At 51.1% G+C, this 57,671-nt stretch carries 55 protein-coding genes and 1 pseudogene (1 of these 56 running past the window's edge); 44 read left to right on the top strand and 12 right to left on the bottom strand.

The window, feature by feature from the left end; translation table 11 throughout:
• On the bottom strand, positions 1-387 hold the 5' portion of the coding sequence (mnmM, locus tag I8U18_RS10260) for a tRNA 5-(aminomethyl)-2-thiouridylate-methyltransferase MnmM (RefSeq protein WP_033100114.1). The gene continues 183 nt to the left of window position 1, outside the view; only the first 387 of its 570 coding nucleotides appear in the window; the start codon lies at positions 385-387; its stop codon lies beyond the left edge, outside the window.
• Between the two features lie 6 nt (positions 388-393).
• Complete coding sequence (mnmL, locus tag I8U18_RS10255) at positions 394-1,383, bottom strand: tRNA modification radical SAM protein MnmL/YtqA (RefSeq protein WP_052154031.1); 990 nt, start codon at positions 1,381-1,383, stop codon at positions 394-396.
• 146 nt (positions 1,384-1,529) lie between these two features.
• On the opposite strand from mnmL, the gene I8U18_RS10250 reads away from it, so the two are divergent.
• The 8 genes from I8U18_RS10250 (at position 1,530) to I8U18_RS10215 (ending at position 11,319) form a co-directional block, all read left to right on the top strand.
• Positions 1,530-2,396 carry a Cof-type HAD-IIB family hydrolase gene (locus I8U18_RS10250; protein ID WP_033100115.1) on the top strand — a complete coding sequence of 289 codons (867 nt, stop codon included), beginning with the start codon at positions 1,530-1,532 and terminating at the stop codon, positions 2,394-2,396.
• A gap of 611 nt (positions 2,397-3,007) precedes the next feature.
• Complete coding sequence (locus I8U18_RS10245; RefSeq protein ID WP_232330913.1) at positions 3,008-4,336, top strand: hemolysin family protein; 1,329 nt, start codon at positions 3,008-3,010, stop codon at positions 4,334-4,336.
• Positions 4,337-5,095: 759 nt separating this feature from the next.
• Entirely contained in the window at positions 5,096-6,202 is a 1,107-nt protein-coding gene (gene pdhA / locus I8U18_RS10240; protein ID WP_198055875.1) for a pyruvate dehydrogenase (acetyl-transferring) E1 component subunit alpha, read from the top strand.
• A 3-nt stretch (positions 6,203-6,205) separates the two neighbouring features.
• Positions 6,206-7,186, top strand: coding sequence for an alpha-ketoacid dehydrogenase subunit beta (locus I8U18_RS10235; protein WP_033100116.1), 981 nt, complete (start codon positions 6,206-6,208; stop codon positions 7,184-7,186).
• A 121-nt stretch (positions 7,187-7,307) separates the two neighbouring features.
• Complete coding sequence (locus I8U18_RS10230; RefSeq protein ID WP_198055876.1) at positions 7,308-8,591, top strand: dihydrolipoamide acetyltransferase family protein; 1,284 nt, start codon at positions 7,308-7,310, stop codon at positions 8,589-8,591.
• A 4-nt stretch (positions 8,592-8,595) separates the two neighbouring features.
• Positions 8,596-10,014, top strand: coding sequence for a dihydrolipoyl dehydrogenase (lpdA, locus tag I8U18_RS10225; protein WP_198059106.1), 1,419 nt, complete (start codon positions 8,596-8,598; stop codon positions 10,012-10,014).
• 263 nt (positions 10,015-10,277) lie between these two features.
• Positions 10,278-10,910, top strand: coding sequence for a hypothetical protein (locus I8U18_RS10220; protein WP_198055878.1), 633 nt, complete (start codon positions 10,278-10,280; stop codon positions 10,908-10,910).
• Between the two features lie 16 nt (positions 10,911-10,926).
• Positions 10,927-11,319 carry an acyl-CoA thioesterase gene (locus I8U18_RS10215; RefSeq protein ID WP_033100120.1) on the top strand — a complete coding sequence of 131 codons (393 nt, stop codon included), beginning with the start codon at positions 10,927-10,929 and terminating at the stop codon, positions 11,317-11,319.
• A 111-nt stretch (positions 11,320-11,430) separates the two neighbouring features.
• Here the strand turns inward: I8U18_RS10215 and I8U18_RS10210 are convergent, their stop codons facing one another.
• The 3 genes from I8U18_RS10210 to I8U18_RS10200 all read right to left on the bottom strand — a co-directional run bounded on the left by I8U18_RS10210 (position 11,431) and on the right by I8U18_RS10200 (position 12,742).
• Positions 11,431-11,658: a DUF1128 domain-containing protein gene (locus I8U18_RS10210; protein WP_160173818.1), complete on the bottom strand. Its 228-nt coding sequence runs from the start codon at positions 11,656-11,658 to the stop codon at positions 11,431-11,433.
• Positions 11,659-11,798: 140 nt separating this feature from the next.
• On the bottom strand, positions 11,799-12,380 hold the full coding sequence (locus I8U18_RS10205) for a YdcF family protein (RefSeq protein WP_198055879.1): 582 nt from the start codon (positions 12,378-12,380) through the stop codon (positions 11,799-11,801).
• Between the two features lie 44 nt (positions 12,381-12,424).
• Positions 12,425-12,742 carry an iron-sulfur cluster biosynthesis family protein gene (locus I8U18_RS10200; protein WP_052154035.1) on the bottom strand — a complete coding sequence of 106 codons (318 nt, stop codon included), beginning with the start codon at positions 12,740-12,742 and terminating at the stop codon, positions 12,425-12,427.
• Positions 12,743-13,047: 305 nt separating this feature from the next.
• Between I8U18_RS10200 and hutU the strand changes: the two genes are divergently transcribed.
• From hutU to I8U18_RS10185, 3 genes are read left to right on the top strand one after another with little or no spacing between them, the layout of a single operon-like run.
• On the top strand, positions 13,048-14,709 hold the full coding sequence (gene hutU, locus I8U18_RS10195) for a urocanate hydratase (protein ID WP_198055880.1): 1,662 nt from the start codon (positions 13,048-13,050) through the stop codon (positions 14,707-14,709).
• 6 nt (positions 14,710-14,715) lie between these two features.
• The gene (gene hutI / locus I8U18_RS10190; RefSeq protein WP_198055881.1) at positions 14,716-16,008 is read left to right on the top strand and encodes an imidazolonepropionase; all 1,293 of its coding nucleotides are present in this window, start codon (positions 14,716-14,718) and stop codon (positions 16,006-16,008) included.
• Positions 15,990-16,988 (top strand): agmatinase family protein, encoded by a 999-nt coding sequence (locus tag I8U18_RS10185; RefSeq protein ID WP_198055882.1) that lies wholly within the window; start codon positions 15,990-15,992, stop codon positions 16,986-16,988. Before hutI ends, I8U18_RS10185 begins: the two co-directional genes overlap by 19 nt.
• A 24-nt stretch (positions 16,989-17,012) precedes the next feature.
• On the opposite strand, the gene I8U18_RS10180 is transcribed toward I8U18_RS10185, so the two are convergent.
• Complete coding sequence (locus I8U18_RS10180) at positions 17,013-18,521, bottom strand: class I adenylate-forming enzyme family protein (protein ID WP_198055883.1); 1,509 nt, start codon at positions 18,519-18,521, stop codon at positions 17,013-17,015.
• A 409-nt stretch (positions 18,522-18,930) separates the two neighbouring features.
• Here I8U18_RS10180 and tpx point away from each other — a divergent pair, with 409 nt between their 5' ends.
• Both tpx and thpR read left to right on the top strand, forming a co-directional pair.
• Positions 18,931-19,452 (top strand): thiol peroxidase, encoded by a 522-nt coding sequence (gene tpx / locus I8U18_RS10175; RefSeq protein ID WP_033100126.1) that lies wholly within the window; start codon positions 18,931-18,933, stop codon positions 19,450-19,452.
• A gap of 102 nt (positions 19,453-19,554) precedes the next feature.
• The gene (gene thpR, locus I8U18_RS10170; RefSeq protein ID WP_152568491.1) at positions 19,555-20,127 is read left to right on the top strand and encodes an RNA 2',3'-cyclic phosphodiesterase; all 573 of its coding nucleotides are present in this window, start codon (positions 19,555-19,557) and stop codon (positions 20,125-20,127) included.
• A 4-nt stretch (positions 20,128-20,131) separates the two neighbouring features.
• Here the strand turns inward: thpR and thiC are convergent, their stop codons facing one another.
• Positions 20,132-21,964, bottom strand: a complete 1,833-nt coding sequence (thiC, locus tag I8U18_RS10165) for a phosphomethylpyrimidine synthase ThiC (protein ID WP_198055884.1) — start codon at positions 21,962-21,964, stop codon at positions 20,132-20,134.
• Between the two features lie 602 nt (positions 21,965-22,566).
• Here thiC and I8U18_RS10160 point away from each other — a divergent pair.
• Both I8U18_RS10160 and I8U18_RS10155 read left to right on the top strand, forming a co-directional pair.
• The gene (locus tag I8U18_RS10160) at positions 22,567-23,367 is read left to right on the top strand and encodes an ATP-binding cassette domain-containing protein (protein ID WP_160173819.1); all 801 of its coding nucleotides are present in this window, start codon (positions 22,567-22,569) and stop codon (positions 23,365-23,367) included.
• Positions 23,368-23,425: 58 nt separating this feature from the next.
• The gene (locus I8U18_RS10155) at positions 23,426-23,935 is read left to right on the top strand and encodes a GNAT family N-acetyltransferase (protein WP_232336362.1); all 510 of its coding nucleotides are present in this window, start codon (positions 23,426-23,428) and stop codon (positions 23,933-23,935) included.
• Here I8U18_RS10155 and I8U18_RS10150 read toward each other — a convergent pair.
• The 3 genes from I8U18_RS10150 to I8U18_RS10140 form a co-directional block, all read right to left on the bottom strand.
• The gene (locus I8U18_RS10150; RefSeq protein WP_033100128.1) at positions 23,932-24,603 is read right to left on the bottom strand and encodes a site-2 protease family protein; all 672 of its coding nucleotides are present in this window, start codon (positions 24,601-24,603) and stop codon (positions 23,932-23,934) included. The two genes, I8U18_RS10155 and I8U18_RS10150, sit on opposite strands and share 4 nt — an antisense overlap.
• A 233-nt stretch (positions 24,604-24,836) precedes the next feature.
• Complete coding sequence (gene acnA, locus I8U18_RS10145) at positions 24,837-27,542, bottom strand: aconitate hydratase AcnA (RefSeq protein ID WP_033100129.1); 2,706 nt, start codon at positions 27,540-27,542, stop codon at positions 24,837-24,839.
• Positions 27,543-27,862: 320 nt separating this feature from the next.
• The gene (locus I8U18_RS10140) at positions 27,863-29,080 is read right to left on the bottom strand and encodes an MFS transporter (protein WP_198055888.1); all 1,218 of its coding nucleotides are present in this window, start codon (positions 29,078-29,080) and stop codon (positions 27,863-27,865) included.
• 239 nt (positions 29,081-29,319) lie between these two features.
• Here I8U18_RS10140 and I8U18_RS10135 point away from each other — a divergent pair, with 239 nt between their 5' ends.
• The 5 genes from I8U18_RS10135 (at position 29,320) to I8U18_RS10115 (ending at position 33,233) form a co-directional block, all read left to right on the top strand.
• Positions 29,320-30,195, top strand: coding sequence for a LysR substrate-binding domain-containing protein (locus I8U18_RS10135; protein ID WP_198055889.1), 876 nt, complete (start codon positions 29,320-29,322; stop codon positions 30,193-30,195).
• A 103-nt stretch (positions 30,196-30,298) separates the two neighbouring features.
• On the top strand, positions 30,299-31,048 hold the full coding sequence (locus I8U18_RS10130; RefSeq protein ID WP_033100131.1) for an IclR family transcriptional regulator: 750 nt from the start codon (positions 30,299-30,301) through the stop codon (positions 31,046-31,048).
• Positions 31,049-31,124: 76 nt separating this feature from the next.
• Complete coding sequence (locus I8U18_RS10125) at positions 31,125-31,409, top strand: hypothetical protein (protein WP_152568492.1); 285 nt, start codon at positions 31,125-31,127, stop codon at positions 31,407-31,409.
• A gap of 56 nt (positions 31,410-31,465) precedes the next feature.
• On the top strand, positions 31,466-32,215 hold the full coding sequence (locus tag I8U18_RS10120; RefSeq protein WP_033100133.1) for an SDR family NAD(P)-dependent oxidoreductase: 750 nt from the start codon (positions 31,466-31,468) through the stop codon (positions 32,213-32,215).
• A 268-nt stretch (positions 32,216-32,483) separates the two neighbouring features.
• Complete coding sequence (locus I8U18_RS10115; protein ID WP_232330915.1) at positions 32,484-33,233, top strand: DeoR/GlpR family DNA-binding transcription regulator; 750 nt, start codon at positions 32,484-32,486, stop codon at positions 33,231-33,233.
• A gap of 92 nt (positions 33,234-33,325) precedes the next feature.
• Here the strand turns inward: I8U18_RS10115 and I8U18_RS10110 are convergent, their stop codons facing one another.
• Positions 33,326-33,514 carry a hypothetical protein gene (locus tag I8U18_RS10110; RefSeq protein WP_198059114.1) on the bottom strand — a complete coding sequence of 63 codons (189 nt, stop codon included), beginning with the start codon at positions 33,512-33,514 and terminating at the stop codon, positions 33,326-33,328.
• Between the two features lie 377 nt (positions 33,515-33,891).
• Here I8U18_RS10110 and I8U18_RS10105 point away from each other — a divergent pair, with 377 nt between their 5' ends.
• The 8 genes from I8U18_RS10105 (at position 33,892) to I8U18_RS10070 (ending at position 39,573) form a co-directional block, all read left to right on the top strand.
• Entirely contained in the window at positions 33,892-34,455 is a 564-nt protein-coding gene (locus tag I8U18_RS10105) for a class I SAM-dependent methyltransferase (protein WP_198055890.1), read from the top strand.
• A gap of 255 nt (positions 34,456-34,710) precedes the next feature.
• Positions 34,711-35,424 (top strand): 7-carboxy-7-deazaguanine synthase QueE, encoded by a 714-nt coding sequence (locus I8U18_RS10100; protein ID WP_232336361.1) that lies wholly within the window; start codon positions 34,711-34,713, stop codon positions 35,422-35,424.
• Between the two features lie 14 nt (positions 35,425-35,438).
• Positions 35,439-36,137 (top strand): 7-cyano-7-deazaguanine synthase QueC, encoded by a 699-nt coding sequence (gene queC / locus I8U18_RS10095; RefSeq protein WP_033100138.1) that lies wholly within the window; start codon positions 35,439-35,441, stop codon positions 36,135-36,137.
• A 6-nt stretch (positions 36,138-36,143) separates the two neighbouring features.
• Positions 36,144-36,530: a 6-pyruvoyl trahydropterin synthase family protein gene (locus I8U18_RS10090; protein ID WP_033100139.1), complete on the top strand. Its 387-nt coding sequence runs from the start codon at positions 36,144-36,146 to the stop codon at positions 36,528-36,530.
• A gap of 20 nt (positions 36,531-36,550) precedes the next feature.
• Positions 36,551-37,042, top strand: coding sequence for a preQ(1) synthase (queF, locus tag I8U18_RS10085; protein WP_033100140.1), 492 nt, complete (start codon positions 36,551-36,553; stop codon positions 37,040-37,042).
• A gap of 235 nt (positions 37,043-37,277) precedes the next feature.
• Positions 37,278-37,877 (top strand): pyridoxamine 5'-phosphate oxidase family protein, encoded by a 600-nt coding sequence (locus I8U18_RS10080; protein WP_033100141.1) that lies wholly within the window; start codon positions 37,278-37,280, stop codon positions 37,875-37,877.
• Positions 37,878-37,956: 79 nt separating this feature from the next.
• Positions 37,957-38,394, top strand: a complete 438-nt coding sequence (locus I8U18_RS10075; RefSeq protein WP_033100186.1) for a BrxA/BrxB family bacilliredoxin — start codon at positions 37,957-37,959, stop codon at positions 38,392-38,394.
• A 216-nt stretch (positions 38,395-38,610) separates the two neighbouring features.
• The gene (locus I8U18_RS10070; RefSeq protein WP_198059115.1) at positions 38,611-39,573 is read left to right on the top strand and encodes a glycine-rich domain-containing protein; all 963 of its coding nucleotides are present in this window, start codon (positions 38,611-38,613) and stop codon (positions 39,571-39,573) included.
• A 48-nt stretch (positions 39,574-39,621) separates the two neighbouring features.
• Here the strand turns inward: I8U18_RS10070 and I8U18_RS10065 are convergent, their stop codons facing one another.
• Positions 39,622-40,338 (bottom strand): alpha/beta hydrolase, encoded by a 717-nt coding sequence (locus tag I8U18_RS10065; protein WP_220184974.1) that lies wholly within the window; start codon positions 40,336-40,338, stop codon positions 39,622-39,624.
• Positions 40,339-40,612: 274 nt separating this feature from the next.
• Here I8U18_RS10065 and I8U18_RS10060 point away from each other — a divergent pair, with 274 nt between their 5' ends.
• The 16 genes and pseudogenes from I8U18_RS10060 (at position 40,613) to I8U18_RS18215 (ending at position 57,484) form a co-directional block, all read left to right on the top strand.
• Positions 40,613-42,022 carry an amino acid permease gene (locus I8U18_RS10060; RefSeq protein WP_198055891.1) on the top strand — a complete coding sequence of 470 codons (1,410 nt, stop codon included), beginning with the start codon at positions 40,613-40,615 and terminating at the stop codon, positions 42,020-42,022.
• 152 nt (positions 42,023-42,174) lie between these two features.
• Positions 42,175-44,115 (top strand): AMP-binding protein, encoded by a 1,941-nt coding sequence (locus tag I8U18_RS10055; RefSeq protein WP_198055892.1) that lies wholly within the window; start codon positions 42,175-42,177, stop codon positions 44,113-44,115.
• A 227-nt stretch (positions 44,116-44,342) separates the two neighbouring features.
• The gene (locus tag I8U18_RS10050; protein ID WP_198055893.1) at positions 44,343-45,050 is read left to right on the top strand and encodes a sigma-70 family RNA polymerase sigma factor; all 708 of its coding nucleotides are present in this window, start codon (positions 44,343-44,345) and stop codon (positions 45,048-45,050) included.
• 22 nt (positions 45,051-45,072) lie between these two features.
• Complete coding sequence (locus I8U18_RS10045) at positions 45,073-46,137, top strand: anti-sigma factor domain-containing protein (RefSeq protein ID WP_198055894.1); 1,065 nt, start codon at positions 45,073-45,075, stop codon at positions 46,135-46,137.
• A 108-nt stretch (positions 46,138-46,245) separates the two neighbouring features.
• A complete protein-coding gene (locus I8U18_RS10040; protein ID WP_198064741.1) occupies positions 46,246-46,527 on the top strand; it encodes an AbrB/MazE/SpoVT family DNA-binding domain-containing protein in 282 nt (93 codons plus the stop codon).
• Positions 46,528-46,731: 204 nt separating this feature from the next.
• On the top strand, positions 46,732-47,505 hold the full coding sequence (locus I8U18_RS10035) for an enoyl-CoA hydratase-related protein (RefSeq protein ID WP_033100146.1): 774 nt from the start codon (positions 46,732-46,734) through the stop codon (positions 47,503-47,505).
• 12 nt (positions 47,506-47,517) lie between these two features.
• Positions 47,518-48,312 (top strand): enoyl-CoA hydratase-related protein, encoded by a 795-nt coding sequence (locus I8U18_RS10030; RefSeq protein ID WP_198064740.1) that lies wholly within the window; start codon positions 47,518-47,520, stop codon positions 48,310-48,312.
• Positions 48,313-48,464: 152 nt separating this feature from the next.
• Complete coding sequence (locus tag I8U18_RS10025) at positions 48,465-49,565, top strand: Leu/Phe/Val dehydrogenase (RefSeq protein ID WP_370589387.1); 1,101 nt, start codon at positions 48,465-48,467, stop codon at positions 49,563-49,565.
• 5 nt (positions 49,566-49,570) lie between these two features.
• Positions 49,571-50,653: a pyruvate dehydrogenase (acetyl-transferring) E1 component subunit alpha gene (gene pdhA, locus I8U18_RS10020; protein ID WP_370589213.1), complete on the top strand. Its 1,083-nt coding sequence runs from the start codon at positions 49,571-49,573 to the stop codon at positions 50,651-50,653.
• Positions 50,650-51,627 (top strand): alpha-ketoacid dehydrogenase subunit beta, encoded by a 978-nt coding sequence (locus tag I8U18_RS10015; RefSeq protein WP_033100149.1) that lies wholly within the window; start codon positions 50,650-50,652, stop codon positions 51,625-51,627. The genes pdhA (I8U18_RS10020) and I8U18_RS10015 overlap by 4 nt, the downstream gene beginning before the upstream one ends.
• A 21-nt stretch (positions 51,628-51,648) precedes the next feature.
• A complete protein-coding gene (locus tag I8U18_RS10010; protein ID WP_198064738.1) occupies positions 51,649-52,866 on the top strand; it encodes a dihydrolipoamide acetyltransferase family protein in 1,218 nt (405 codons plus the stop codon).
• A gap of 170 nt (positions 52,867-53,036) precedes the next feature.
• Positions 53,037-53,855: an MBL fold metallo-hydrolase gene (locus tag I8U18_RS10005; RefSeq protein ID WP_198064737.1), complete on the top strand. Its 819-nt coding sequence runs from the start codon at positions 53,037-53,039 to the stop codon at positions 53,853-53,855.
• Positions 53,856-53,958: 103 nt separating this feature from the next.
• Positions 53,959-55,407 (top strand): vWA domain-containing protein, encoded by a 1,449-nt coding sequence (locus I8U18_RS10000; protein WP_198055898.1) that lies wholly within the window; start codon positions 53,959-53,961, stop codon positions 55,405-55,407.
• A gap of 318 nt (positions 55,408-55,725) precedes the next feature.
• Positions 55,726-56,406, top strand: coding sequence for an SDR family NAD(P)-dependent oxidoreductase (locus I8U18_RS09995; RefSeq protein WP_370589289.1), 681 nt, complete (start codon positions 55,726-55,728; stop codon positions 56,404-56,406).
• Positions 56,394-57,335, top strand: a pseudogene (locus tag I8U18_RS17765) (S-adenosylmethionine:tRNA ribosyltransferase-isomerase). The gene I8U18_RS09995 and the pseudogene I8U18_RS17765 overlap by 13 nt, the downstream one beginning before the upstream one ends.
• A 29-nt stretch (positions 57,336-57,364) precedes the next feature.
• Entirely contained in the window at positions 57,365-57,484 is a 120-nt protein-coding gene (locus I8U18_RS18215) for a VOC family protein (protein WP_327147039.1), read from the top strand.
• Positions 57,485-57,671: the final 187 nt, after the last annotated feature.

Raw genomic sequence — 57,671 nt, 5'->3', positions numbered from 1 at the left:
ATCCAGTGCCGTTTGCAAGGCGGGAATGGTTGTTTCTTTCCGGGTGATGACGGATGAATCCCCGTGTGGCAAGTAGCCGAGATTAAACATGGCGGCATGAATCTTTCCTTTCAATCGGGGGGGAAGTTCCTCTCCCATCCGATGATGGCTGGCATGAAACAAACGAACCTGTTCCAGCTGTCCCGCTTTTTCCAGACGGCACCTTGCTTGTTGCAGGGCGGCTTGCTGAATGTCAAAGCCGAATACGGCTCCGGACGGCCCGGTTGTTTCAGCCAGAAAAAGGGTATCATACCCGTTGCCGACCGTTCCGTCAATCGCGAAACCGCCGGGAGGCAAGGCTTGTTTTATGTAGTGGCGGGCGCTTTGCAAAATGGAAGGGAGGATCATGACGGATCACTCCCTGATGTTGCCCGGAAGCTGAATGCCCCGCCGCGGCTGTGCTTTTTTCCCTTGCCAGGTATTGCGGCGTTTCAACTCATCGTCGATCGCGTTGAGTACTTCCCATTTTTTTGTGCTCCACATCGGACCGATGAGAAGGTCAGGTGGTCCGTCACCGGTCACGCGGTGAATAATCACGTCGGGAGGAAGGATCTCCAGCGAATCGACAACAAGGCGAACGTACTGGTCTTTTTCCAGGAATTGCACCAGCCCTGCTTCGTATTGCTTCACCATCGGCGTGTTCTTCAACAGATGGAGCAAATGGATTTTAATGCCCTGAATATCCATATGGGCACAGGCTTCCACCGTCTGCATCATCATCTCTTCTGTTTCCCCCGGCAAACCGTGGATGATGTGGGCGCATGTATAAATGCCGTGGCGCCGGAGTTTTTCCACACCTTCGACGAAGCAGGCAAAATCATGACCGCGATTGATGAGCTTTGAGGTGGATTCGTGGATGGTTTGCAGACCCAGTTCGACCCAAAGATAAGTGCGTTGATTCAGTTCAGCCAGATATTTCACGACATCATCCGGGAGGCAGTCGGGGCGGGTGGCAATGGCCAGACCGACCACTCCTTCCTGCTCCAGGATCGGCTCGTACATTTCTTTTAAGACTTCCACCGGGGCATACGTGTTGCTGAATGCTTGAAAATAGCCGATATATTTGGCGTCCGGCCATTTGGTGTGCATTCGGTCTTTCACTTCTTGAAACTGTTTTAATAAATCATCGCGCCGGTTGCCGGCAAAATCACCGGAACCGCGGGCACTGCAGAAGGTGCAGCCGCCGATGGCCACTTTTCCGTCGCGGTTGGGACAAGTGAAGCCGCCATCCAGAGCCACCTTGAACACTTTTTGCCCGAACAGGCTGCGCAGATGATGGTTCCATGTATGGTAACGTTTATCTCCCCACAGACGAGGAGCGGTTGTTGGCATCTCTTCGTGCATGACGATCATCCTTTATTCTTCTGAATCTGTTCCTATTATACATGATTTGCGGCTGGCATGCTTCTTCATCAAGTTCATGATCGTTTTTGGAAATTGAGTTACAATATAGATTCGGGTGACTCACTAACATCGAGGGAGTGAAGAGCGTGGTTAAACTGGTTGTCAGTGATTTGGACGGAACCCTTTTAAATGAGGAAGGAAAAGTCAGTGAGGAAAATAAACGGGCCCTTCGTTTGGCTGAGGAACACGGCGTGCAGGTGATGATTGCGACGGGCCGTCCCTACCGCTCGGCCATGGAAGTGGTCGAGGAAGCGGGATTGAAATGTCCCTTGATCTTCTTAAACGGTGCCTGTATCCAAACCCGGGACGGAGAGAGGATTCAATCGATTCCGCTGGGTCGGGAACAGGCGGAAATGCTGCATCAAAGGTTTGAAGAGATCGGCATTTACCATCAGGCTTATACGGATCAGGGATTATATGCCAGCCGTCGAGGCTTTGATCTTTTAAAAGTGGAACTGGATCGGGTGAAGAGCGCAAACCCTGAGGTTGACCCGGATGTTTTGAAATCAGCGACCATTGACCGCTTGAAACATTATTGTGTGTCCGGGGTACATGTTGAAGATGCTCTGCAAAACCCCGATGCGTCAATCTATAAAATCCTCGCTTTTTCCATGGAACCGGATAAGCTGGAGCAAGCCCGGAAAAAGGCGGAAGAACTAAGCGGCGTCATTGTGACCGCCTCTGCCGAAAATAATATCGAGGTGAACCATCCCGAGGCGCAAAAAGGAAAGGCAGTGGCTCTCTATGCCGAAAAGCTGGGGATTCCGCTTGAACAGGTGATGGTGATCGGAGATAACCGCAATGATTTGTCGATGATGAAGATTGCCGGTTACAGCGTGGCCATGGGCAATGCCGATGATGAAGTGAAACGCGTCTGCAAATACGTAACCAAGTCCAACTCGGAACACGGAGTCGCCTATGCCATCGAAAAGTGGGCGCTTGCCAAAGCGTAAACCATATTGGAACGCAGATACACCACCTGAAAACACTCAAGGCTGGGTCCGCGGGTTCCTGATCCCGGCTGCATTGACTTCACAGAAAAAATTCACACCGCCGACTTCCGGAAACGAGCGATCCGGCGGGCGGCGGTGTTTTATCACTTCACGAGAAAGAGACCTGTGACTTCAGTTTGGGGGATGAGAGAACTTCAGGCGGGGATGTTTCCACTCTCAAAGCCTGACATCCTTGTTCCAAATGACAATGGATAAGATTAAATCTCACCTTCGGTTGTGATTGTGAATTGTGAGATGTATTTATGTATTTATTTACGTTGCCATCATATCTTAACATCAAGAGGAAAATTACCGCCCTGTGTCGTTCGCCGATTGGGGCGGCGATTTCTTTCTTCGAATGAACTGAATCCCATTCAGACGGGTCCTTTTTTGTTTGCTCTGTTTTTGAACAGAGGAAATCAACCAGCCCGGCCCAGAGGCAGAAGGCAGGAATGAATCTTTCTGCCGAAGTTAATATTTTTCTTGTCAGCGTGTTTCTATATAATAGATAGAAAGGTAGATTTTCATCTGCTCCATTTTCATTTTTCATTTGTCTGGGAGGAAGGCAAAAATTGGATGATGTTGCCAGTAGTCTGATACGTTTGTTTTTCGTTGTCCTGCTCGTCTTATTAAACGGTTTTTTTGTGGCGGCTGAATTTGCGATCGTCAAAGTGAGATCAACCAGGATCGCACAGATTGAGAACCGGAGGGGGAGAGTGGCGCAACGGGTTCTGGCCAATCTCGATGCCTATCTGTCGGCTACCCAACTGGGGATTACGCTTGCTTCCCTGGGGCTCGGGTGGATCGGAGAACCGGCCGTCGCCAAACTGATTTCGCCGGTGTTGGCGTATGTGGGCGCCCCGGATTGGCTTATTCATACAATTGCGATTGCGATGGGTTTTTCCATTATTACCTTTATGCATATTGTGCTTGGGGAAATGGCGCCGAAGTCGATCGCGATTCGCCAAGCGGAATCGATTACCCTGTGGACCGCAGTCCCGCTTCATTTATTTTACCGCTTGTTCAAACCGTTTATTTTCATTCTGAATTACAGTGCCAACCTGGCATTAAAAGCGTTTGGCATCGAATTCAACGAAACGCAGCAGGCACATACGGAAGAGGAGATTCGCATGTTGATCGCACAGAGCCACAAAAGCGGTGTGATCGACCAAACAGAGTTGACATTGTTTGATAATGTCTTCGATTTTACGGAACGGGTCGCCCGTGAAGTGATGGTTCCGCGGGTAAAGATGGAGTGTTTGTTTCAGGATAATACGTTTGAGGAGAACTTTAATATTATTAAGAACAGCTATCATACCCGCTTTCCGCTGTGCGGGCGTGACAAGGATGATATACAAGGGATTATTCACATACGGGATGTTTACAATAAATTATCTGAAGGGAAAACACCGAACCTGAAAGAGCTGGCTCGCCCGGTGACGGTTGTTCCGGAAACGATGGAATTGAAGGATATTTTGGTCAACCTGCAAAAGAACCGGGGAGGGATGGCCATCGTCGTCGATGAGTACGGAGGAACGGCGGGCCTGGTGACAACAGAGGATATCATCGAGGAGATTTTCGGGGAAATCCAGGACGAATTTGATAATGAAAAACCGCAGTTCCAGAAGCGAGGGGAGAATACTTCCATTGATTCGCGCCTGCTGATCGAAGATGTGAATGAGTATTTTGATATCAATATAGAAGATCCCGATAATGACACCATCGGAGGATGGCTCTTTTCCGCATTGGGCAAAGTCCCGGAAGTGGGGGACCAAGTGCCCTATGACGGATGGATGTTTACAGTGGAGGAGATGGATCAGTTGCGCATTTCGCGCATTTTCGTTTCTCCGCATCTGACCCGGAACGAGGAGAGCGAGGAAAAGCTGTCGCTGCCGCGATAGATTGATTGGATATATAGGGGGACGATTTGGTCGTCTCCTTCTTTTTATGGTCTTGTAAAAGAAATAAACTCAGGTGTTGGGACCTGAGTCTGCATCAATGAGATTGATGAAAGGAGATTAGCTGCTGGGAGGATCCGCAACAAAACAGCTGTACATCCGGGTCACCTCTTTTAATTTTACTGCTGCCATTTTCGCTTTAAATCATTGTACTCTAAATGCTGAGTTATTTTCAATATAAAGGGTATATTGCTATTGATATAAATATTTTATTAGTTCGTTCCAGTTGAACGATTTGTGTTAAGTAAAAAATATTTTCATAAAAGCTGTGGCCGGGGGGATATAATAGACCGTTAATTCCGTATTTAATGAGAATTTTTATTTTCAATTTTTCATAAAGGGGATTTTGATTCGGGGGTAATATAAAAGAGAATCAACAGCCTGGTTCAAAGAAAGACAGCCAACCATTGGCAGAACGTAAATTTTGAGTGGCGAAATTTGTCCACACCGCGCATTTTCACCGGGTTTCACGGGGAGGAGAGCGATGGTAGGCCAGCGAAATAACCGGAAGGTTCATTGACAAATTTTCGTGGAGTTGTATTATTGAAGAAAGGCCATTTGTTTCATTGGGGAAAGTGTTAATAAAATCAACAGATTTAAAATGATTTGTAACACTGTTTTAAAACAGAACTCATAATTAGTTATAACAGTGAAACGCTTTCACGACCGCTGATACTTATACTGATTGAGGTGAGTAAAACCATGGCCAAAACCAAACAGCGTGAAAAGGGGTATGGAAACGCAGAGGTTCGCCTTGAGCGGATCGAGCCGTTTTCCATCCTGTCGGTAGAAGGGAAAGTAATCAACAAGGATCAAATGCCGAGGCTGAGTGATGAACAGCTTCGGGAATTGATGAGAAGAATGGTCTTTACCCGTGTATGGGATCAACGTGCCGTAGGATTGGCGCGGCAAGGACGGCTGGGCTTCTATGCTCCGGTTTCCGGACAGGAAGCAACCATGATCGGCAGTGAGTTTGCGCTGAACAAAGATGACTACATCCTGCCGGGTTACCGTGACATTCCGCAGCTCTACTGGCATGGTTATCCGATGTATCAGGCGTTTCTGTGGTCGCGTGGCCATCAGCACGGAGGAGAAATCCCGGAAGATGTTCATGTCCTGATGCCGCAAATCATCATCGGGGCGCAATACGTGCAAACCTCCGGTGTGGCAATGGGGCTGAAACGCCGTGGCAAGAAACAGGTGGTCATTACCTTTACCGGTGACGGCGGAAGCTCGCAAGGTGATTTCTACGAAGCGATGAACTTTGCCGGCGTTTACAAATTGCCTGCCATTTTTGTCGTGCAAAATAACCGTTATGCCATTTCCACACCGTTCTCCAAACAGACGGCGGCGGAAACCGTTGCCCAAAAAGGTGTCGCCGCAGGAATCCGCAGCATCCAAGTGGATGGCTTTGACGTATTGGCTGTGTACAAAGCGGTGGCCGATGCCGCTGAACGCGCGCGCAACGGAGAAGGCCCGACCTTGATCGAGGCACTCAACTACCGTCTTGGACCTCACTCGATGTCCGGGGATGACCCGACCCGTTACCGTTCCAAAGATGAACCTTCTGAGTACGATGAACGGGAACCGTTGGTACGTTTCCGCCGCTTCCTTGAAGCAAAAGGCCTGTGGACGGAACAAGATGAAGAAAGTGCGATTGAAGAAGCAAAACAAGCAGTGGCGGATGCGGCGAAGAAAGCGGATAAATTTGAGAAAATGACCATTGCCGGCCTGATCGACAGCATGTACGAAATCACGCCTCCGCATCTGGAAAAACAGAAAGCAGAGTATACGAAGGAGGGCAAATAAACCATGCCAAAGATGACAATGGTAAAAGCAATCAACGATGCCCTGCGCGTGGAATTAAAACGGGATCCGAACGTGCTCGTATTCGGTGAAGACGTAGGGGTTAACGGGGGTGTGTTCCGCGTTACCGACGGCTTGGCCAAAGAGTTCGGGGAAGACCGTGTGTTTGACACTCCTTTGGCTGAGTCTGGAATCGGCGGTTTGGCCATCGGTTTGGCTACCCAGGGATTCCGTCCTGTTGCGGAAATCCAATTCATCGGTTTTATTTTTGAAGCGATGGATTCCATCTGTGTCCAAGCTCCGCGGATGCGTTACCGTTCCGGCGGCCGTTACCAAGCACCAATCGTATTCCGCGCTCCGTTTGGTGCCGGGGTGAAACCACCGGAACTTCACGGGGACAGCTTGGAAGGTTATCTCACGCAAACACCGGGATTGAAAGTCGTTTGCCCGTCCAATCCATATGATGCCAAAGGATTGCTGATTTCGGCCATTCGTGACAACGATCCCGTTTTCTTCCTCGAACATCTGAAATTGTATTTCTCTCTCAAGGATGAAGTGCCGGAAGGAGAATACACTGTTCCGATCGGGAAAGCAAACGTGGTTCGCGAAGGTTCCGATGTGACCATCATCACCTACGGCGCCATGGTTCACACCTCTTTGAAAGCCGCTGAAATTGCGGAAAAAGAAAGAGGAGCCAAAGTGGAAGTAATCGACCTGCGGACGCTCAGCCCGCTCGATACCGAAACCATTATCAACTCGGTTGAAAAAACCGGCCGTGCGATCGTTGTGCAGGAAGCTCCGCGCAGTACCGGTATTGCTGCCGAAGTGATTGCGCAAATTAATGAAAATGCCATTTTGAAACTGGATGCACCGGTCAAACGCGTTGCTCCGCCGGATACGGTCCTCGCCTTCCCGCTGATTGAGGAAGAGTGGATTCCGGATGCTTCCCGCGTTGTGAAAGGCATCTACGAAGTTCTTGATTTTTAATGATTTGTCTTCCCATGACGGCTGTGTAGTTCGGGCGGACACAGTCTATCCGCGGTGACTTCCGGTTTGGTCACCGCCTCCTTTTGCCCGATGATCTGAAGTTAGAACAGGAGGAACTATCGTGGCAGCATATCAGTTTAAGTTGCCGGATGTGGGTGAAGGGATCCACGAAGGCGAAATCGTGAAGTTGCATGTCAAAGAAGGCGATCGGATTCAAGAATTCGATATTTTTGCCGAAGTTCAAACCGATAAGGCGGTAGTGGAAATTCCCTCCCCGGTGACAGGGGTTGTGAAAGAGATTAAAGTAAAAGAAGGCGAGATCGCCTTGGTTCATTCCACCATCGCCGTCATTGATGCCGAAGGTGTAGCAGAAGAAGAGGCTGCCGGGGAACAAGCGGCAGAATCGGTTGAAACGAAAGAGGAAAAACCGGCAGAAGCGAAACAGGAAGCACAAGCGGAAGCGCCTGCCGCCAAACGCGGCAATGTGAGCGCCATGCCGTCCGTTCGCAAACTGGCGCGTGAACTGGGTGTTGACATTACACAAGTGACAGGTTCCGGCAAAAACGGGCGGATTTTGGCCGAAGACGTCAAACGCTTTGCCGAGGGAGGCGCGGTTCAACCGGCTACAGAGCAAAAAGCGGAAGCACCGGCTCCGGAAGTGCCCGCGGCAGCACCTGCGCAAAAAACACCGATCGAAACGACCGGAAACGAGGAACGGATTCCGCTCAAAGGCATTCGCCGCACGATTGCCACGCGCATGGTCGAGAGCAAACATACGGCTCCGCATGTTACCCTGATGGACGAATTCGATGTAACCGAACTGATCGAATTGCGCAAATGGGGCAAATCCGTTGCTCAAGAGCGCAACATCAAACTTACTTATCTACCGTTCTTCATCAAAGCGGTCGTGGCCGCCCTGCGTGAGTTCCCGACTCTGAATGCATCCATTGACGATGAAAAACAGGAGATTGTGATCAAACATTACTATCATATCGGCTTGGCCACGGCAACGGACAATGGCCTTATGGTTCCTGTCATTCGCGATGCCGACCGCAAATCGATGTTTGATCTGGCCAAAGAAATTGCCGACAAGGCTGCACGCGGCCGCGAAATGAAGCTGGATCCGAGTGAACTGAAAGGCAGCACCTTCACCATTTCCAGCCTCGGCGGTTTTGGCGGTGAATTCTTCACACCGATCATCAATTATCCTGAAGTTGCGATTCTCGGTATCGGGGCAATCAAAGAGAAACCGGTTGTTCACAATGGCGAAATTGCCGTTCGTTCCATCCTGCATGTATCTTTGAGCTTTGACCATCGCCTGATCGACGGGGATGTTGCTGCACGGTTTATCGGACGTTTGAAACAAGTCTTGGAAAGCCCGAAATTGTTAATGATGGAGATGTGATAACATGGTAGTGGGAGATCTTGCTCAAGAAGTAGATGTTCTCGTCATCGGCGCGGGCCCCGGCGGATATGTGGCCGCCATTCGCGCCGCCCAATTGGGACGTTCCGTTGCAATCGTGGATAAAGGAAATCTCGGGGGCGTTTGTCTCAATCGCGGATGTATTCCCTCCAAAGCGATCATCTCGGCTTCTGAACGGTATACCGGGATCAAGGAAGCGGGCGAAATGGGGATCGAAGTTTCCGGCGATGTGACCGTCAATATGCCCAAACTGATGGAATGGAAAAACGGAGTGGTGAAAAAGCTGACCGGCGGCGTAAAATCGCTCCTCAAAGGAAACAAAGTGGAGATTTTAAGCGGTGAAGCATTTTTCAGCGGTCCCAATTCCGTTCGTGTCGTAACCGACGATTCCAGCCAAACCTATAAATTCAACGATGTGATCATCGCGACCGGTTCCCGTCCGGCTGAGCTGAAAATCCTGCCGTTTGACGGCAAACGGATTCTCTCCTCGACGGAAGCACTCAATCTGCAAGAAGTGCCGAAGCGTCTGATCGTGGTCGGCGGCGGTTATATCGGATTGGAACTGGGGACGGCTTATGCCAAACTGGGTGCGGAAGTAACCATTCTCGAAGGAACCAAATCTCTCCTTCCGGGAACCGACCCGATGCTGACCAAAGTTGTCAGCCGCAAATTGAAAAAAACCGGTGTGAACGTCATTACCGAAGCGATGGTGCAAGGCGGCGAAAACACGGGCGATGAAGTTGTCGTTCGTGCGCAGGTGAACGGGGAAGAACAAACGTTTACCGCTGACTATTGCCTTGTTGCCGTTGGCCGCAAACCCAACACCGATGAGCTCGGTCTGGAATATGCGGGTGTCGAACTGGATGAGCGCGGATTTATCAAAATCGATAACCAATGCCGCACCAATGTGGAACACATCTATGCCATCGGTGACTGCGCAGGCGGTGCGCTGCTGGCCCACAAAGCGAGCTACGAAGGCAAAATTGCCGCCGAAGCGATTGCCGGGCTCAACAGCGTCATCGATTATCAGGCCATGCCGTTTGTTATCTTCAGTGATCCTGAAATCGCCTATACCGGCTTGACCGAAGCGCAAGCGAAAGAACAAGGTTATAACCCGGTTGTCAGCCGGTTTGCCTTCCAAGCCAACGGACGCGCGTTGTCCATGAATCATGCCGAAGGTTTTGTACAAATCGTTGCTGATTCCGAAACCAAACAAGTACTGGGTGTACAAATGGTTGGTCCGGAAGTTTCCTCGTTGCTCGGCGAAGCAGTATTTGCCGTGGAAATGGGAGCAAATGCCGAAGATCTGGCCCTCACCATCCACGCGCATCCGACCTTGCCGGAAACGATTATGGAAGCAGCGGAAGGCATTCTTGGACATGCGATTCATATGGTAAATAAATAATTTCTTGCAACCCCCCTTAAAACGCTTTTTGAGCATTAAGGGGGGTTGTTTTGTGGAAATATGACAGAAATTTAAAAATAATCTTTCTGCTGTCTGATTTGCCTCCGATTCATAATATAATAGTCGTGTAGTTTGCATGATGACCGCAGTGCTTTTTTATTGCAAGAAGACGAAAGAGCTTTTATCAGGAGCATGCAAATTTTAACAAAAATTATTATTTTAAATTTCGTTAAATTGAAGGAATTTTAAGGGGTTACATGGAAATGATTAAATCCCTCTTTTATAAGTGGCTGCAACCGATCATCGTGATGAGGAGAATGGGGGAGAATGCGTTTGTCACAGGGATGACAGCGTGTTTAAGGAGGCATGGGTTGATGAAAATGGGCGATATCATTCCGGCGTTGAAAAAGATGAATGTCAGTCTTAAGCATGAAAAACCGGGTGATATGACAAACGGGCAGCTTCATGCCGTTTTTCGGATTGTGGGCGAAATTCTGGGAGATCAACCGACGGTTACGATCGAAGATGAAGAAGCGTGGATGAAATATAAAAACAATTTTTTAACGCGGCGGGTGTTGCACGCCTGGGCGAAAGCCCGGTTTAAAATTTATTTGAATTCAACATCTGCAACAGAGAAAACAGAAATTATGGCTGAATTGTTTGAACAGATCAAGCCGGTGCTTTTTAAGTGTTTTATTGAAGAGTACGGGGTGGAAGGGCTGCCGTTAAATCCGCTGACCTTCCGTGCCTTTGTATGGAATCAGGCGTACATTGCCAGGAAGTTTCATTGTTATAAAGATGAACAATACTGGAATGAAATGATAGACATGATCGATACGCTGAAAGAAGAGTGTTTTGCCGACCGGTGGAAAAATATTTATTTAAGCGATGTGTGAACTGGGGAGGGAGAAGATGAAAACCTCAATTCAGATTGAAGTGCGGCCAACGGAAATCGATGTGATGGGGCACGTCAATAATGCAAAATATCTGGAATACATGGAATGGAGCCGTGAGGATTGGTATAACTGTACGGGATTGCCTTTTGACGTGTTTACGGAAATGGGAGTGGGGACCGTTACCGTCAATATCAATATCAACTATCGGAAAGAAGCGAAACTGGGGCAGAAACTGACGATCTCCACGGAGCCGATTCGCAAGGGGCGCACCAGTTTTGTATTGAAGCACGAAATCTATAACGAGCAGAACCAGCTGGTGGCTGATGCGGAAGTGACATGTTGTACCATCGACCTGAAAGCGCGCAAATCCGTTCCGCTCCCCAAAGAACTGGCGGCACACTTTGCCTAGCGGAGCGGGGTACATACTTTTGCGGTGAAAGTGGCTGTGCAGACAAGTCATGGATTGTCAAGAAGACAGCGGGCAAGAAGTGGGACGCTGCTTTATGCCCGCTGCCTTCTCTTATTTTTGCCGCAGATCGCGCAGTTCTTCCAGGATGCCTTCGATCTCCATCATGGTCAGCTTTCCCTGCTTTTTTTCAATCAACTCATAGATCTCACGGATTTCCTCATATTGACCGAGATTGAAATCGTTTGGGTTGATCAGAGCGGCATTGACCAACTTGAGCTTCGCTTTGATCTCATTGATGAGATATTCCAGATTGGCCTCGGTTGCCTTTTCCAAATTCACCGTTTCCATCCTCTCTTTGTATGACATTCCTTATTATTGTAACGAAAAAAGGCCGAAAAACCCAGTATGATCGCAGCAATGCTCCGAAAGGCCGGGTGTTTGAGGAATGTGACTTCCTGCGCCCCGGCAGCATTATCCGGCTATTTTTTTAACAATTGTTGCTTGACCAGCGCCAAGCATTCACGCGCTTTGTGATAGGGAACGAACAGAACCTTCGAGTGAACGGGAGAAGGATCGGCCTTGATCCCGAACCATTTGGCATACTGCAAAGCGCGGTACATATGGTAATCGTGTGTGATGACCGTGATGGATGCAAAGGGTTTCTGCTTCAGAATGGCGGCGGAGTATTGCATGTTTTCCTTGGTGTTGGTCGATCGCTTTTCAAGAATGATCCGGCTGCCCGGAACCCCGTGGGCAACCAGGAATTGTTTCATGCTTTCCGCTTCCGTTATTCCTTCCTCTTCCGGTCCTCCGGATAAGAGAAGATAATCCACTTTTCCTTGTTGGTACAGCATGATGGCCGTTTGGCAGCGCTCCTTTAAAGCGGGGCTTGGCTTGCCATCCCACAGTGCGGCACCCAGTACAATACCGAGCTGATAATGGCCCGTTCCGGGTTGGACATCATCATAGCGCGAGACGCAATTCCAGAATACGGCTACGGGGAGGAGGATCAGGAGCGCCATCAAGGCGGTCGCGAATAAGATCCACTTTTTAAACTGCATGGTTTCTCTTTCCTTTTGCGGAGAAATTGATCTTCTGTTTACCTTCATTCAAAAGGGCATTCCGGCATGGATGGCGGGTGTGGATGAAAGATGGAAAATTTCCCGTTTTCCGGATTGAGGTCGATGATGACCCCGTCCAGCCATTCCCGCTCATCGCCGCGCCAGACAAAGGGGACGCCGTTGACAGAAACGGTTTCCATGCGCGCGTCAGCCTCGGTTATTTCCAAGGCGAACGAAAGGCTGTTGCAACCGGTGGTGAGCGGAATAATGCGAACAGCCAGGGAATGGCCGCCGGATTTTTTTTCTTCATAAAGAAGCAGATGCAGTTTGGCCGCGGCGCGGGGGCTGAGATTGATGTTCATGATTTCATCTCCGTCCAGTGAAATTCCAACGGTTCCGAGCAGAGTTCACAAAGAAATATATCAAAAAACAAGGGGTCTGAAAAGAAAGGCATGACCCGGCCTGCATTCGAGTCTGCGTCATTGCGCTAAATCACTAATACAGTCGCTTGCTCCTTGTTTTTATTCAATGTTAATGTAAAAACGAGAAGTTGTTAAATTATAAAATTTTATTTTTATCTGTCGCCTTGGTATTTAGCCGGTCGTGAAATATCATTTGCCTTTATCGTTCCGAAAGTTCTAAACCGATGTCAGAAGGGGGACGGGCTATGCGTGACTGGAGCCGGGAAGTGATTCGTGCACCCCGGGGAACGAAGCTGACGGCCAAAGGATGGATTCAGGAAGCGGCACTGCGAATGCTCATGAACAACCTTGATCCGGATGTGGCCGAAAAGCCGCAGGATCTGGTCGTTTATGGCGGCATCGGCAAAGCGGCGCGCAACTGGGAGGCATTTGCGGCGATTGTGGATACGCTGACCAGACTGGAAGATGATGAAACGCTGTTGGTCCAATCCGGCAAACCGGTTGCGGTGTTCCGAACGCACCGGGATGCGCCGCGGGTGCTGTTGGCCAATTCCAATCTCGTTCCGGCCTGGGCAAACTGGGAGACGTTCCGCGAACTGGAGCAAAAAGGGTTGATCATGTTCGGGCAGATGACGGCGGGAAGCTGGATCTATATCGGAACACAAGGAATTTTACAGGGAACGTATGAAACATTTGCCGAAGCGGCCCGGCAACACTTTGGCGGTTCGTTGCGGGGAACCGTCACCGTGACGGCAGGACTCGGCGGAATGGGCGGGGCTCAGCCGCTGGCGGTGACCATGAACGGCGGAGTGATCATCGCTGTTGAATGTGACCCCGCACGGATCGAGCGCCGTTTGGCTACCAGGTATCTGGATATGAAAACGGATTCGCTGGATGAAGCGTTGCAATTGGCCCAAGCGGCAAAACGCGAGGGGCGTCCGCTCTCCATCGGATTGTGTGCCAATGCGGCTGAAATCCTTCCCGAGATGGTCCGGCGCGGATTTATTCCTGATCTGGTCACGGATCAAACTTCGGCGCATGACCCGTTAAACGGCTACCTCCCGGAAGGAATGACTCTGGAAGAAGGGGACCGCTTGCGAGAGATCGATCCCGATGCGTATGTGAAGGCGGCCAAGGCGAGCATGGCCAGGCATGTAATGGCGATGCTGGACATGCAAAAACGCGGCGCTGTCGCTTTCGACTACGGTAATAATATCCGGCAAATGGCTTATGAGGAAGGGGTGAAGGAAGCGTTTAACTTCCCCGGATTTGTGCCGGCTTTCATCCGTCCGCTGTTCTGTGAAGGCAAAGGGCCCTTCCGCTGGGTTGCCCTGTCGGGGGATCCCGAGGACATTTATAAAACGGATGAAGTGATCCTGCGCGAATTTGCCGACAATCAGCATCTGGTGCGCTGGATCAAACTGGCGCAGGAAAAAGTGCAGTTTCAGGGGCTGCCGTCCCGCATTTGCTGGCTCGGCTACGGGGAACGGGCAAAATTCGGGCGCATTATTAATGACATGGTCGCTTCCGGGGAGATTAAAGCACCGATCGTGATCGGGCGTGATCACCTCGATTGCGGATCGGTCGCTTCGCCCAACCGGGAGACGGAAGGGATGAAAGATGGCAGCGATGCCGTTGCCGATTGGCCACTGCTCAACGCCATGATCAATGCCGTCGGCGGAGCCAGTTGGGTTTCCCTGCATCATGGCGGGGGCGTCGGAATGGGTTATTCAATCCATGCAGGCATGGTGATCGTGGCCGACGGAACACCGGAAGCGGGCAAACGGCTGGAACGGGTGCTGACCACCGATCCGGGCATGGGCATTGTCCGCCATGTGGACGCCGGTTATGAACGGGCGATCCGGACAGCGAAAAAACACGGGATTCAGATTCCGATGATGGAGTGAGGAACGATGAACCGATGGCTGATTCACGGCGCGAGCCAGCTCCTCACCTTGAAGGGGGCCAGCGACCGGCCGAAGCGCGGCAAGCAGATGTCCGAATTGGGCATCATAGAGCAGGGCAGTCTGGCCATTGAAAATGAGCGGATTCTCGCGGTTGGCAGCAGGGAAGAGGTGGAGCGGGAGGTCCGATTGCGCTGGGGCGGGCTTGACGGGGTCCGGGTGCTGAATGCCGCCGGCAAAGTGGTGATGCCGGGATTGATCGACCCCCACACGCATCTGGTCTTTGCCGGAACGAGGGAATATGAGCTGGAGATGAGGTTAAACGGCCGCACCTATTTGGAAATTTTGCAAGCAGGAGGCGGCATTCTGGCCACCACGGCCATGACGAGAAGCGCGACGGAAGAGGAACTGACGGAACAGACGCTGAAGCGGTTGGATCGCTTTTTGCTCCACGGTGTCACCACGGTTGAAGCAAAAAGCGGCTACGGGCTGACGCTGCAGGATGAGTTGAAACAATTGCGCGTGGCCAGGCGGGTTCATGAGGAACATCCGGTCGATGTTGTTCCCACTTTTATGGGAGCCCACGCGATTCCAGAGGAATATAAGCATGATCCCGAAGAATATGTGCGCCTGGTGATCGGGGAAATGATCCCCCGTGTTGCCGGGGAAGGTTTGGCGGAGTTTTGTGATGTTTTTTGTGAGAAGGGTGTTTTTTCGCTTGAGCAAACGGAACGCATTTTAACGGAGGCCAAAAGGTGGGGATTGGTGCCGAAATTGCATGCCGATGAGCTGGAACCGATGGGTGGCGCTGAATTGGCCGCGCGGATCGGAGCGATTTCCGCAGACCATCTGCTGAAGGTTTCCGATCGCGGGATTCGCGCCATGGCGGAAGCGGGGGTCGTCGCCGTTCTGCTGCCGGGCACCGCTTTTTTCCTGATGGCTCCCTGTGCCCGGGCTCGCGACATGCTGGAAGCGGGTGTGCCGGTTGCGCTTTCCACCGATTTTAATCCCGGTTCATCACCGACGGTTTCGCTGCCGGTCATCATGAATCTGGCTTGTTTAAACATGAAGATGACGCCGGCCGAAGTGATTGCCGCTGCGACGATCAACAGCGCCCACGCCATCGGCAAAGCGGGAGAGATCGGCAGTCTTGAGCCGGGCAAACAAGCGGATATTTTGATCCTGGATGCTCCGAACTACGCCCATCTTTCTTATCACTACGGAGTGAATTTGACTGATTCGGTCTTTAAAAAAGGGGAATTGGTTGTGCAGGGAGGGAGACGATGCGATCTGCCCATCTGAATCCGCCGCCGTTCATCCATCAAACGGGTGGAAGCGATCCCTTTGATCCCAAGGTGAGCGGTTGGATTTTGCCGTGGGATGGCAAAGAGGAAATGGATGTAGGGTTTATCGGGGTTCCGCTTTCGCGTTCCTCGATCAGCGCTTCTGCCGCCAGTGAAGCGCCGATGGCCGTCAGACAGAGCTGGCGCAGTTTTTCCACCTACGATGTGGATCACGATGTAGACCTGTTTCCGCTTAAGGTGCGGGATCTTGGCGACATTCGCATGCATGTGACGGATATTTCGCTGTGCCACCGCCACATTGAACAAGGGATGAAAGACGTCTATGAGGCGACTGCCCGTTTTCCTGATTTTCTGCCGGTGATCATGGGCGGGGATCACTCGATTACCTGCCCGTCCGTGAAAGCTTTTGCGCAGTTTCATTCGGGAAAAAAGATCGGGCTGTTGCAGTTTGACACCCATTTTGATGTGCGGAGCCTGGAGAGCGGGGGGCCGAGTAATGGCACGCCGATTCGCGGATTGATCGAGTCAAGTACGATTCAGGGGGAAAACATTGTGCAGATCGGCATTCACGGTTTTGCCAACGCAGCGGTTTACCGGCGATATGTCGATGAGCAGGGGATTGTCTTTTTTACCATGCGCGAAGTGCGCAGCCGGGGTCTTTCAGCAATTATGGAAGAGGCGGTTTCCCGGTTGAAGGAAAAGGTTGATCTGATCTATGTGACCGTGGATATCGACGTGCTGGATCTTTCCTTTCTGCCGGGATCTCCGGGCCCTTCCCCGGGCGGAATGTTCTCATGGGAGATGTTCGAAGCGGTGCATCGGTTGGGAAAGGAAGAACAGGTAAAAGCACTTGATCTTGTCTGCCTCGATCCGTTTCGCGATGTGGCCGGAGTTTCGGTAAAAACGGCGATGCACACGATTTTATCCTTCCTGTCCGGGGTTTGTCTGCGGCGGAGAGGGGTAGAAGACAGCCTGTGAGTCAGCTTCTCACAGGCTGTTTGTTTATTCCTGATTGGCATATTTTCGCAAGAGGTATTTCAATGTTTTGCCCATGCTGTTTTTCGGCAGCTCGTCAATAAACTCCACGTCATATAACTTGTAATCGGCCAGGTGTTTGCGCGCATGGGCGAGGATCTTGTCCGCCGTGATTAAGGCCCCTTCCTTTAACACAACATAGGCGCGCGGCAATTCTCCCCAGACCGGATGCTTCACACCGACAACGGCCACATCGCTGATTTCCTCCAACTGCATGAGGATGCTTTCCACTTCGGCCGGAAAAACTTTTTCACCGCTGCAGATGATCATATCACGCAGGCGATCGATGATATACAAAAATCCGTCTTCGTCCAATTTGCCGACATCTTTTGTGTAATACCAGCCGCCATGAATCACTTTTTGCGATTCCTCGTTGTTCTTCCAATAGCCGAGAAATACCTGTTCCCCGCGGACAACCACTTCACCGTACTCTCCCGGCGGCAGTTCTTCGCCAGTAACAGGATCGAGAATCTTGATTTCCGTTAAATAAAGTCCTTTTCCCACTGAATGGCATTTATCCAATCCCATGTTGGGCATCCAGTATGTAATCGCACCCGTAAATTCCGTTGCCCCGTAAACCTGATTGATGGAATAGCCCAATTCGTACATACCCTTGATCAGATGGGGCGGCACCAGTGATCCGCCGCAGACGATGCTCCTGAGCGAGGTGGTGTCGCGGTTGCAGCTTTTGGCTGTTTCCAGCATATAAGTCAGCATGGACGGGACGGACATCATGCCGGTGATTTTTTCGGCTTCGACCAGATCCCAGAGCTGAACCGGATTAAATTGGGGAGCCAGAATTAATGTCATGCCGCGAATGATCGCATTGATAATAAACATCATTCCGCTGATATGAAACAGAGGCGTGACAAACAGAAAACGGTCGGCCAATCGCAAATCCAGCGTATTGATATTGGCAAGTCCGGCGGCATAAATATTTTTGTGCGAGCAGACGACGCCTTTTGGTTTTCCGGTCGTCCCGGAGGTATAGATGATTATGGCCGGGTCATATTCCTCAACCGGGAGGTTTGGCTCCGTGTCGGGATAGTAAGAAAGCAAGTCGGCAAAGGAGTCATGGTTTTCATCCCGGTATATGCGGATCGCTTCTTCCAGTTCCGGCAGGTTGCCGATCTCTGCGATTGCCTGCTGAAACGCATGATCAAAAAACAGCAATTTTGCCCCGGAGTCCTGCAAAATCCATCCGATCTCGGCCGGCTTTAACCGCCAGTTGATCGGGACGGCAATCGCACCGATTTTTGCCGCAGCCAGGAAAATGAGGGGAAAAGGATAATCATTGGACAAGAGAAAAGCGATTCTGTCTCCTTTTCTCACATTGCGCTGCAACAGGAAATTCGCCAGGCGGTTGACGAGGGAAGCATATTCTTTATAAGTGATTCGTTTTCCGGCAGAGACGACTGCTTCAAGATTAGGAGTCAAATAAGTTCGACTGCGCAAAAGTTCACCGAGCGTATTCATGAATGGCCTCCATTTAAAATTTGATGAAGTAAGGGGAGGATGTTTGGATCGAGTAATATAATTTAAAATAAATATTTTATGAAATGATCCAAATCCTCTTTTCATAATAAAGAAGGAAAGCGGTTATTTCAATCTTGTGAATAAGGGAAGCGATGCGAAAGATCGCTCTTGTCAATGAAGGTGAATCTCTTCGGAATCATATGGAATTTAATCCTTGAGACATTGCTGACCAAGCATTTGCGGTTGATCGTGTATGTATGAGCACTCCAGTGAGAAACGGTGTCCGCTTCGGGAAAAAAGTGAACGGACAGGCGTCGTCCGGGGAGAATTCATCGGAATGGCTTGTTTCCCTTCAAAGGGAACTCATGGTAAGATAGAGAAGAATTCATGAAATAGGAGGCTGGTTGTGATGGCAGTAGAACGTCATGGAGCCGTGACATTTAAAGGCAACCCGGTTACCCTCATCGGCCCGGAGCTCAAAGTGGGCGATCAAGCACCGAACTTCACCGTATTGGCGAATGATCTTTCTCCGGTCACCCTGGAGGACAGCAAAGGGCAGGTTCGCATCATCAGCGTGGTTCCTTCCCTGGACACAGGCGTCTGTGATCTGCAAACCCGCCGTTTTAACGAAGAAGCCGCCAAATTGGACGGAGTGAAAGTTCTTACGGTCAGCGTTGACCTTCCATTTGCACAAAAACGCTGGTGCGGTGCAGCCGGAGTGGAAAATGTGCAAACGCTCTCCGACCATCGTGATCTTTCGTTCGGCACGGCCTACGGGGTGGCAATCAAAGAATTGCGCTTGTTGACCCGGGCTGTTTTCGTTGTCGACCAAAATGACAAGGTGGTTTATGTTGAATACGTAAAAGAAGCAACCAACCATCCTGACTACGAAGCACCTGTTCTTGCCGCCAAAAAAGCGCTGGGTCAATAAGTTACATAAAGCGGGAGAATGATTTATGCGCATAAAGGAAGGGGACCCTGTAACAGATGAGGGTCCCCTTTTTAAATCTTGAAAACAAAGGAAGTGAGCGATTTGCAACGTCAGCCTGAACCGCGATTGTTCATTGCCGTTTCCCTGCCTGCCGGACTGAAACGGATGCTGGCAGACTGGTGTGAAAAACAGAGCGAAACTTGGGCTTTCGGCAAATGGGTGAATCAGGAAGACTATCATATCACCCTGAAATTTTTGGGCAATTGCACTCCGCGGCAAATCAGGGAAATAACGGAGGAACTGCGCGGACTGGCAGCGGTTGCTTCCCCCTTTTCCCTGACGCTTGCGGGACTGGGAACGTTTGGCCGCCCTGCCTCACCGCGAATTTTGTGGGCTGGGGTCAGCGGGGATTTGCCGGCTTTGACATCGCTTGAACAAAAGATCGGAAACAGACTGGCTCCGCTTGGCTTTCCCCGCGAAGAGCGCCCATACCGCCCGCATGTGACATTGGCGCGAAAATGCCAAATGCATGATTTTCCGGCCCCGGAACTGTTACAGGCGGCATGGCCGGAGAGACTGACGCAGACTTGGATCGTCCGGGAATTGATCCTGTATGAAACGAAATTGGGAAAACAGCCCATGTATCACGCAATGGCCCGTTTCCCATTCCGCTGATCGCTTATTTGTAGATCGATGAACCGGATTGTTTGAATTCGGCCGCCTTTTCCTTCATTCCTGCTTCTGCAGCTTCTGCCAGCGCCAATCCGTTTTTCTCCGCGTATTCGCGAATATCCTGCGTGATGCGCATGCTGCAGAATTTGGGCCCGCACATGGAACAGAAGTGAGCCGTTTTCGCAGGTTCGGCCGGCAGGGTTTCGTCATGGAACGCTCTGGCCCGTTCCGGATCGAGCGATAGATTGAACTGGTCGACCCACCGGAACTCAAAACGCGCTTTGGACAAGGCGTCATCGCGAATTTGCGCGCCGGGATGACCTTTTGCCAGATCGGCAGCGTGTGCGGCGATCTTATAGGCGATCACCCCTTCTTTTACATCTTCTTTGTTCGGCAGGCCCAGGTGCTCTTTCGGAGTGACATAACAGAGCATCGCGGTTCCGTGCCACCCGATCAGCGCTGCACCGATGGCCGAGGTGATATGGTCATAACCGGGAGCGATGTCGGTGGTCAATGGACCTAATGTATAGAAAGGAGCTTCATGGCAGATTTTCTGTTCGATATCGATATTTTCTTTGATTTTATGGAGCGGTACATGGCCTGGTCCTTCGATCATTACCTGCACGTCATATTCCCATGCAATTTTCGTTAACTCTCCCAGTGTGTGAAGCTCCGCCATCTGTGCCTCGTCATTGGCATCGGCGATCGACCCGGGGCGCAATCCGTCGCCGAGCGAGACGGAAATATCATAGGTTCTCAGGATTTCGCAAATCTCCCGGAAATGGGTGTACAGGAAGTTTTCTTCATGGTGTGCCAGACACCAGGCAGCCATGATCGAACCACCGCGGGAGACGATTCCGGTCACGCGGTTTGCGGTCAGCGGAACATATCGCAGCAGCACACCGGCATGAATGGTGAAGTAATCGACTCCCTGCTCCGCCTGTTCAATCAGGGTATCGCGGTACACTTCCCATGTCAGATCTTCCGGAACGCCGTTCACTTTTTCCAGCGCCTGATAAATCGGCACGGTTCCCACCGGCACGGGTGAGTTGCGGATAATCCATTCCCGGGTATTGTGGATGTTTTTCCCCGTGGACAGATCCATAATGGTATCGGCGCCCCACAACGTCGCCCAAGTCATTTTTTCCACCTCTTCTTCAATGGAGGAAGAAACGGCGGAGTTACCAATATTGGCATTGATTTTGACATGAAAATTTTTGCCGATGATCATCGGTTCGGCTTCCGGATGGTTGATGTTGGCCGGGATGATGGCGCGTCCGCTGGCCACCTCCTGCCGGACGAATTCGGGATCCAGGTTTTCACGGATGGCGACGAATTCCATTTCCGGCGTGATGATTCCTTTTTTGGCGTAATGCATCTGCGTCACCGTTTTACCGGCTTTGGCGCGCAACGGCCGAACATTGGGATGCGGGAATGTGTCGAGCTGCCGGACTTTTTCTTCCGACCGGTATCCGTTGTCGACCGGTTGTACCTGCCGGCCTTCATATTCCTCTACATCGCCCCGCTCCAGAATCCATTTTTGCCGCAGTTTGGGCAAGCCCTTGCGCAGGTCGATCTTCGCTTGCGGGTCGGTATAGAGGCCGCTCGTGTCATAGACGCGAACCGGATCATTCGGGGTTTCCCCGCGCCAGTCCTTGGTCGGGGACAGTGAAATTTCCCGCATCGGAACGCGGAGATCGGGACGTGATCCTTCGACATACACTTTCTTGCTGTTGGGATAAAAGTAGCGGTTCAATTTGCTTTCCTCCTGTTTTGTGGATAGGGTCCACAAGGAGAAAACGGGAGAGGATAAATGAGGGAAGAGAAATAAAATAGCCATACACCAAGCGCGTATGACTGGAAAATGGAGAAAATTTGCGAAAAGGAGATGCAATGATCCCTATTCATCCATTCCTACGCTGGCATTACCCAGATCAGGTTCACCGGTCGGCGGCAGAGTTCTCCGCCCTCTCAGCCTGGCTCACTCCAAGCTCCCGTTTCTCGCATATGGAATTCTACACTTTCAACCTATCACAGAAGGAGGATGGGGTCAATCCATTCCTTTGCCAAAACAGAATGTCACCCAATTGAAAAAAGATTCTCCTTTAAATCGTCCACTTGGATTTTATTGTAAGTTATACTAGAATTAATAAAGAATATAAAGGTCAGAATTTATCACGTATTTGGACAGATGGATGTTTGATCCTCTCACTCAGGCTTTTTAATAACCCCATGAAAATCAAGATCTTTTCTTACATAAAAACATTTGTCTGACACAGCGCCGGAAGAAAAATTTTTTGAAAAATCAGGAGGGGGGATGGCGGCCTGCTGACTGATCAGCAGAAACGCTGGGTCAGGGGGGCGCAACCCGAAAACCATGCCTTTCACAGAACACTTGATTTGGACAGACTTGCAATTCGGCCGGAAAGGGTGACGTTACCGTTGCGTATAGATTGGTTCCATTTGAGAAAAACATTTGATTCTTACGATGCGTCAAGACGATCCTTCCGTTCGCCCTGCCTGGGATTGCTCGATTTTTCCGCTTCGATCCGGGCCGGAGTTACCGTTATATTGGGCCCGAAAGGCGCGGGCAAAACCACGCTGTTGCGTTTAACCGCCATGGTTTCTGTCCCGGATGACGGACGGATTATTTATCAATGGGGTGAGCAAAAATCGTACGTTTGGTCGAAGGGAAATGCGACGGCCGGCTCATCCTTTTTGACGGAGCTGAAGGGAAAAATCAGTTATGTTCCCGTTCACTGCAGATGGGAGACGGACATGACCGTTGAAAAAGCGTTTTTGTATGAAGCGCAGTTGAAGCGCGTGATGAATCCGCGAAGAAAGAGTGCTGAAATCGTGGCCAAATGGGGGTTGGCCGGTTTTCGCCGCTCGTTTGTCAGTGAGCTGTCCGGAGGAGCTTTTAAACGCTTTTTATTGGCTCACAGTTTGCTGGTCGATCCCTCCATCTGGATTTTGGATGAACCGACCGAGGGATTGGATGAATTGGGCAAAAAACTTTTGTGGCGGGAGTTGCGATCCAATCCGCAAGGCCGGATTACCATGATCGCCACGGAAAAGGACATGGAGCTGGCGGAGGCGGCTGATGACTTGATCTTGATGGAGGCAGGGGCATGCCGCCGGATCGGCAAAAAGAAATACCTCGCAGCCAGTGTGCCGGAAGGAACCGTGGCTGCCTGGTACCAGGCGATGCAGGCATTTGCCAACCTGCGCCATTTCCGGTAGCGTCGCAAACCTCAGATTATGGAAAGCAACATACCTGATGAAAAGGGGAGTCAACAGCATGACGAAAACTATCATCCGCGCCCCCGAATCGGGTGAAGAGCAGGAGTGGTTGCGGCGCTTGTGGCAGAAGGAATGGGGCGGAGCAAAGATGGTTTCCAAAGGGAACGTTTTTCATCTGCATGAGTTGTCCGCCCTGATCGCGATTCAGCGAGGGAAGCCGGTGGGAGCCGTCACGTTTGCGATTCGGGCCGATGCGGCGGAGATCCTGAGCCTCAATGCGCTGATCCCAAACTGCGGGGTGGGCGGCAGCCTGCTCCGGGCGGTTGAGCAAAAGGTGAGAGAGCAGGGCGGGAAGCGCATCTGTCTGATCACAACCAACGACAATCTGAATGCTTTGCGTTTTTATCAAAAACGGGGGTACCGGATGGTTGCTCTTTACCCGGGAGCGGTTGACGAGGCGCGCAAGCAAAAACCCTCCATTCCGCTGGTCGGAAATGAGGGCATTCCGCTGCATGATGAGATTGAATTGGAAAAGCGCTTGCCGGGAGCAGAGGATTCTTCTCTTTAAAACAGAAAATGCAGCCAATCGCTCATGGCATTAATTGTACCGGGGATGAAAAAAGAGAAGTAAGGGGCCAAGACAAAGTTTCCGAGTGGAGTGACCGCCAGAATGATGAACAGGAGCCAGCCGTACGATTCATATTGATGCATTTTCGCCCGCGTTTCATTGGAAACCAGATCTTCGATGAAGCGATACCCGTCCAGGGGTGGAAACGGCAGAATGTTGAAGAAGAAAAGAAGGATATTGAAATGGACCATGATGGAAAAAAAGGTGGTCATGATGCCGATCATGTTCGGAGTAAGGCTGGCATACCAGGAAAACTGCTGCAACAGGTCCCAGATGAACAGGGACAGAAAGGCCAGGAGAAGGTTGCTCAAGGGGCCGGCGATGGTAATGAGCGGACCGACCAGTTTGCGATTGCGCAGATAAAAACGATTGACCGGCACGGGTTTTGCCCAGCCAAATCCGGCTATGATCACCAACAGCGCCCCGAGCGGATCAAGATGGGCCGCCGGATTTAATGTGAGCCTTCCTTCATTTTTGGCTGTCGGGTCTCCAAAGCGGTAAGCGGTATAGGCATGAGCGAATTCATGGACGGTAAAAGCGATCAGGAGCGTGACCAGGATGAAGGGAAGCTGGGATAGCGGATAGGCCAGCCAGGATGAAAAATTCACAGGGCATCACCTTTTTCGAGATAATCAAAAAGCAGTGCCGAGTGGGTGGCACTGCTTTCATCATAACATTTGGATCAATTCAATGCGATTGCCAAACGGATTTAGAAATTCAAAACGGGCATGCCCGGGGATGGAAACGGAAGGCTTAACCGGGATACCAGGAACGGTGAGCCGTTCTTCCCATGCGCCCGGGTCATCGAAGAGATCATTCCTGACCGGGATTCTTACCCGCTTTAACCGTTGAGGATTTGGCGCAAGACCGTTTGCAAAATACCGCCGTTGCGGTAATATTCCACATCGACCACGCTGTCCAGGCGCACGTCGACATCGAATTCAACCGTGCTTCCGTCCGGTTTGGTCGCTTTCACTTTCAGGGTTTGACCCGGAGCGATTTGATCGTTCAAACCGATGATATCAATGGTTTCTTTTCCGGTCAGGCCGAGCGATTTCCAGCTTTGGCCATCTTTGAATTGCAGCGGGAGCACGCCCATGCCCACGAGGTTGCTGCGATGGATGCGCTCAAAGCTTTCGGCGATCACGGCTTTGACCCCGAGCAGGTTGGTTCCTTTTGCGGCCCAGTCACGGGAGCTGCCGGTGCCGTATTCCTTGCCGGCGATGACGACGAGCGGGGTGTTTTCCTCTTTGTATTTCATCGCCGCATCGTAGATGGACATCACTTGACCGCTCGGAACGTGTTCCGTCACGCCGCCTTCCGATCCCGGTACCACCTGGTTGCGGATGCGGATGTTGGCAAAGGTGCCGCGGGTCATAACACGGTCGTTTCCGCGCCGTGAACCGTAGGAGTTGAAGTCTTTTACGCTGACGCCGTTTTCTTGCAGGTAGCGTCCGGCCGGGCTGTTGGTGGCGATGCTTCCTGCCGGCGAGATGTGGTCGGTGGTCACGGAATCACCGAGGAGAGCCAGGATGTGTGCGCCGGAAATCGGTTTAATCTCTTCCACTTCCGGTGACAGGCCGACAAAGAAAGGCGGTTCCTGGATATAGGTCGATTTTTCATCCCACTCATACAGAACGCCTTTTGGTGTGGGCAGTTGGTTCCAGCGTTCGTTGGCATCAAACACTTTGGCATACTGTTTGCGGAATTGTTCCGCGCTGATGGCGCTGGCCATCACATCGCTGATCTCCTGCGAAGACGGCCAGATATCTTTTAAATAAACCGGCTGTCCGCTCGGATCGTGGCCGATCGGCTCTTTTTCAAAATCGATGTTGACTGTTCCGGCGAGGGCATAGGCGACAACCAGCGGTGGGGAAGCCAGGTAGTTTGCTTTCACCAGCGGATGGATGCGCCCTTCAAAGTTACGGTTACCGGAGAGGACAGAGGCGACGGTCAGGTCGTTTTCCTCAATCGCTCTGCTCACATCATCAGAGAGAGGGCCGCTGTTTCCGATACAAGTGGCGCAACCGTAACCGGCCACGGTGAAGCCGAGTTTTGCCAGCGGTTCAATCAGGTTCGCCTTGGTCAAATAGTCGGTTACGACTTTGGAACCGGGGGTTAAGCTGCTTTTCACGTAAGCAGGTACGCTCAGGCCTTTTTCGACCGCTTTCTTCGCCACCAAACCGGCGCCGACCATCACGGACGGGTTGGATGTGTTGGTACAGCTGGTGATGGCTGCAATCACAACCGAGCCTTGTTTCAGTTCATAAGTGGTTCCGTCGGGACGGGTAACGCTGACCGATTTGCTGATTTCCTGGTCGGACAGGCCGAATCCGCGCTCATCAATCGGTTTGCGCAAGGTTTCATTCCAGGATTCTTTCATTTTGCTCAGCTCAATGCGGTCTTGCGGGCGTTTTGGTCCGGACAAGCTTGGAACGACGGTCGACAGGTCGAGTTCGATCGTATCGGTGTATACCGGATCAGGTGTTTCATCCGTACGGAAGAGGCCTTGTGCCGTGTAGTATTCTTTTACGAGCTGCACGAGGCTTTCATCGCGCCCGGTGTTGCGCAGGTAGTTGAGCGATTCTTCGTCAACCGGGAAGAAACCGATCGTGGCACCGTATTCCGGAGCCATATTGGCAACCGTCGCACGGTCGGCCAGGCTCAGATTGGACAGACCGGAACCGTAGAACTCGACGAACTTGCCGACAACGCCTTTTTTGCGCAGCATTTCGGTGACGGTGAGGGCGAGGTCGGTTGCAGTGGCTCCTTCAGCCAGTTTTCCGGTCAGTTTAAAGCCGATCACTTCTGGGGTGATGAAGTAGAGCGGTTGCCCGAGCATGCATGCTTCGGCTTCAATGCCGCCAACGCCCCAGCCGACAACGCCGAGCCCGTTGATCATGGTGGTGTGGGAGTCGGTACCGACAAGCGAATCCGGGAATACCACTTTTTCGCCGTCCACTTCCCGGGTTACGGCCACATTGGCCAAATATTCCAAGTTTACCTGGTGGACGATGCCGGTTGCCGGAGGAACAGCGCGGAAGTTATCCAGGGATTCGGCAGCCCAGCGCAAGAGTCGGTAACGCTCTTCGTTGCGTTTGAACTCCAGGTCCATGTTGTACTCCAAAGCATCGCTAGTTCCGGCTTTATCGACCATCACGGAGTGGTCGATGACCAGATCAACGGGAATGAGCGGGTTGATGCGTTTGGGATCACCGCCGACGCGCGCCATGGCTGAGCGCAGTGCAGCAAGGTCCACAACGGCCGGTACCCCGGTGAAATCCTGCAGCACGATCCGCGCGGGTTTGAAGGCGATTTCTTTGTCGGAACGCTTTTCTGCCCAGGTGGCCAATTGTTCGATATGTTCTTTTGTTACGGATTTTCCATCAAATTGGCGTACGGCTGCTTCCAGCAGCACTTTAATGGAGAATGGCAATTTGGAGACAGAGCCGACTCCTTGTTCTTCCAATCCGCTTAAACGGTAGTACACATATTCCTGATTTTCAACGGTCAGTTTGGAGCGGACGTTGAACAAATCCTTTGCCATGCGGGCAACCTCCTTTGCGGGTTGGTTTCGTCTGGTGAAACAAGGTTCTAAATTCGATACCATTATACAATGGTTTTGAAATATTGTATAGGCTTCCACTTAAAAAAAATGAGAAAACAATGGAAAAAAGCAGGCTTTGATCAACCAGGAGCGGGGGCTGTCACTCCAACATCCGGAAAAAACCATTCGCTTCTTTGGCGCAACCCGGAGACGAAAGCCGGGAATCTTGTGCGGCCTGCAACAATATAAGCGGTTTTCCCCGACGGACATCCCCTGTCTTACTATATGTGTGGTGAGCAGCGGTTTAGATCATGACAAGGTTAATGACTCTTATAAAAACTTCGGCCGGGCTTCGGCTTCTCTCTCAGGAGGAAAAGGAGAAATACCAAACCGAGTGAGACAAGCAACAGGCAGCCGATCATTTCGGTCACCCCGAACCAACCAAACCGGCTCCAGAACCAGCCTCCCGCTGAACCCGCCAGACTGGAACCGGTGTAATAGAAAAAGAGATAAAGGGAAGATGCTTGTGCTTTGCTGGCGGCAGCAAGTTTTCCCACCCCGCCGCTGGCCACGGAATGACTGCCGAAAAAGCCGAAAGTAAAAATTGCGACCGCGATTATTTTGCTGATGAGATGGGGATAGAGACTGAGTCCGTCGCTGATCAGCATCAGGAAGATTCCAAAGCCCAAAACTTTCGCCTGCCCCCATTTGTCGGCAAGACGGCCCATCCAGGCCGAACTGAATGTTCCGGTCAAATAGACGATGAAGATCAGGCTGACGGCAAAAGAACTCAAGTGATAAGGCGAGGCCATTAGATCGTAACCGATATAATTGTACAGGGAGACAAAACTGCCCATCAGGGCAAAACTGATTCCGTATAATAAGAGCAAACCCGGATTTTTCAAGCAATTGACCAGGGAAAAAAACAAGCTGCGGAGCTTCAGCCGTTTTGGATGGAAATGAGCGGTCTCCGGCAGGTGTTTCCAAAACCAACAGCTGAGCAACAGGTTGAAGAGACCCATGCAGGTAAGAGCCGTTTGCCATGAAAACAGATCGGACAAAATGCCGACGGCGATACGCCCGCTCATTCCGCCAATGGAAGTGCCGGCGATGTAAATGCCCATCACCCGCCCCAGGCTTTGGGGATGAAACTCTTCATTAATATAGGTCATGGCGATCGAGGGTAGACCGGCCAGTGCTGCTCCGGTCAGCGCCCGGAAGATGAGCAGGAGAGTGAAATTGGGCAGAAAAGGAAGCAGCAAAGCGAGAACCGAAGAACAAAGAAGCGACAGGTTCATCATTTTTTTTCTGCCCCAGCTATCGGAGAGAGAAGCCGCCAAGAGCATGAAGACGGCGAGCATCCCCGTTGACAGTGATACGGATAGACTTGCGGTTACGGGCTTTACGTGAAATTCATGTGAGAAAAGGGGTAAAAGAGGCTGGGTGCTGTAAAGGATGGAAAAACTTACGAATCCCCCGGCGAAAAGGCAAGTCAGCGCTTTGGCAAAGGCGGGGGATCCCGGAACAATTTTGTTCAATGTTTATGCCTCCTTCAAGGATGGAAAACATTCATCTTTCTTTTTGGTGCAACCTGAAGGTGGAAACGGGAGCAAAACCGGAGAGGGTGGGCATACCAAGGCCCGGCTTGAAATATAAAAAAAGGGGGCATCTCCCCTCTTTCTCTTATCGTAGCGCTATCCTTTGCTGGTCGTAAAATTTCATTTTTGCATTAAATCAATGTTTTTCTGTTATTAAATGAACAGAAAGAGGGATCGGGATGGAATGGCAACAGCTCGAATATTTCAGGGTCGTCGCCCGTCTGGAACATTTCACACGCGCCGCCGAGCAGCTTGCGATCTCCCAGCCCGCGCTCAGTCGCTCCATCGCTGCGCTGGAAGAGGAAATCGGCGTTCCCTTTTTTAAACGGGAGGGAAGATCAGTGCGCCTGAACCGCTATGGACATCTGTTTCTTCAGCATGTGGAGCGGGCGCTGGCTGAGATTGAAAAAGGAAAAAAGAAAATCGACGATCTTCTTAATCCGGAGAGGGGACTGGTCTCACTCGCTTTTTTGCATACGCTGGGTGCGCAGCTTATTCCGTCCTTGCTGCGGGAATTTCGAGAGGCCAATCCCTTCGTTCGCTTTCAGCTTTACCAGAATTCAGCCCAGCATATTTTGACACAGCTGGAGGCGGGGGAAATCGATTTGTGTTTTACCTCCCCCCCGGTGCGGCGTCCCGGTTTCGGCTGGGTGGATTTGCTTGAGGAGAAACTGGTTCTTCTGGTTCCGCGACACCATCGTTTGGCCGGGCGAGGAACCGTTCGTTTGGATGAGGTGGCAAACGACCCGTTCATCTGCATGAAACATGGATACGGATTGCGCTCAATCACCGAAAACCTGTGCCGGGAAGCCGGTTTTCGCCCGCAAGTCGCTTTTGAGGGGGAAGAGGTGACAACCGTGGCCGGATTGGTCGCGGCGGGACTGGGCATCGCTTTGATCCCGGAGGTTTCCGGACTGAATCAGGAAAAAACTGTTTGTCTGGAAGTGAGTGAACCCCGTTGCCGCAGGATGATCGGGATGGCCTGGCGGGAAGGCGGATTCATGCCGCTTCCGGTCTTGAAATTTCGGACGTTTGTGATGCAGCGCTTGGGGTGAACCATGTTTGCACGATATTTTTATTTCATCTTTTAGCCTGGAAGAGTATAATGTTTGAAAAACGAAATAAGTTTCATAGAATGAAACGCGGAGGGGCTAAACCTTGAGTGAAGCGAAAAAAGCAACAGTGCGGGCAGCCGAGCGGGCTTTGGATATATTGTTGTGCTTTGCAGATGCATCCCAACTCGGAATGATGGAGATCGCCGAGAAGACGGGACTGAATAAAAGCACGGTCTTTCGCCTTTTGGCTACATTGGAGGCAAAGGGATTTGTAAAACGCGATCCTCAGTCGGAGAAGTACCGCCTCGGTTTTCGCGTCTGGGAGCTGTCGGCCAATCTTGATCAGTCCGATGACCCGGCTGTGCTCTTCTTGCCGGAGATGGAGCGGTTGCGTGATGAACTGGATGAAACGGTCAGTTTATATATTCGCGACGGAGGGGAGCGCGTGCGGATTCAGGCGGTGGAAAGCAGGCAGGCGATCCGGCGCGTGGCTCCGGTTGGGGCGCGGATGCCGCTTGCCGTTGGTGCTTCCAGCAAAGTCCTCATGGCATATGCCGGGGAAGAAGCGGTATCCAAATTACTCTCTTCCCCCGACTGGCCGGAAAATCTCGAGCGTGAACAGTACCTTGAACAATTGCAGAAAATCAGGGAAGAAGGGTTTGCCATCAGTGTGGAAGAACGGGAAGCAGGAACCGCTGCCGTTTCCGTCCCTGTTTTTTCCAAGCGGGGCGATTTGGTGGCTGCTTTGGCCGTATCCGGTCCGGTTTCCCGCATGAATATCGACAAGATGATTCAGTTTGTCCCGCGGATGAAAGAGGCGGCGGTGCAAATGGGCAAAATGATCCGCTCGTAGGCCGGAAGAGAGAATGGGAAAAAAGACATTGGCTGATACTATGGATGCAAGCCTCAGGAACAAGGAGGAAAAGTTGATGCTTTTTTCCCCGGAAGAGATGAATTTTCTTTCCACAAGACTGGAAGAAGAAGCAGTCCGGTTGCGTCAGGGGCAGTCTGATGAGCTTGCGGCGACCCCGGAAGAGAGGCAACGGGAATTGCGCCTGATCAGTGAATTGCAGCGGAAACTGCGCGATTTAAAGAGCGAGATGACGCAGGAAGAGAAAGCGTTGGTGGCCCGTTTGGCCCGCGATGAAATCCATCATATTCATGGGCACGGGACCGGCGTTTATCAATCGATCTTGCAAAAAGTAGAGCAATGAAGGATGATTCCCCGCCGAGGTGTGGGGATTTTTCTTGTGAAAAGGAGGAAGGACCGATGGGGAAATTCAGCGGTCAAGTGGTGATTGTCACCGGGGCAGCCCAGGGAATCGGCAGGGCTGTTGCCGAGGGTTATGCGCGTGCAGGGGCTAAGGTGGTCATGGCTGATCTGAACCGGGATCTGTTGCTCAAAGCAGCAAGCCGCCTGCAATCGTTGAATGGAGAAGTGATTGCGGTGCCCGCTGATGTGCGCAAAGAAGAGGAGATTGTCCGATTGGTGCAAAAAGCCGTTGATGCCTTCGGAACGGTGCATATTTTGATCAACAATGCGGGGGTATCACGTTGGAAATCGCCTTATGACCTGACGGCCGAAGAGTGGGATGACGTGATTGACACCAATTTGCGCAGCGTCTTTTTATGCTCGCGCGAAGCGGCAAAAGTGATGCGAACGCAAAAGAGCGGCGTGATCATCAACCTCGCTTCAACCCGCGCACTCATGTCTGAACCCAACACAGAGGCTTATGCCGCATCCAAAGCGGGGATCGTCGGGTTGACCCATGCACTTGCCATTTCATTGGGCCCGGACGGGATCAGGGTGAATGCGATTGCCCCGGGCTGGGTTGAAACGGGTGATTACGGAGCGTTGCGGGCGGTTGATCATGAACAGCACCCGGCAGGACGGGTGGGGAAACCGGAAGACATTGTAAAAGCCTGTTTCTACCTGAGTGATCCCGAAAATGATTTTGTGACGGGGATTCAGCTGGTGGTCGACGGCGGAATGACGCGCAAAATGATTTATGAAGAGTGATGAGAGTCCCGGGGATGTTGGTCCCGGGACTTTTCCCATTGCCATCACGCCCTTTCGGCAGGTTACGCTGGCAACCGGGAGTGGCAGGATCAAGGGGATACCGGTGGTTGATTTTCCCTCTCTCCTATCCTCAATCTACCTTGCCGGATCGCAAAAAGCAACGTTAAAATTAAGCAATAGTAAGTGTTTATTGTTTTTATTGGTGATAAATGCTTAACTTTGCTTAAAAATGCTTAAACGGAGGCGAATCATGTACCAGGAGGAACGAATGCTGGGGATATTACAATATTTGAGAGAACACGGCCGGATCCGCGTACAGGACATTTGCGAGCAATTTAACGTCTCCCGCGACACGGCGAGAAGGGATCTGGTCAAATTGAGCGAGCAAAAACTGATCATCCGAACCCGGGGTGGCGCGGTTCTCCCTACCTTGAACCAGGAAATTGAAAGTTATAAGGAACGGCTGGATCTGAAAGGGGAGAGCAAAGAGCGAATCGGGAGGGAAGCGGCGAAGTGGATTCAGGATTATGACACGATTCTGCTGGATACTTCCACGACGGTTCAATATGCCGCCCAGGCAATAACGGCGCAAAACATTGTGGCGGTCACCAATTCGATCGACATCGCCGATATCCTGTCCGCGAAACCGGGAGTGAAGATTCACGTCTTGGGCGGGATACTCCATGCGCGGGACCGCTATTTGTACGGATCGGAGACGACCCGAAAGTTGCAGGAATATAAAGTGAACAAATTTTTAATGGGCGCGGGCGGAATTACCGATGAAGGCATTTTTTTTAAAAGCGAAGAGGACGGGCAGGTTGTGCGGGAAATGATCCATCGCGCTGAACAGGTGATCGTGCTCGCTGATCATACAAAATTCGGGAAGCCCTTGTTTTACAAAGTGTGTTCGCTGGACCAGGTTGATTTTTTGATTGCCGACCGGATTCCGGAGCGTTGGAAGCCGGTGTTGGACAGATTGGAGATCGAAGCACTGGAGACAGGAGAAGGACGGGATTAATATGGAGAAACGCGGGCAAGCCTGGACCCGGTCTGTATCGTCAGGAAGAACTGCAACGGCATTGCCCGCACACGGCGGTGACTGCTTTTTTGTTATTCGTCCGGGAGAATTTCAAACTTCTGGATTAACAGCCTTCTCATTTTTTTCAGTTGTTGCTGGTGCCATTCGTCCTCATAGTTTTTTAATCGCTTGTAAGTATCAAGCAGGGCAAATTCAATGATGGCGCATTCTTCGGCATCAAAGATGCGCACATAGGAATCATCCGTCAGCTTCTTACTCATCATTTCCCTCCTCCTTTTTCATTTTCGACAAGGAAAAGGGGAATTAGCCGCTCGATTTTCCTGTCCCGGAACCTGACAGGTTGGTTTGTGTTTTGATTCTCCGGCTTGGCGCTCAAAAATAAGGAATCAACAGCTGAAAAGTCGGTTTTTTATCTGTATGCGGATGTGAACCCGCTTATGACCGGGGAAATATTTGTCTTTCCCGCACCGTTCCAGGCGCAGGTTTCGCAAAAATAACATAAAAATTCAAGCAGAATCAGGATTATAATGAAAAAAGACGCTTGAGCGCGACATGGCCGATCCGGCATTTTGATGATTCCACCAATCCACACGCTTGATGGCAGACAGATAAACAGAACTTATTGGGGGTTTTCACAATGGGTGAATCAATTGACGAAATCCGCGTCGTTGTAGGGGCGGGAAAAACGATCAACAACCCGGGCTGGATTCACACTAATGAACATGAATTGAATTTGCTGAAACCGGAAGATTGGGAAGCGCGATTTGCTGAAGAATCGATTACGGCCATTTTGGCGGAACATGTGTGGGAGCATCTGACTTTTGAAGAAGGAGTGAGGGCTGCCCGTATTTGCCGCCGTTTTTTATTGCCGGGAGGATGGATTCGCTGTGCCGTGCCGGACGGGTATTTTCAAAACAAAGAATATCAGCAACTCGTCAAATCGGGGAGAGCGGGAAATGCGGATAACCCGGCTGCTTTGCATAAAATCGTCTACAATTATCAATCGTTCACCCGGATGTTTGAGGAAGCCGGTTTTTTGGTGAAGCTGCTTGAATACTGCGATGAAAACGGTCATTTTCATTATGTGGACTGGGATCCCCTCGATGGTTTTATCTACCGCTCCCGCCGCTTTGATCACCGCAATCAGTCGGGTGAGCTGAAAAGTGTTTCCCTGATCGTCGATGCGGTAAAGCCGTTTTGAACCGCTGATTGCAGGCAACCCTTACCTTTGAATTCCACGATATCTGCCCGGCTTTTCCGAAACGATGGCCGGGTTGCTCTCCGCTCTTTTGAATCCCTGATTTTCCCTTTTTTAAGACCGATCTTGTGAAACAAGGCGAATTTCGCTATGATTTTTGGATGTGCGGTATTGTCTGTCCGCGCCTGCTTTTGATAGCATGGGTTTAGTCCGGATCCTGAGCGAAACGCTTTTCAGATAGAGAAGAGGTGCGTTCTTTTGCAGAAAGAACGATTGACGGAAGATCCGAAACTTCCGATGGTCGAAGTATTTCAAACAGTGGAAGGAGAAGGGACGAAAGCGGGGTATCCGACCACGTTCGTACGGGTGTACAATTGCAATCTGCGCTGTACGTGGTGTGATACACCCTACAGTTATGCCCCCGCCAAACCGGAGTACTTTGCCACGGTATCAGAAATTGTCGGGCAGGTGAGGGAATACGGCAATCGGCACATCTGCCTGACCGGGGGTGAGCCGCTGATGCACGGGAATAAGTCCCTTCTTTTGATGGCGGCCCTTGCCGGAATCGAAGAGGTGGATGACGTGCATGTGGAAACCAACGGCGCCATCCACCTCGGGCCTTTTGATGAATGGCGCAATAACAACGGAAAAATCGGGCAAAAGGTCCGGTTTATTTTGGATTACAAACTGCCGGCCAGCGGAGAAAACGACAAGATGATTGAAGAGAATTTTGCCTTTTTGCGTGACACGGATGAGGTGAAGTTTGTGATCGCTGATGAGGAAGATTTTTGCCTGGCGGCGTCCGTGGTAAAGGAAAAAATGAAGAAGGGCGTCCCGCTGTTCAGCCCGGTCTGGGAAACGATGAAACCGGACCGTCTGGTGGATCTGATCCTCGAACAGCGATTGACTAAGGTCAAACTCAATTTGCAGATTCACAAAATCATTTGGGACCCCGATGCGCGGGGCGTTTAAGGGGGAGAAAACGCATGAGCAATCGAGCGGTTGTCGTATTGAGCGGCGGTTTGGACAGTACCACGTGCATGGGGATTGCCAAAGAGGCAGGCTATGAATTGTATCCCATCACTTTTTATTACCAGCAGCGGCATGACAAAGAAGTGGAGCATGCCAAAAAAGTGGCGGCTTTCTATGGAGTGGAACAACGGCATAAAATCGTGAACGTTTCCTTTTTGGGGGATATTGGCGGCAGTGCCCTGACCGACGAGGCGATCGAGGTGCAAACAGGCGGAGTGCAGGATGGGATTCCCGACACCTATGTGCCGGCGCGAAATTTGATTTTCTTGTCACTGGCGACCGCTTATGCCGAAGTGATCGGGGCGGAAAAGATTTATACAGGAGTGACTGCGGTTGATTACAGCGGTTATCCGGACTGTCGGCCCGAGTTTATCGCTGCGATGACGGAGACGATTAATCTTGCGACCAAAATGGGGGTTACATCGGAGGGAAAATTGAGCATTGAGACACCGCTCATTCATTGGTCCAAAGCGGAAATCATCAGGCGCGGCTTGGAACTCGGCGTACCGTATGAACTGACCACTTCCTGCTACCTCGGCGGGGAAGAAGCCTGCGGGGAATGCGACAGCTGCCTGCTCAGGCTCAAGGGTTTTGCGGAAAACAACGCAACTGATCCGATCCCCTATAAAAAAATTCCCTCACAATTCAGGTGATGAACGATGCGCGGCAAGTATACACTCGTCAAGCATTTCTGGATTTCCTGTGCCCATAGCGTCCCGGGTGCGGGCAAGTGCGAACGGATTCACGGTCATAACTACAAAGTGACTTTTTGCGTGGAGGGGCAGGAACTGGACGAGCAGCATATGTTGATTGATTTCCGTCAGGTAAAGCATGCATTGGAAAAAAAATATGACCATTATCTGCTTAACCAGTTTCCCGAATTCGATCCCGAGCAAGGAGGGGCTGCCCCCACTACGGAAAAAGTGGCTGAAGTCTTTTTCTCGATCATCGATGGCCTTTGCCGGCAAAAGAAAAACCAGCCGCTGGTCAAATGGGTCGAAGTGCAGGAAACGAATGAAGCCTATGCGCGTTTTGAGCGTTTATGATCATGTGTGGAGGAAAGAACATGAACGAGCAAAAGAAGGAAGACTTGAATCTGCATTTGCTTGGCAGCAAGACGGACTATGAATTTGAATATAATCCCGGTTTGCTCGAAGCGTTTGATAACCGTCATCCGGACCTCGACTACTTTGTCAAGTTTAATTGCCCGGAATTTACCAGCCTTTGTCCGATTACCAACCAGCCCGATTTTGCTACAATCTATATCAGTTATGTTCCGGATCAAAAGCTGGTGGAGAGCAAGTCGCTCAAGCTTTATCTCTTCAGCTTCCGCAATCACGGGGACTTTCATGAAAACTGTGTGGTTGTCATCATGAAAGACTTGATTAAAAAATTGGATCCCAAATATATCGAAGTCTGGGGAAAATTTCTCCCGCGCGGCGGGATCAGCATTGATCCTTATGTCAATTATGGAAAACCAGGGACAAAATGGGAGAAAATTGCGCAGGAGCGCTTGGCCAAGCACGACCTCTACCCGGAGCGGGTGGATAACCGGTAAGGAATATACAGCTGGCGAACACGATAGAAGCGCGGGTGTACCTCTGATCGACCATTTGAAACGCTGGGAACGAAGGGGTGCACCCGTTTTCACAAAAAAACCTTAACGAATTTGTTTTTCAAATGAGAACCAGAAACATGTAAAACATTTCTGATTATTGTTTGCTGAATTTGATTATTTTTCTTATACTTTGGTTAAGAAAAAACCCTATAAAGTATAGAGGTGTGTTAAATCCATGTCTTCACAAGGCGAGCACTGGCTCCAAAAGAGGTTTGGCACCGAAAAACGGGCCAACACATTTTATGAAAATCAGATGCTTGATCACCTGTCGCCTGCCATGCAGGATTTTCTCCTGAAACAGGAAATGATGTTTCTTGCCACAAGCGACCGCCAGGGGAATTGCGATATGTCCTTTCGTGCCGGTAAACCAGGGTTTATACATATAATAAATAAAAAAAACGTGATATACCCGGAGTATCGTGGAAATGGTGTATTGGCAAGCCTTGGGAACATGTTGGAAAATCCGCATATCGGAATGTTGTTTATCGATTTTTTTACCCACAGAATCGGTCTGCATATCAACGGGACAGCGGGAATCATTGAAGATGAAGCACTGACGCGATGCATTCCGAGACCGATTGCGCTTCATCTGCAGCAGACAGTGGAAAAACAGGTGGAGGCTTGGGTTTTGGTGAAAATTGACGAAGCTTATATTCATTGTTCCAAAAACATTCCCTTGCTGAAAAAGGTGGAACCGGCTGTGCAGGCAAATCAAATGTCCACGGCCAGCGGGGACTTTTTTGGGACAAAGATGTACAAGCAGCAAATGACGTGACAAAGGCCTCAAGCATGATTGGTAGACTCTTGCTTTGAAAATGGGATAAAATAGATGCGAAGGAGGGATGACAGTGTCCATGAACTTTTATGTCCAACAAATGCAAGCTATGGTTCAACATATGCGTGATGAGTTGACCAACGTCGGATTTAAGGAATTGCGCACACCCGAAGAGGTGGATGCAGCCTTGACCGGCGAAGGCGCAAAAGGAACGGCCCTGGTGGTGGTCAACTCCGTTTGCGGATGCGCAGCCGGCCTGGCCCGCCCCGCAGCTGCCTTTTCGCTGAAACACGATAAAGTGCCGGATCATTTATATACCGTTTTTGCCGGGCAAGACCGGGAAGCAACCGCCCGGGCACGCGAGTATTTTGAAGGTCAACCGCCTTCTTCCCCGTCTTTTGCTCTTTTAAAAGACGGCAAGTTGGTGCATATGATTCACCGTCATGAAATCGAGAATGTGCCGCTGGAAGAGATCGCTGCCAACCTGACGGCTGCTTATGACCGGTATTGTGACTAATTGCAGAATGACGGCCCTTGAACTCCCTCCCAATTCTGAGGGAGTTTTTTCTGTGAAATAGCGGCGGGGGATGCCACGCCCCTCCCGATTGTGTCCAGCTTTCATCCCTGTTTTTCTGCCGGTGAGAAGGTGTCATTTCTTTGGCTGATGAGCGGCAAGGGTGCATTTCTCTTCATCGATTGATTACAATGGTAGAGAGAGGAGAGATGGCGGGGAATGGAAATCATCGCTGGTTTGTTGCTGGTGTTTTTCATTGGAATGAGCATCGTGGTCAATGTTCTCTATCGGTTGGCCAAGAGAAAGAAACACCGGCTTTTATACGTTTTGCCCGATCTTGGCATGCAGGATCATGGCGAAGAGTTTCGGGGAAACTTCCGGGCATTGTTGCGCCACTTGGAACAATCGCTTTCCGAACGCTATGTGGAACGGGTTAAGGAACGCGTCATTCGCGAACACCAAATCAGTCTGACTGAATGGGAAAACCGCTGGTTTGAATGGAAACGTTATTTGATCATGGCCGCGCTCCTGAAAAGTGTTCCGATGTTCAGCCGGGAAGTCGATGAAATCTGGCACGAAAAATTGATGTTTACCCGCGAATATGAGGATTTTTGCAGACGTTACCTTAAAACGGCATTGCACCATGCCCCGAACAAAACGGATGCGCCTTTTAATCCGCAAGAACGCGCGTGGTTCGATCTCGTGTATGTCCTGCTGTTCAAACCGACCCGGTACAGTTTGCAAACCTGGGGACCTTTCTTGCGACACCCGTTATCCAGGGAATTCCTCGAAGAATTCAAAAAGGAAGACGAGGATCGGTTGGCAGAGAAATATTTCAACACTCGGGCGCAAAATGATCTTCCCGGAGCTGGAGTGCTTGTTCGCCATTTGATTCAATACATAAAAAAACTGCTGAGAGAAGTTGAACATCACGCTTTCCGATTTGGCACGGATGTTGATTCATTTCGGAAGAACGCCGCGTTTCAGCCGCAAAACAAAGATTTGGCTCTTTCAATGGTTAAGGGTGTCATCTTTTTGTCCAGTTATTTTCCGGAAAGTTTTCGCCAGCGTTATCAGGAGTTGTTTGGCAAAGATCCGGGGTCGGAGGATGAGCTTGGATGTTTTGCCGCTTCAGGCAGTGACGTGGAAACAGCGGACGGAAAAAAGGAGTTTTTGGATTAGCAACCATCCGCAGGGGGCCGAAGCCTCTGCGGATGATTTTTATGTAGATCACTCTGTGCCAAAGAAAGTTTGCAGGGCACGGGGCAGGTCCCGTTGCCAGAAGCCCCAGGTGTGGTCTCCCTCATCTTCAATGTAGTGAACTTGCGCGTTTTTTTCCTTCAGGCTGCGATAAATTTCGCGATTGCGTGCAACGAGATCGAACGTGCCCAGATGCGTGGGAACGGCCGTTTCCGATGTTCCGACCGATTGATACAGTTTAAGGCGGGAGAGCGAAGGCTGACGCAGGATTTGCTCAGTCGTCGCTTCCATGAACGCGCCGGATTGGGAGAGCACTTGGTCACATACCTCGGGATAAGTCAAGGCGATATGCAGGGAGACTGTTCCGCCGAGGGAGGAACCGCCGATCACGAGATCCTCTTTTTTCCGGCTGGCGGGATACTTTGTGCGAATCAAAGGGAGAAGTTCTTCGACGATCATGTTCATGTGAAGCGGCTGACGCTGGCCGATGGGTGAGTATTCCGACGTGCGTTTTTCCTTTTGCACGGGTACGGCCGCCATCATGAACGGTATGATTTTTTTCTGCTCCATCATGCGGGTGGCCTGGGTTACTATCCGGCCAAGATTAAAGTAATCCGGCCCGTCATGCAATACGAGCAGAGGATATTCTCCGTTTTTCTCTTCGTCGTCGGGAAGATAAACCAAAATTTCTTTTGTTTCACCCAGATGCTTGCTGTTCAATTCTTCTCTTTTGATGATCCTTTTCAATGTGATTGGCTCCTTTTCCCTTGGTGTAAGACGATTGTACCCATACTATACCTTATTTTTGCTTTATTTACCTGTTGATTATTTATATCACTTTCTTGTATATTTATACTGTTGGTATTGATAGTTTAAAGGTATTTGTGTTCAGGACTCAATAAAATATACAAGAAATCTGTCATTTCTAACGAGTGCGGAAAAATATTGCTTTGCGTTTTTTTAAAAAAATTATAAAATCGAGTTAGAGGGAAATGGCTATAAAAAAAGGGGAGGTCGTCTGTTGAATACGAGTCAAGAGCAGCAAGGACAGCTGAAACAATCGATGAAGAGCCGCCACTTGTTCATGATTGCCCTCGGTGGAGTGATCGGAACGGGCTTCTTCCTCAGTACAGGCTTCACGATCGGACAGGCGGGGCCGTTAGGTGCGGTATTATCTTATATAATCGGCGGAATCTGCATGTACCTGATCATGTTGTGCCTGGGTGAATTATCTGTGGCGATGCCTTCTGCAGGATCGTTCCAGGATTATACCACCAAATTCATCGGGCCGGCCACCGGTTTTGCCGTCGGATGGATGTATTGGCTGGGCTGGGCCGTGACAGTGGCGCTGGAACTCACGTCGATCGGGTTGACCATGAAGCACTGGTTTCCCCATGTCTCGATTTGGGTATGGTGCTTAATCTTTGGAGTCGTGTTATTTGTTGTAAACGCTTTCTCGGCCAAGGGATTTGCGGAGACCGAGTTCTGGTTTGCCAGCATCAAAGTGATTACCATCATTTTGTTCATTATTTTGGGCGGGGCTGCCATGTTTGGATTCATCCACCTGAAGGGTGGAGAAGCGGCTCCCTACTTGAGCCACTTTACTCAGGACGGGTTGTTCCCCAATGGGTTTATCAATGTGCTGGTTACGATGGTGGCCGTCAATTTTTCCTTTCAGGGGACGGAATTGATTGGGATTGCCTCCGGGGAAAGTGAAAACCCGCAAAAAACGATCCCGCGCGCCATCCGGCAAACGGTGTGGAGAACGATTTTGTTTTTTGGACTGGCTGTTTTTGTTTTATGCGGATTATTGCCGTGGAAACAGGCTGGGGTCATGGAGAGCCCGTTTGTGACTGTACTTGATAAAATCGGCATTCCATATGCTGCGGATATCATGAATTTTGTCATCTTGACGGCACTGTTATCCGTGGCGAACTCGGGCTTGTACGCAACGACGCGGATGCTGTACGCCTTGTCCAAAAACGGTATGGCCAGTCCGGTGTTCGGCAGGCTGACCAAACGGGGTGTTCCGTTTAACGCTTTGATTTTGAGTATGGCAATTGCTTGCCTTTCCCTCCTGTCTTACAAATTTGCTGAGGATACTGTCTATATGGTGCTTCTTTCCATCGCGGGAATGACGGCGATTCTGGCATGGATGTCCATTGCTGCATCGCAGTTTTTCTTCCGGCGCCGTTACCTGGCCGAAGGCGGAAAATTGGAAGCACTCCATTTTAAAACGCCGCTTTATCCGGTTGTGCCGATTCTTGCCTTTCTCATTAACCTGATCGCTTTGATCAGCCTGTGGTTTGATCCGACGCAGCGGCCGGCGATCGAATACGGCATTCCGGCATTTATTCTTTGTTATATCCTGTATTTCCTCTTTTTCCGCAAAAAGAGCGAGGCCGCGAGATTGAAAATGGAAACGAAATAAAGATGTGCGGGCTTCCATGTGTTGAGCATGGGAGCTTTTTTTCTGTGAAAGTGTGTATTTTATATCTGAAATATGCAAAGTTTTGACCCAATAATCATAATAGATTTAAAATATAGAGGGATGATTTTATTCAGAAATGGAGTGATCTTTCGATGCACAAGCCAGTATGGTTTCCAAAACAAGAGCAAATGGAACAGACACGCTTGTATCGATTTATGAAACGGCTGGGGTTTCGGGACTATGACCGGTTTTATGAACAATCAATCAAGAATATCGCCTGGTTTTGGGATGAAGTTGTGAATGATCTGGGCTTGCGATGGATGATGCCGTACCGGCAAGTGTTGGATATGTCCGATGGCATCGCCTGGACCCGCTGGTTTGTCGATGGAAAGATCAACATTTCCGATAACTGCCTGGACCGGTTTGTCGAAGAACCCGCTGCCCGGCATCGCCTGGCCCTCATCTGGGAGGGAGATGACGGGACGACGAAAAAATACACCTACCGCGACCTGTGGCTGGAAGTGAACCGGCTGGCATGCGGATTGAAGAAATTGGGGGTGGCTGCGGGGGACTGCGTCGCTATCTACATGCCGATGATTGCCGAAAATGTGATAGCCATGCTGGCGGTTGCCCGGATAGGCGCTATTTTTACTCCCTGTTTTTCCGGATACGGAGCTGAAGCGGTGGCGACCCGGATTCAGGGCTGTCAGGCGAAATGGCTGATCACGGCTGATGGCTATTTGCGCCGGGGAAAAGTGGTTGCGATGAAAGAGGAGGCGGATCGGGCTGCAGATTTGTCGCCGAGTGTGGAGAAAGTGGTTGTGGTCAGCCGGCTGGGAAGAGATTGTCCGTGGAACCCGGACCGGGATGTGAAGTGGGATCAATTGACTGCAGAAATGAAAACGCTTTCTCCTGCGGTGACGGACGCGAATGACCCGTTTATGATTATCTATACCTCCGGAACAACCGGCAAACCGAAAGGAACGGTCCATGTACACAGCGGATTTCCGCTCAAAGCGGCCTTTGATGCGGGTTATGCCTTCGATGTGGGACTGGGGGACATTCTGTTCTGGGTGACCGATATGGGTTGGATGATGGGGCCGTGGATGGTTTTTGGCACTCTGCTGTTGGGAAGCACCATGCTCGTATTTGAAGGTACGCCGGATTATCCGACTCCGGGACGTCTCTGGGAATTGACGGAAAAACACGGCGTTACCCATCTGGGCATTTCTCCCACGCTGATTCGTGCGCTCATGAAACATGGCACATCGTGGTTCAGCCAGCGGGATTTAAGCAGTCTGCGCGTGTTCGGTTCGACGGGGGAACCCTGGAACCCGGAGCCTTGGCACTGGCTGTTTGAACAAGTGGGAGGAAAGCGGGTTCCCATTTTCAACTACTCAGGCGGAACCGAAATCTCTGGCGGAATTTTGGGCAACCATTTCTTCAAGCCGATCGTTCCCTGCGGTTTTGCCGGACCGCTGCCCGGAATGGACGCCGAGGTGTTTGATGATCAGGGAAAAACGGTTCGGGGCGAGGTGGGCGAATTGGTGTTGCGGCAGCCGTGGGTAGGCATGACCAGCGGATTTTGGCAGGATGCCAGACGCTATGAGGATACCTATTGGTCGCGCTGGCCCAAAACGTGGCTGCACGGGGACTGGGTCATTGTCGATGAGGGGGGGCAGTGGTTCATCACCGGCCGTTCCGATGATACATTGAAAATCGCCGGAAAACGTTTGGGACCGGCGGAGATGGAATCGGTTCTGGTCGATCATCCGTCCGTGATTGAAGCGGCAACGATCGGGGTTCCGGATGCCGACAAAGGGGAAAGCGCCGTCTGTTTCGTTGTCGTACGCGGCGACGGGGAGGAAGTTCAGTCGCTGACAGAAGAGCTGGTCCGATTCGTCGGAGAGCGGATGGGAAAAGCATTAAAACCGAAACGGGTGCATATCGTGGACGAACTGCCGAAAACGCGTAACGGCAAAATCTTGCGCCGGGTCATTCGTGCCGCCTATCTGGGGGAGAATGCAGGGGATCTTTCATCGCTGGAGAATGCACACGCAGTTGAAAAAATTCGCCGGTTGGCCGGTGTGTGACGGACGGGGGAGAAGGAAGAGGAGGCATCCGCCCGGGGTGATCCTCTTCCTGTTTTGTTTCTGCAAATCATGCAAGTCGACACCTTGCTTTAATTTATACTATTTTTTAAAATAAATTATCTTCAAAAGACGGGGTGCGGGGAACATGGTAAAATGTTGATGGCCTGTGGGGACAAAAACAAGGTTGGCGATGCGAATAAATACATAGGGAGAGGTGTCGGTATTGCATGTTTCGGGGAACAGATTTGGAAATGCGCGTGTTACAGGTGCAAGAAACGCACTCTCCTGAACAGAGAGACGAACTATTGCGTGAACTTGAACCGCACGTGCGCAGAATTGCATCACGGATCTGCAGAAGGGTTGTTACACCTCATGATGATGAATACATGATTGCTTATCGGGCGATCGATGAAGCGATCGGGAGATATAATCCCGAACATCGTGCCACCTTTTTATCATTTGCCTACAAGGTCATCCAGCGCCGGCTGGTAGACTATTTCAGGCAGGAAGGCAGGCATCAACGCTCGGTTCCCCTCTCTGCGCCGGGTGCACGTGAAGAAGAGACGCATAATCAAGAGTTAGTCGCTTTGTCGTTTGAAAGACACAAAAAAGAAGAGACAGACCGATTGCGCCGTTTGGAGATTGAAATTTTTATCCGTTCTTTGGAAAAATACGGAATCACGTTGGAGGAATTGACGAAAAAGAGTCCGAAACATCGGGATACACGGGAAAGTTTGTTGCAAGTTGCCAAAATGTTAGTATCGGACAAAAACTTAATGCAAAAGTTTTTATCCCAGAAAAAGACAGAGAAAGATCTGGCAAAAACACTCGGTTTGCACAGACGAACGCTTAACAGACATCGAAACTACCTGATCGCCCTCACCATTGTTGTGGTCGAAGATCTTACCCTGATCCGCAGTTACATTGGGTTATAGGGGAAGAAGGGAGGTTGGACTGATGCGAAAAGGGATCATTATGGAGGTTCAGGCGAAGCACTGGATCATTTTAACCACCGATGGTGAATTTGTTAAAGTTCCAAAAACCAATGATCTTTCCCAGGTTGGAGAAGAAATTTCCGTTCAGACATCACCCGTGAGAAAGCAGAAGCGCGCTGCATGGATTGCGGCCATTTCTGCTGCGGCTGCGGCGATGCTCGGAACTTTTTTTATTCTGTCCTCGGCGGCACCCGACAAAGCCTATGCCCAAACCTATGTGTATCTTGATGTAAATCCGAGTGTTGCCATCGCTTTAAATAAAGATAGAAAAGTGGTCAAGGTTGAACCGCTGAACAAGTCGGCGGAAAAGCTGCTGAAGCAGGCTGATTTCCATGGGGAAAGCGTCGACGATTTTGCTGTTCAGTTTTTGGAAGCAGCGCGAAGAAACGGATATCTGCACAATCAAGACCAAGTGGTGCTGTCAGGGATTAAAGAGGAGAAAGAGAGCGTCTCCACGATCAATTCCTTGAAAAAGGTGATCAGTGAGGAGAGCGAAGACCGACATCTCGGTTTGCATGTGCACACTTTGGCCATGCCCAAAAAAGTGCAGACAAAAGCGGCGAAGAAAGGTTTGTCGCCGGCGAAATACGCTGTCTGGGTGCTCGCGAAGAAAGAAGGAAAAGAGCTTCCGCTGGAAGAGGTCAATGATACGCCGATCGAAGCTTTGGCCAATGATATCAAACCGGTATCCGAATTGTTGAAAAAGCCTTCTGCTACGGATTGGAATTCGATTATCGATGACGGTTCGGAAACGGATGGGCAAACCCCGCCAAAAGACCAGCCCACGGAAGAACCGGCGGATTCCAATCAGAAATTGAATGGATCGGGAAATCAGACACCCACCGATAACGAAAGTCAGCAGAATACTCCCGATCAGACCAATCAGCCGACTAAAGCCAATCCGGGAACTGACACTTCCACATCAAACAACCCGGGTTCTGCTACGACCAATGTGGAAGGCAACACCCAAACCGACACGGGAACTTCAACTGGGTCAATGACGCAGAGTCCATCAGGTTCCCAGTAGAGATAAACGGTCACAGCGATACCGACAACCTTTTTGTGACGCTCGCTTGTTTGTTGCAAGCTGACACCTCCCGAAACAGCTTTCAACAGTAATGAGAGGAGCCATGGGATGAAAGGAATCGGGATCGTTCGCAAAGTAGACCATTTGGGACGCATCGTTTTACCAAAGGAATTAAGAGATTTGATGAGCATCAATCCCCACGATGGGGTGGAAATTTTTGTGGATAACAATGCGATTGTCCTGAAAAAATATAACCCCAGTTGTATTTTGTGCGGAAGTTCTTACAATCTCTTCTACTTTCGTGACAAGATCATTTGTGAAGAATGCATCTCAGAAACAGCGAAATATGTGTTGGCGAAACAGCCGCAAAAGACCGTTTCACACAGATAAGCGCCTGGAAAAGGGCGCTTTTTCTGTTGAGCGAAGCATGTGGATGCCGGGAATTTCCTGTCTTTACTGCTGTGCTGCTGTACATGAAGGAAATGACAAACAACCGCTTGTTTGGTAAAATAAAATCGTATGATCAGAAAAGAGATTATTTTTATAAAAGATTAAATGTAACCGCTTTCTAACAGAAAAGGAGGAACAAGCCGGATGGACGAGCCGCTGATTCTGGTAGAACGGGAAGGCAGGGTCGGGATTGTCCGCCTCAACAGACCCCGCGTGTTAAATGCATTAAACACATCGTTGATGAAAGAACTGGCAGACGTGTTGGAAGAAATGGACAGGGATGAGAACATCGGCTGCATCATCCTTACGGGTCAGGGCAAGGCGTTTGCCGCCGGAGCGGATATCAGTGAAATGGCCGATGCTGCTCCTTTCCAATTTGTCGGAAACGCCTATTTCGCCGATTGGCAGCGGGTCCGCCGGGTGGAGAAGCCGCTCATCGCTGCGGTGGCAGGCTATGCTTTAGGCGGCGGAAATGAATTGGCCATGTGCTGTGACATCATTATTGCGGCGGAAACCGCCCGTTTTGGGCAGCCGGAGATTTTGCTTGGGGTGATTCCGGGAGCGGGTGGAACGCAGCGGTTGACTCGTTCGGTCGGCAAGGGGAAGGCAATGGAGATGATCTTGACCGGCGATCCGATTACCGCGGAGGAGGCATTGGACTGGGGCTTGATCAACCGCGTGGTTCCTCCGGAACAATTGGAACCGGAAGCGTTGAGCCTGGCGCAAAAGATTGCGGAAAAGCCGCCGCTGGCGGTTAAAATGGCGAAACAGGCGATTCTAAGGGCGCAGGAAATGTCGCTGGAACAGGGACTTCACTTTGAACAGCTGGCGTTTGGCATGCTGTTTTCCACCGAAGATCAGCGTGAAGGCATGAATGCATTTATAGAAAAAAGAAAAGCGCAATTCAAAGGAAAATAGGAGGGGACGTAATTGAGTGAACGCACGGTTCTTTTGCAGAAAAAAGAGGGGGTCGGAATTCTTACGCTAAACCGGCCACAGCTGTATAATGCGATCAATAACCAGCTCAGCCGTGAGCTTCTGGAAAAATTGACAGAGGTAAAAGAAGACAGGGAAATCCGCGCTGTCATTTTGACCGGATCAGGGAAAGCGTTTTGTTCTGGACAAGACTTAAACGACCGTTCCGCCATGCAAAAAAAAGGAGAGCTGATTTCACTCGGTGACAGCGTGCGCAGCCGTTATAATCCTCTGATCAAAACGATGGTCGGGATGGAAAAGCCGATCATTGCGGCTGTCAACGGCGTGGCAGCCGGAGCCGGAGCAAGCCTCGCTTTGGCCTGCGATTTTCGTTTGATCACGCCGAAAACAAAGTTTGTCGAAGCGTTCGTCAGGATCGGACTGGTTCCGGACAGCGGCTCGAGCTACTTTTTGCCGCGGCTGGTCGGGCTGGGAAGGGCGCTGGAAATTGCGATGACGGGACGGGATGTCGAAGCGGAAGAAGCCGTAGCGATCGGACTGGCGAACCGCTTGGTTTCCGAAGATCAGTTGATGGACGAAGCTTTTGCCTTTGCGCGCAAGCTGGCGGAGGGGCCGACGGTGGCGATCGGATTGACCAAACAGGCGATTTACAAGGGGATGGAAGGAAGTCTGGAAGAGGCTCTGGAATCGGAAGCCGTTCTGCAGGAGAGAGCGGGGCAGACACGGGACTTTCTCGAAGGGGTACAAGCTTTTGCAGAAAAGAGGAAACCTTCGTTCAAAGGGGAATAAACGCACACCCCTTCGTTTGGGTCATATGATGAAGCAGGTTGGAGATTTTCAGGCTTGTCTGATCGCTTCAAGCTGGAAAAATGGGGATGAGAGATATGGGAAGCATGAAAATCGATCAGGGAAAAAATCAAGAGCGTGAAGATCAGGCGATGATGCGCGATATTTTTGATCTCATGGATCAGCACGGACACGAGCAGGTAGTATTTTGCCGCCACCGGCCGACCGGATTAAAGGCGATCATTGCCATCCATAACACGACACTGGGCCCGGCGCTGGGCGGTTGTCGCATGATCCCGTATTCCTCCACGGATGAAGCGCTTGAGGATGTGTTGCGCTTGTCCAAAGGGATGACGTATAAATGTGGTTTGGCGGATGCCGATTTTGGCGGGGGGAAAATGGTGATCATCGGGGACCCCCGGACTGATAAGACCCCCGAATTGTTCCGGGCGGTGGGCCGTTTTGTCGAAGGATTGAACGGGCGCTTTTTGACGGGAACGGACATGGGGACTTATGCGGAGGACTTTGTTCATGCCGCCAAAGAATCGAAGGCGATTGTCGGTCTGCCAAAAGAACACGGCGGCAGCGGGGATACCTCGATTCCTACGGCGTTCGGTGTTTTGCAGGGAATGAAGGCGACGGCGAAGTACCTTTGGGGATCACCTGAGCTGCGCGGGCGCAAAGTGGCGGTCCAAGGAGTGGGAAAAGTGGGATACCGCCTGGTTGAACTGCTCGTTGCCGAGGGGGCAAGGGTGGTGATCGCGGATATCAACGAGGAGCGTTGCATGGAATTGGCAGAAAAGTACGGAGATAATGTGGAATTGACCGGAGTGGATACAATCCATCGCGTGGAGTGTGACATTTTCGCCCCCTGCGCCCGCGGTGGTGTGGTGAACGATGAAACGATCGACCAGCTTCGCTGCCTGGCGATTGTCGGTTCTGCCAACAACCAGCTCGAAGAAACGCGTCATGGCGATTACCTGCATGACAAAGGAATTCTCTATGCCCCTGATTATCTCGTCAATGCGGGCGGATTGATTCAGGTAGCCGATGAAGTGGAGGGTTACGAAGAGAAACGGGTTCTGGCCAAGACGAAAGCGATTTATGACATGTTGTTAGCCATTTATGAACGTTCGCATGCCGAGAATATTGCCACGAGCAGGGCAGCCGATCAACTGGTGATGGAGCGCATCGAGAAAGTGGCGGATCTTCGCCGGATTCTGCTCGGTTTTCATTTGTCGGAAAGAGGGAGGTAGGGTTTGTGCTTACTGACCAGCGTCAAGAAAATCTCGTTCAATATCTCCTGCCGGACGGCACGCTGTCGGGACGGGGGATGGAGATATGGACACGGCTGAACCGGGAGACGAAACTTCGATTTTACCGCGAGATGACGCTCGTCCGCATGTTTGACCGCCGGGCGATTTTGTTGCAGAGGCAGGGGAGGATCGGCACCTATGCGCCGCTGGAGGGCCAGGAGGCGGCACAGATCGGCAGTGCGATGGCGCTGAAGGAGGAAGACTGGATTTTCCCCAGTTATCGTGAACACGGGGTAGCGATGATCGCCGGAATGCCGATCGCCAATATTCTGCTTTATTGGATGGGACGGGTGGAGGGATGCAAGCCGCCCGAAGGGGTTCGCTTGCTTCCGCCTTCCGTTCCCATCGCCACTCAGATTCCGCATGCGGTCGGGGCGGCTTGGGCGGCAAAACTGCGCAGAGAATCGTCGGTTGCTGTTGCCTATTTTGGAGATGGAGCCACCTCGGAGGGCGATTTTCATGAAGCATGCAACTTCGCAGGCGTTTTTCGCGTGCCGGTGATTCTCTTCTGCCAGAATAACGGCTACGCCATCAGTGTTCCTTTTTCGCGCCAATCCGCGTCGGAAACGGTGGCGGAACGGGCCGCTGCCTATGGGTTTCCGGGAGTCCGCGTTGACGGCAATGATGTGCTTGCCGTTTATGATGTGATGACGGAAGCGGTGAAACGGGCCCGGTCAGGTCAAGGGCCGACCTTGATTGAAGCGGTAACCTATCGCAAAGGTTCCCATACCACAGCCGATGATGCGAAACGCTACCGTCCCGATGCAGAAGTGGCAGAGTGGGTGCAAAAGAAAGACCCGCTCAAGCGCTACATTCACTTGTTACGAGCGGAAGGCCTTCTGAATGAAGCAGAGGAAAAAGAGTGGGAACAGGAGTGCAAGCGGCGAATCGATGAGGCGATCCGGGAAGCGGAAAGCCGTCCTCCCGCCCCGCCCACCCATCTGTTCGCACATGTGTATGCGCAGCTTTCTCCCAATGAAAGGCGGCAACAAAAGCAATTGGAACAGGATAAGGGGGGAGTAGGATGACGAAGATGACCATCGTGCAGGCGATCTGTGACGGAATGCGCGTCGCCTTGAAGACCGACCCCAGTGTAATCGTTCTCGGGGAAGATGTGGGCAAAAACGGAGGGGTATTTCGGGCGACGGACGGATTGTGGGAAGAGTTCGGCGATGAGCGCGTGATTGATACGCCTCTCGCGGAAGCGGGGATTGTCGGAACGTCGATCGGCCTGGCGGTCAACGGGTTTCGACCGGTGGCGGAAATTCAGTTTATGGGTTTTATCTATCCCGCTTTTGAACAAATCGTCACGCATGCCGCCCGCCTGCGCACCCGGACACAGGGAGTGTTTCCCGCCTCGCTGGTCATCCGGGCCCCTTACGGAGGCGGAATTCGCGCTCCCGAACTGCATTGCGATTCGACAGAAAGCTTGTTTGTGCATATTCCCGGTCTGAAAGTCGTCGTGCCTTCCACCCCGTCCGACGCGAAAGGGCTGTTGCTCGCAGCGATCAAAGATCCGGATCCGGTCATTTTCCTGGAGCCGATGCGAATTTATCGCTCCGTCAAAGAAGAGGTCCCCGAGGGCTGGTTCGAAGTGCCGCTTGGAAAAGCGCGACGGGTGAGAGAAGGGGATGATCTCAGCGTATTTGCTTGGGGGGCGATGGTGCCGATTGCGGAAAAAGCGGCCCGGGAGTGGGAGCAAAAAGGGGTCAGCTGTGACGTTATCGATTTGCGCACGCTCTATCCGCTGGATGAAGAGACGATCATCGAATCGATCAAAAAGACCGGCAGAGCCGTCATCGTTCATGAGGCTCCGAAAACGGCGGGCCTTGGCGCCGAACTGATTGCCCTGATCCAAGAACACGCCTTTTTGTATTTGGAGGCTCCGATCGCCCGCGTGACCGGATATGATGCTCCGGTTCCGATGTTTGCTTTGGAAGACCATTTTCTTCCCGGAGTGGAGCGCGTTTCACAAGCGATCGGTCAGGTTGCATCATTTTAAGAAAGCGAGGAGGGAAATGGGATGTCAGTGGCATTTCGCTTGCCGGATATCGGTGAAGGCGTGGCAGAAGCGGAAGTGGTGCGCTGGTTGGTGGCGGAAGGAGAAGAGGTGGAAGAAAATCAGCCTGTGATTGAAGTGCAGACTGATAAGGCTGTGGTCGAACTGCCTGCCCCCGCGGCCGGACGCATTGCCAGCCTTTGCTGGAAAATCGGGGATGTGGTTCCGGTGGGAGAAGTATTATACAGGCTCGCAGGTCAGGAGGAAGAGAAACCGGATCCGCCTCCAACACCGGGAGCTTCCGGCGGGGACGAAAAGAATCTGCGGGAGGCGACAGGGGCAAAGAAGCGGAAAAGGGTGTTGGCCGCGCCGTCCACCCGCCGTCTGGCACGGGATTTGGGAGTTGATTTGCTGCAAGTGGAGGGGACAGGCGTTCACGGCAGGGTGACTGATGATGATGTGAGGAAGGCAGCCCGATCGAATCAGTTGTTATCCGCCGGCGAAGACGGGCAAACCGGGATTGTCGATGCCCCTTCGCATGCCCGGGAGTGGGTGGAAGAACCCCTCACCCCCACCCGTCGCAAGATCGCTGACCGGTTGTTGTTTTCGGTGACGCGCAAACCCCACGCGACCCACTTTGATGAGCTGGCCGCTGACGGATTGGTGGAGTGGCGCAAGAACCGGCTTCACGACCCCGAAGGGCCCCGTCTGACCTACATGGCGATTCTGGCCAAACTGGTTGCCGTCACTTTGAAACACCATCCTCATTTCAATGTCCATTTTTTGGAAGAGGAACAGAAAGTAAGGCGTTTTTCTTCCGTTTCTCTGGGGATTGCCACCGATACGCCGCGCGGTTTGCTGGTTCCCGTAATCCATCAGGTGGAAAGAAAGAGTATGGAGAGAATCGCTGAGGAATTGGGACAATTGACAGAGTGGGCGAGAGAAGGAAAACTTTTGCCCAAGCATATGAAAGGGAGCACATTTACCATCAGCAACGCCGGTGCGCTTGGCGGCAGCTGGGCTACACCGATTATCAATCCCCCGGAAGTGGCCATCCTGGCTATTCATCCCATTGAACAAAAGCCGGTCGTTCGGGAAGGCGTTCTCACGGCTGGCTGGCAAATGAATGTTTCGCTCAGTTTTGATCATCGCGTCCTGGATGGGGCGGATGCGATTCGCTTTACAAAAACCCTGGGAGAATATGTTTCCGACCCTGGCAGGCTGGTGAAAGAGTTAGTGTGAAAGCCGGTAGAATCAACCGGCTTTTTTTCATGGCTTGCGAAAATAACAGGAAGAAGAAGGATGGTTTACAATAATAAGGAGAAGCACCAGGTGTGTGATTAAACAAACACTGGAGATGTGCGCCTGAGCCTTTTTCGATGTGTCATTTTCCAGGAAGGAAGAATGGCGAGATGAGGAAAATACGAATCAGGACAGCGGTGAATGAAGATGTTCATATGATCCGGGGACGCTTCTGTTTTTTTCGCAGTCCTTTATCTTTTTGTTGTTACATTGTGGACGGTCTGTTAATCGACACCGGGCCGGTTCGTGCAAGATCAGAACTCCTTCCTTATTTAACTGATAAAAATCCGCGCCAGATTGTTCTCACTCATTTTCACGAAGATCACGCCGGCAACGCCGATTTTTGGGCCGCTTACTTTCGCATTCCCTTGTACCGGTCACCTGAGACAAAATCGGAATTTGACCGATTGGAAATGCCAGCTTACCGTCGGATCATCTGGGGGAATAAGCGGGGGGAAATGGGGGGCGTCGATGTACCCGAATGGCTGGAGACGCCGAACCATCGATTTCGGATTGTTCGCACCCCGGGGCATTCACCTGACCATATTTGCCTGCTCGAAGAAGAGAAAAAATGGTTGTTCGCAGGTGATTTATTTTTGGGAACCCGCCTTGATTACGGGATGAAAGGAGAATCGGTTCCCCGGATGATCGATTCGATCAAGCGGATTCTGACTTTCCCGGTCGAAACCGTTTTTTGCGGCCACGCAGGCATTGTAGAGGACGGCCGTTTCAAATTGGAAAAGAAGCTTCGTTTTTTGGAAGGGTTACAGGAGAAAACGCTGGAATTTCATGAGAGAGGGTTGGATGAAGCCGAGATCGCCAAAAGATTGCTGCCTTCCAAGCAATGGGTATCCTTGTTTACGGGCGGGGAGATGTCGCCAGTTCATCTCGTTCATTCGATTGTGCGTGAGAGAATGAACGGCCGTTGAGAAAAAGATGACGAAAAGTTGTATTTTGCTTTTTTCTTTTCCCAGTGAAAGCATAGTATGGTATAAGCAGAAGAAGAGGATTCTCAATGATGGGAGGGAAGAAATGGAACGCAAAACGATCAGAGGGTGGGCTGCCGTCCTTGCCTGTTCGATGTTGCTCAGCGGTTGCAGCTATTTATCACTGGCGGGCGAGCCAGACAAAAAAGAGGCTGATTTTAAACCGCCGATTTCAAGCACGGATGCCAAATTGATCGTCCGGGATCATGGACAGGGCCTTTATGCATCCAAGCGTTATAATGTGCAGAAGCTGCGGGCAGCGTTGCAGACTTTCCCGAAAAATTTGAAGGCGGAAGAGATTTATGGCCGGTTGCTGGCACTGTTGGGGGAAAACTATGCAGAATATGAAGAGCAATTTACGAAATTGGAGAATCCTCAATACAAGGCGACTTTGCTCCGTTTAAAATCCGAGGCTGAGCCGACTGCTCTAAAGGATGCGACAAAGCCGAAAATGAAGGAGAATGTTGTCATTCTTCTTGATGCAAGCGGGATGATGGCAGGAATGATGAACGGGGAAAGCAAAATGGCCCTTGCTCGTCAGGCCATTAAACAATTTGCGGCCAAACTTCCCAAGGAAACGAAAGTGGCCCTGCTCCTTTACGGACAGACCGGTTCAGAGCAAACCAAGAACCAGGCTCCTTCCTGCGGGAATGTTGAGACAGCGTACCAATTGTCCGCTTATGATGCTAACCGCTTTGACCAGGCTTTAAACGGAGCTCAGCCTGCCGGCGGAATACCGCTTGCCTTGGCGATCAAACAGACAGCCCGCGCATTTTCTGAAAAGCCGGGGGCCACAGGCAAGAACCGGATCTACATCGTCAGCGGGGGAAGCGATACCTGCGGTGGAAACCCTGTTGCCGAAGTGAAGCAATTACATAAATCCAATCCACAAACGATCGTCAACATCATCGGGCTCAGTCTGGATGAAAAAAGCCGGCAGACATTGGATAGCGCCGCGATTGCCGGGGGAGGCACGTTTGTGCCTGTCATGGATGAGCAGGGACTGAAAGAGGCCTTTTCCCGTTTTGCCGGCGAATTGGATGCTGAAAATGAAAATTGGTACACAAAAACGCTGCAAGCGATCAATCAACAATATACCAGTGATAATCAAAAACTGGATGAGACTTACCAAAGCATGGATGCCCGCGTGACACTGGAAGACAGGCATTTGAATGAAGCCTTGGACGATTTGTACCGCATGAAGAAAATCGATCTGAATCACTGGCGGGATACGGGCGATCTGCTGGATGAGCGCTGGTACAATTTGCGCACCTATGCCAAGCAGAGGTACAGTGATGTGGGCGGGAAACTGGATCAGGAATGGGTCGCCCAGAACGATGAAGTGAACCGGTTATGGGTGGAAAATGGAGGGGAAATCGCCGAACTCAAACGGATTTCTCACATGACAGTCTCTCTTCCCAATCCTAAATTAAACCTGCGCTACGGAACGCCGATTATTGCCCGGATGCCCCGTGTCATCCGTTCACCGGAATAAAGCACCGGGAATGACTGGGCGGTACTGTTTCCGAGTCTCTCGGCTTGCAACAAAAAGAGGGCTCCTTGGGAACCGTCTGGTCGTTGATCAACAATAACTTGTTTTGTTGGCCAAAGGAGTTGCAAAGCCCTTTGGCCGTTGTTTTGGAAGAAAAAATTTTTACCCATTTAACAAACATAATTGTTTATAAAAGTTTGTTAAATGGGTAAAAATGTGGTGCCACAATCATTCAGAAAAATAAGGAGGTTTTTCTAATACTGAAAAATAAGGTGGTTATGATTACCGGGGCGTCACGGGGACTGGGGAGGGCTTTGGCACATGCCTTTGCCGAACAGGGGGGCTTCACTGGCGCTCACCGCCCGTACGGAAGCAAATCTGAAGCAAGTGGAAAAGGAGCTGCAAGCTTACTTGGTAAAAGTATTGGCCATGGCAGGAGATATGTCCTCCCCGCGCGATGTGGAACGGTTTGTGGCGACAGCGGAGGGCGAATTTGGGCAAATCGATGTTTTGATTAACAACGCCGGAATCTTTGGTCCGAGTCCGAGTCCGTACTTGCTCGACTTTCCCGAGGAAGATTTTATGGAAGTCTTGCGGGTTAACGTCATGAATCCGTTTTTGGTTACCCGGCGGGTACTGGCCGGGATGCTCGCGCGCGGAAAAGGGTCAGTGATCAATGTCACATCGGAAGCAGGCCGGATTGGTTATGCCGGATGGGGAGCATACGGCATCTCCAAGTTTGCCCTGGAGGGAATGACGCAAACCTGGGCCGATGAGGTGGAGGGCAGCGGAGTCAGGGTAAATGCAGTCGACCCCGGGGAGATGGATACGGAGATGCATGCCCTGGCCGTACCGGATTGCGATTATGAATTGGCTGATCCGCGTGACAGGGTAGGTGTTTTCCTCTATCTTGCACAGGATGAGTCCAGTCATGTCAATGGCCAACGGCTTCATGCACCCACATTTGCCGGGAAAGAAGGGGATCAACGATGGCGGCTCTGATCCAATTTGTTCTGCCACCGGTTTTAAATGCCTCCAGCCTGCCGGAACGGAAGGGAATCCGGCGGGATCATGTGAAATTGATGGTTTCTGACCGGCTTACCGGAAAATCCCGACATACCATCTTCTTTCAGCTTGATCAATACTTGTCCCCGGGCGATGTGCTGGTGTTAAACAACAGCCGTACAATTCCGGCTTCGCTTAAGGCCAATTGGATTCGTCGGGATGAGTGTCTAAAGAGGGGAATGGAGGTTCGCTTGGCCCGCAGAAAAGATAAGTCAATCTGGGACGCATTGTTGGTGGGAGGATCGGTGATGCCGGGGGACCTGCTTGAATTTTCGCCGCAGTTATTGGCAAAGGCGATTTAGACTCGCCCGCCTTTTGTCACGTTGGATTTCAACCGGCAAGGGGCTGCGCTGTTGGAAGAAATCTACGCACTCGGGGAGCCGGTCCATTATGAGTATTCCGCCGAATCATGGCCGCTCGATTATTATCAAACCGTATACGGTAATGCGCCGGGTTCGGTTGAGCTTCCATCGGCCGGCCGAGCGTTTACCTGGGAAATGCTTTTTCGCTTGCAAAGGAAAGGGATAAAAATTGCCTATCTAACCCTGCATACTGGGTTGAGTTACTTATTTGACGATGCGGAGCGGGTTCAACCGGAGGAAAATTGTGAATTCTATGCAGTCCCGGAAGAAACGGCAAGAATCATTCAGGAAGCGAAAGAGAGAGGGAAACGGGTGATTGCAGTGGGAACAACAGTGGTGCGGGCGCTTGAAAGTGCAGCCTTGTCAGGGGGGATTCAAGCGGCCGGCGGATGGACTTGTCTGCGCATCGACCAAGAGACCCAGTTAAACGTCGTCACCGGATTGATGACGGGATTTCATGAGCAGGAAGCTTCCCATCTCGATTTGCTGACCGCCTATTTTTGACCAATGATCTCAATGCGGAAGTGAACAGGATGCAAAAAGAAGGTGTAGAGATTGCCCAAGAGATCAAAACATGGGACATCGGGCTGAAGAATGCTTTTGTGCTGGGGCCGGACGGAGAGTGGATCGAGTTGGTTCAGATTTTGGGCTGATCGATGATGAAGGTCGAAGCGGGCAGGTTCAAATTCCCACCCGCTAAATTTTTTATAAAAAAGGCTTGCATATTTTTTGAACCAGTGATATATTATTTCTTGTCGCCGAGAGGATCGGCACAACTGAGAGAACGCACCTTGAAAATAAGATATGGAATAAGGCAAATGACGAAATGGTCATTCGTCA

The sequence above is a fragment of the Thermoactinomyces sp. CICC 10522 genome (assembly GCF_016055075.1).
Lineage (GTDB): Bacteria > Bacillota > Bacilli > Thermoactinomycetales > Thermoactinomycetaceae > Thermoactinomyces_A > Thermoactinomyces_A daqus.
Note: the sequence above shows the minus strand (reverse complement) of the source record. Positions and strands in the feature narration are given on the sequence as shown.

Coding starts and splice junctions, on each gene's coding strand:
- mnmL (WP_052154031.1), bottom strand. CDS start 1,383: ATGCACGAAGAGATGCCAACAACCGCTCCTCGTCTGTGGGGAGATAAA.
- pdhA (WP_198055875.1), top strand. CDS start 5,096: ATGGCCAAAACCAAACAGCGTGAAAAGGGGTATGGAAACGCAGAGGTT.
- I8U18_RS10235 (WP_033100116.1), top strand. CDS start 6,206: ATGCCAAAGATGACAATGGTAAAAGCAATCAACGATGCCCTGCGCGTG.
- lpdA (WP_198059106.1), top strand. CDS start 8,596: ATGGTAGTGGGAGATCTTGCTCAAGAAGTAGATGTTCTCGTCATCGGC.
- I8U18_RS10220 (WP_198055878.1), top strand. CDS start 10,278: ATGATTAAATCCCTCTTTTATAAGTGGCTGCAACCGATCATCGTGATG.
- I8U18_RS10215 (WP_033100120.1), top strand. CDS start 10,927: ATGAAAACCTCAATTCAGATTGAAGTGCGGCCAACGGAAATCGATGTG.
- I8U18_RS10205 (WP_198055879.1), bottom strand. CDS start 12,380: ATGCAGTTTAAAAAGTGGATCTTATTCGCGACCGCCTTGATGGCGCTC.
- I8U18_RS10200 (WP_052154035.1), bottom strand. CDS start 12,742: ATGAACATCAATCTCAGCCCCCGCGCCGCGGCCAAACTGCATCTGCTT.
- hutU (WP_198055880.1), top strand. CDS start 13,048: ATGCGTGACTGGAGCCGGGAAGTGATTCGTGCACCCCGGGGAACGAAG.
- hutI (WP_198055881.1), top strand. CDS start 14,716: ATGAACCGATGGCTGATTCACGGCGCGAGCCAGCTCCTCACCTTGAAG.
- I8U18_RS10185 (WP_198055882.1), top strand. CDS start 15,990: ATGCGATCTGCCCATCTGAATCCGCCGCCGTTCATCCATCAAACGGGT.
- I8U18_RS10180 (WP_198055883.1), bottom strand. CDS start 18,521: ATGAATACGCTCGGTGAACTTTTGCGCAGTCGAACTTATTTGACTCCT.
- tpx (WP_033100126.1), top strand. CDS start 18,931: ATGGCAGTAGAACGTCATGGAGCCGTGACATTTAAAGGCAACCCGGTT.
- thiC (WP_198055884.1), bottom strand. CDS start 21,964: ATGGCTATTTTATTTCTCTTCCCTCATTTATCCTCTCCCGTTTTCTCC.
- I8U18_RS10155 (WP_232336362.1), top strand. CDS start 23,426: ATGACGAAAACTATCATCCGCGCCCCCGAATCGGGTGAAGAGCAGGAG.
- acnA (WP_033100129.1), bottom strand. CDS start 27,542: ATGGCAAAGGATTTGTTCAACGTCCGCTCCAAACTGACCGTTGAAAAT.
- I8U18_RS10135 (WP_198055889.1), top strand. CDS start 29,320: ATGGAATGGCAACAGCTCGAATATTTCAGGGTCGTCGCCCGTCTGGAA.
- I8U18_RS10125 (WP_152568492.1), top strand. CDS start 31,125: ATGCTTTTTTCCCCGGAAGAGATGAATTTTCTTTCCACAAGACTGGAA.
- I8U18_RS10120 (WP_033100133.1), top strand. CDS start 31,466: ATGGGGAAATTCAGCGGTCAAGTGGTGATTGTCACCGGGGCAGCCCAG.
- I8U18_RS10115 (WP_232330915.1), top strand. CDS start 32,484: ATGCTGGGGATATTACAATATTTGAGAGAACACGGCCGGATCCGCGTA.
- I8U18_RS10110 (WP_198059114.1), bottom strand. CDS start 33,514: ATGAGTAAGAAGCTGACGGATGATTCCTATGTGCGCATCTTTGATGCC.
- I8U18_RS10105 (WP_198055890.1), top strand. CDS start 33,892: ATGGGTGAATCAATTGACGAAATCCGCGTCGTTGTAGGGGCGGGAAAA.
- queC (WP_033100138.1), top strand. CDS start 35,439: ATGAGCAATCGAGCGGTTGTCGTATTGAGCGGCGGTTTGGACAGTACC.
- I8U18_RS10090 (WP_033100139.1), top strand. CDS start 36,144: ATGCGCGGCAAGTATACACTCGTCAAGCATTTCTGGATTTCCTGTGCC.
- queF (WP_033100140.1), top strand. CDS start 36,551: ATGAACGAGCAAAAGAAGGAAGACTTGAATCTGCATTTGCTTGGCAGC.
- I8U18_RS10080 (WP_033100141.1), top strand. CDS start 37,278: ATGTCTTCACAAGGCGAGCACTGGCTCCAAAAGAGGTTTGGCACCGAA.
- I8U18_RS10075 (WP_033100186.1), top strand. CDS start 37,957: ATGAACTTTTATGTCCAACAAATGCAAGCTATGGTTCAACATATGCGT.
- I8U18_RS10070 (WP_198059115.1), top strand. CDS start 38,611: ATGGAAATCATCGCTGGTTTGTTGCTGGTGTTTTTCATTGGAATGAGC.
- I8U18_RS10055 (WP_198055892.1), top strand. CDS start 42,175: ATGCACAAGCCAGTATGGTTTCCAAAACAAGAGCAAATGGAACAGACA.
- I8U18_RS10050 (WP_198055893.1), top strand. CDS start 44,343: ATGTTTCGGGGAACAGATTTGGAAATGCGCGTGTTACAGGTGCAAGAA.
- I8U18_RS10045 (WP_198055894.1), top strand. CDS start 45,073: ATGCGAAAAGGGATCATTATGGAGGTTCAGGCGAAGCACTGGATCATT.
- I8U18_RS10040 (WP_198064741.1), top strand. CDS start 46,246: ATGAAAGGAATCGGGATCGTTCGCAAAGTAGACCATTTGGGACGCATC.
- I8U18_RS10035 (WP_033100146.1), top strand. CDS start 46,732: ATGGACGAGCCGCTGATTCTGGTAGAACGGGAAGGCAGGGTCGGGATT.
- I8U18_RS10025 (WP_370589387.1), top strand. CDS start 48,465: ATGCGCGATATTTTTGATCTCATGGATCAGCACGGACACGAGCAGGTA.
- I8U18_RS10015 (WP_033100149.1), top strand. CDS start 50,650: ATGACGAAGATGACCATCGTGCAGGCGATCTGTGACGGAATGCGCGTC.
- I8U18_RS10010 (WP_198064738.1), top strand. CDS start 51,649: ATGTCAGTGGCATTTCGCTTGCCGGATATCGGTGAAGGCGTGGCAGAA.
- I8U18_RS10005 (WP_198064737.1), top strand. CDS start 53,037: ATGAGGAAAATACGAATCAGGACAGCGGTGAATGAAGATGTTCATATG.
- I8U18_RS10000 (WP_198055898.1), top strand. CDS start 53,959: ATGGAACGCAAAACGATCAGAGGGTGGGCTGCCGTCCTTGCCTGTTCG.
- I8U18_RS09995 (WP_370589289.1), top strand. CDS start 55,726: ATGCCTTTGCCGAACAGGGGGGCTTCACTGGCGCTCACCGCCCGTACG.
- I8U18_RS18215 (WP_327147039.1), top strand. CDS start 57,365: ATGCAAAAAGAAGGTGTAGAGATTGCCCAAGAGATCAAAACATGGGAC.